General features: G+C 61.3%; 54 protein-coding genes (1 of these 54 only partly in view). 32 read left to right on the top strand and 22 right to left on the bottom strand.

Annotated features, from left to right (window positions below; all coding sequences use genetic code 11):
• Positions 1–114, top strand: the 3' portion of a protein-coding gene (locus YUO_RS0111050) for a phasin (protein WP_028347305.1). Its footprint begins 240 nt before the window's first position; the window shows 114 of its 354 coding nt (coding positions 241–354); its start codon lies off the left edge, out of view; its stop codon occupies positions 112–114.
• 7 nt (positions 115–121) lie between these two features.
• On the opposite strand, the gene YUO_RS0111045 is transcribed toward YUO_RS0111050, so the two are convergent.
• Entirely contained in the window at positions 122–343 is a 222-nt protein-coding gene (locus tag YUO_RS0111045) for a hypothetical protein (RefSeq protein WP_235782686.1), read from the bottom strand.
• A gap of 177 nt (positions 344–520) precedes the next feature.
• Positions 521–1,003 (bottom strand): hypothetical protein, encoded by a 483-nt coding sequence (locus YUO_RS46160; protein WP_156908592.1) that lies wholly within the window; start codon positions 1,001–1,003, stop codon positions 521–523.
• Positions 1,004–1,663: 660 nt separating this feature from the next.
• Between YUO_RS46160 and YUO_RS0111035 the strand changes: the two genes are divergently transcribed.
• On the top strand, positions 1,664–2,071 hold the full coding sequence (locus YUO_RS0111035) for a hypothetical protein (RefSeq protein WP_028347302.1): 408 nt from the start codon (positions 1,664–1,666) through the stop codon (positions 2,069–2,071).
• A 1,238-nt stretch (positions 2,072–3,309) separates the two neighbouring features.
• Here YUO_RS0111035 and YUO_RS48470 read toward each other — a convergent pair.
• On the bottom strand, positions 3,310–3,435 hold the full coding sequence (locus tag YUO_RS48470; protein WP_283806406.1) for a hypothetical protein: 126 nt from the start codon (positions 3,433–3,435) through the stop codon (positions 3,310–3,312).
• A gap of 655 nt (positions 3,436–4,090) precedes the next feature.
• Between YUO_RS48470 and YUO_RS46155 the strand changes: the two genes are divergently transcribed.
• From YUO_RS46155 to YUO_RS0110990, 5 genes are all read left to right on the top strand, one after another.
• Positions 4,091–4,252: a hypothetical protein gene (locus YUO_RS46155; protein WP_156908591.1), complete on the top strand. Its 162-nt coding sequence runs from the start codon at positions 4,091–4,093 to the stop codon at positions 4,250–4,252.
• The gene (locus YUO_RS46150) at positions 4,253–4,426 is read left to right on the top strand and encodes a hypothetical protein (RefSeq protein WP_156908590.1); all 174 of its coding nucleotides are present in this window, start codon (positions 4,253–4,255) and stop codon (positions 4,424–4,426) included. It begins immediately after the preceding gene.
• 47 nt (positions 4,427–4,473) lie between these two features.
• Positions 4,474–4,902, top strand: a complete 429-nt coding sequence (locus YUO_RS0111000) for a GNAT family N-acetyltransferase (protein ID WP_028347300.1) — start codon at positions 4,474–4,476, stop codon at positions 4,900–4,902.
• A gap of 189 nt (positions 4,903–5,091) precedes the next feature.
• Positions 5,092–6,318, top strand: a complete 1,227-nt coding sequence (locus tag YUO_RS0110995; RefSeq protein ID WP_028347299.1) for an acyl-CoA dehydrogenase family protein — start codon at positions 5,092–5,094, stop codon at positions 6,316–6,318.
• Between the two features lie 10 nt (positions 6,319–6,328).
• Positions 6,329–6,883, top strand: coding sequence for a flavin reductase family protein (locus tag YUO_RS0110990; RefSeq protein WP_028347298.1), 555 nt, complete (start codon positions 6,329–6,331; stop codon positions 6,881–6,883).
• Positions 6,884–6,931: 48 nt separating this feature from the next.
• On the opposite strand, the gene YUO_RS0110985 is transcribed toward YUO_RS0110990, so the two are convergent.
• Positions 6,932–7,813, bottom strand: coding sequence for a polysaccharide deacetylase family protein (locus YUO_RS0110985; RefSeq protein ID WP_028347297.1), 882 nt, complete (start codon positions 7,811–7,813; stop codon positions 6,932–6,934).
• A gap of 18 nt (positions 7,814–7,831) precedes the next feature.
• On the bottom strand, positions 7,832–8,938 hold the full coding sequence (locus YUO_RS0110980; protein WP_028347296.1) for an LLM class flavin-dependent oxidoreductase: 1,107 nt from the start codon (positions 8,936–8,938) through the stop codon (positions 7,832–7,834).
• A gap of 171 nt (positions 8,939–9,109) precedes the next feature.
• Between YUO_RS0110980 and YUO_RS0110975 the strand changes: the two genes are divergently transcribed.
• The 10 genes from YUO_RS0110975 to YUO_RS0110930 all read left to right on the top strand — a co-directional run bounded on the left by YUO_RS0110975 (position 9,110) and on the right by YUO_RS0110930 (position 19,962).
• Complete coding sequence (locus tag YUO_RS0110975) at positions 9,110–9,991, top strand: FAD binding domain-containing protein (RefSeq protein ID WP_028347295.1); 882 nt, start codon at positions 9,110–9,112, stop codon at positions 9,989–9,991.
• Positions 9,988–10,473, top strand: a complete 486-nt coding sequence (locus YUO_RS0110970) for a (2Fe-2S)-binding protein (RefSeq protein WP_028347294.1) — start codon at positions 9,988–9,990, stop codon at positions 10,471–10,473. The genes YUO_RS0110975 and YUO_RS0110970 overlap by 4 nt, the downstream gene beginning before the upstream one ends.
• Complete coding sequence (locus tag YUO_RS0110965) at positions 10,470–12,863, top strand: xanthine dehydrogenase family protein molybdopterin-binding subunit (protein WP_028347293.1); 2,394 nt, start codon at positions 10,470–10,472, stop codon at positions 12,861–12,863. Before YUO_RS0110970 ends, YUO_RS0110965 begins: the two co-directional genes overlap by 4 nt.
• A gap of 170 nt (positions 12,864–13,033) precedes the next feature.
• Positions 13,034–14,041: an ABC transporter substrate-binding protein gene (locus YUO_RS0110960; protein WP_028347292.1), complete on the top strand. Its 1,008-nt coding sequence runs from the start codon at positions 13,034–13,036 to the stop codon at positions 14,039–14,041.
• A 37-nt stretch (positions 14,042–14,078) separates the two neighbouring features.
• Positions 14,079–14,894: an ABC transporter permease gene (locus YUO_RS0110955; protein WP_028347291.1), complete on the top strand. Its 816-nt coding sequence runs from the start codon at positions 14,079–14,081 to the stop codon at positions 14,892–14,894.
• A gap of 4 nt (positions 14,895–14,898) precedes the next feature.
• Positions 14,899–15,684, top strand: coding sequence for an ABC transporter permease (locus YUO_RS0110950; protein WP_028347290.1), 786 nt, complete (start codon positions 14,899–14,901; stop codon positions 15,682–15,684).
• Complete coding sequence (locus tag YUO_RS0110945) at positions 15,681–16,742, top strand: ABC transporter ATP-binding protein (protein WP_028347289.1); 1,062 nt, start codon at positions 15,681–15,683, stop codon at positions 16,740–16,742. The genes YUO_RS0110950 and YUO_RS0110945 overlap by 4 nt, the downstream gene beginning before the upstream one ends.
• An 8-nt stretch (positions 16,743–16,750) precedes the next feature.
• Complete coding sequence (locus YUO_RS0110940; protein WP_028347288.1) at positions 16,751–17,590, top strand: phosphodiesterase; 840 nt, start codon at positions 16,751–16,753, stop codon at positions 17,588–17,590.
• Between the two features lie 109 nt (positions 17,591–17,699).
• Positions 17,700–18,671, top strand: coding sequence for a Bug family tripartite tricarboxylate transporter substrate binding protein (locus YUO_RS0110935; protein WP_063830291.1), 972 nt, complete (start codon positions 17,700–17,702; stop codon positions 18,669–18,671).
• Positions 18,672–19,227: 556 nt separating this feature from the next.
• On the top strand, positions 19,228–19,962 hold the full coding sequence (locus YUO_RS0110930) for a Crp/Fnr family transcriptional regulator (protein WP_028347286.1): 735 nt from the start codon (positions 19,228–19,230) through the stop codon (positions 19,960–19,962).
• A gap of 99 nt (positions 19,963–20,061) precedes the next feature.
• On the opposite strand, the gene YUO_RS0110925 is transcribed toward YUO_RS0110930, so the two are convergent.
• The 9 genes from YUO_RS0110925 to YUO_RS0110885 form a co-directional block, all read right to left on the bottom strand.
• Positions 20,062–20,748 carry a cyclase family protein gene (locus YUO_RS0110925; protein WP_028347285.1) on the bottom strand — a complete coding sequence of 229 codons (687 nt, stop codon included), beginning with the start codon at positions 20,746–20,748 and terminating at the stop codon, positions 20,062–20,064.
• A gap of 32 nt (positions 20,749–20,780) precedes the next feature.
• Positions 20,781–22,070 (bottom strand): TRAP transporter large permease, encoded by a 1,290-nt coding sequence (locus YUO_RS0110920; RefSeq protein ID WP_028347284.1) that lies wholly within the window; start codon positions 22,068–22,070, stop codon positions 20,781–20,783.
• A 5-nt stretch (positions 22,071–22,075) separates the two neighbouring features.
• Entirely contained in the window at positions 22,076–22,597 is a 522-nt protein-coding gene (locus YUO_RS0110915; protein WP_028347283.1) for a TRAP transporter small permease, read from the bottom strand.
• A gap of 99 nt (positions 22,598–22,696) precedes the next feature.
• The gene (locus YUO_RS0110910; RefSeq protein ID WP_035726576.1) at positions 22,697–23,698 is read right to left on the bottom strand and encodes a TRAP transporter substrate-binding protein; all 1,002 of its coding nucleotides are present in this window, start codon (positions 23,696–23,698) and stop codon (positions 22,697–22,699) included.
• 47 nt (positions 23,699–23,745) lie between these two features.
• The gene (locus YUO_RS0110905; protein WP_028347281.1) at positions 23,746–24,432 is read right to left on the bottom strand and encodes a GntR family transcriptional regulator; all 687 of its coding nucleotides are present in this window, start codon (positions 24,430–24,432) and stop codon (positions 23,746–23,748) included.
• 183 nt (positions 24,433–24,615) lie between these two features.
• Complete coding sequence (locus YUO_RS0110900) at positions 24,616–25,323, bottom strand: molybdate ABC transporter substrate-binding protein (RefSeq protein ID WP_028347280.1); 708 nt, start codon at positions 25,321–25,323, stop codon at positions 24,616–24,618.
• Positions 25,323–27,455, bottom strand: coding sequence for a xanthine dehydrogenase family protein molybdopterin-binding subunit (locus tag YUO_RS0110895; protein WP_028347279.1), 2,133 nt, complete (start codon positions 27,453–27,455; stop codon positions 25,323–25,325). The genes YUO_RS0110900 and YUO_RS0110895 overlap by 1 nt, the downstream gene beginning before the upstream one ends.
• On the bottom strand, positions 27,452–27,922 hold the full coding sequence (locus YUO_RS0110890) for a (2Fe-2S)-binding protein (RefSeq protein ID WP_028347278.1): 471 nt from the start codon (positions 27,920–27,922) through the stop codon (positions 27,452–27,454). The genes YUO_RS0110895 and YUO_RS0110890 overlap by 4 nt, the downstream gene beginning before the upstream one ends.
• Before the next feature lie 27 nt (positions 27,923–27,949).
• Positions 27,950–28,921, bottom strand: coding sequence for a tripartite tricarboxylate transporter substrate binding protein (locus YUO_RS0110885; RefSeq protein ID WP_028347277.1), 972 nt, complete (start codon positions 28,919–28,921; stop codon positions 27,950–27,952).
• A gap of 175 nt (positions 28,922–29,096) precedes the next feature.
• On the opposite strand from YUO_RS0110885, the gene YUO_RS0110880 reads away from it, so the two are divergent.
• From YUO_RS0110880 to YUO_RS40470, 6 genes are all read left to right on the top strand, one after another.
• A complete protein-coding gene (locus YUO_RS0110880; RefSeq protein ID WP_028347276.1) occupies positions 29,097–30,161 on the top strand; it encodes an ABC transporter substrate-binding protein in 1,065 nt (354 codons plus the stop codon).
• A 5-nt stretch (positions 30,162–30,166) separates the two neighbouring features.
• Positions 30,167–31,540 carry an MmgE/PrpD family protein gene (locus tag YUO_RS0110875; RefSeq protein WP_035726573.1) on the top strand — a complete coding sequence of 458 codons (1,374 nt, stop codon included), beginning with the start codon at positions 30,167–30,169 and terminating at the stop codon, positions 31,538–31,540.
• A gap of 6 nt (positions 31,541–31,546) precedes the next feature.
• Complete coding sequence (locus tag YUO_RS0110870; protein WP_028347274.1) at positions 31,547–32,299, top strand: 3-oxoacyl-ACP reductase family protein; 753 nt, start codon at positions 31,547–31,549, stop codon at positions 32,297–32,299.
• An 84-nt stretch (positions 32,300–32,383) separates the two neighbouring features.
• The gene (locus YUO_RS0110865) at positions 32,384–34,492 is read left to right on the top strand and encodes a molybdopterin oxidoreductase family protein (RefSeq protein WP_028347273.1); all 2,109 of its coding nucleotides are present in this window, start codon (positions 32,384–32,386) and stop codon (positions 34,490–34,492) included.
• A gap of 72 nt (positions 34,493–34,564) precedes the next feature.
• Entirely contained in the window at positions 34,565–35,347 is a 783-nt protein-coding gene (locus YUO_RS0110860; RefSeq protein WP_028347272.1) for an enoyl-CoA hydratase/isomerase family protein, read from the top strand.
• 231 nt (positions 35,348–35,578) lie between these two features.
• Entirely contained in the window at positions 35,579–36,103 is a 525-nt protein-coding gene (locus YUO_RS40470) for a D-glycero-alpha-D-manno-heptose-1,7-bisphosphate 7-phosphatase (protein WP_035726571.1), read from the top strand.
• Positions 36,104–36,298: 195 nt separating this feature from the next.
• Here YUO_RS40470 and YUO_RS0110850 read toward each other — a convergent pair whose 3' ends face one another.
• From YUO_RS0110850 to YUO_RS0110840, 3 genes are all read right to left on the bottom strand, one after another.
• Entirely contained in the window at positions 36,299–36,727 is a 429-nt protein-coding gene (locus YUO_RS0110850) for a GlcG/HbpS family heme-binding protein (RefSeq protein ID WP_028347271.1), read from the bottom strand.
• A gap of 28 nt (positions 36,728–36,755) precedes the next feature.
• Positions 36,756–39,698, bottom strand: coding sequence for an FAD-binding and (Fe-S)-binding domain-containing protein (locus tag YUO_RS0110845; RefSeq protein ID WP_028347270.1), 2,943 nt, complete (start codon positions 39,696–39,698; stop codon positions 36,756–36,758).
• Between the two features lie 95 nt (positions 39,699–39,793).
• Positions 39,794–40,543 carry a GntR family transcriptional regulator gene (locus YUO_RS0110840; RefSeq protein ID WP_028347269.1) on the bottom strand — a complete coding sequence of 250 codons (750 nt, stop codon included), beginning with the start codon at positions 40,541–40,543 and terminating at the stop codon, positions 39,794–39,796.
• Between the two features lie 134 nt (positions 40,544–40,677).
• Here YUO_RS0110840 and YUO_RS0110835 point away from each other — a divergent pair, with 134 nt between their 5' ends.
• From YUO_RS0110835 to YUO_RS0110825, 3 genes are all read left to right on the top strand, one after another.
• Positions 40,678–41,880 carry a pyridoxal-phosphate-dependent aminotransferase family protein gene (locus YUO_RS0110835; protein ID WP_028347268.1) on the top strand — a complete coding sequence of 401 codons (1,203 nt, stop codon included), beginning with the start codon at positions 40,678–40,680 and terminating at the stop codon, positions 41,878–41,880.
• Between the two features lie 141 nt (positions 41,881–42,021).
• On the top strand, positions 42,022–43,221 hold the full coding sequence (locus YUO_RS0110830) for a pyridoxal-phosphate-dependent aminotransferase family protein (RefSeq protein WP_028347267.1): 1,200 nt from the start codon (positions 42,022–42,024) through the stop codon (positions 43,219–43,221).
• A 36-nt stretch (positions 43,222–43,257) separates the two neighbouring features.
• The gene (locus YUO_RS0110825) at positions 43,258–44,055 is read left to right on the top strand and encodes an enoyl-CoA hydratase/isomerase family protein (protein ID WP_028347266.1); all 798 of its coding nucleotides are present in this window, start codon (positions 43,258–43,260) and stop codon (positions 44,053–44,055) included.
• 24 nt (positions 44,056–44,079) lie between these two features.
• On the opposite strand, the gene YUO_RS0110820 is transcribed toward YUO_RS0110825, so the two are convergent.
• A complete protein-coding gene (locus YUO_RS0110820) occupies positions 44,080–44,409 on the bottom strand; it encodes a hypothetical protein (RefSeq protein WP_028347265.1) in 330 nt (109 codons plus the stop codon).
• Positions 44,410–45,067: 658 nt separating this feature from the next.
• Here YUO_RS0110820 and YUO_RS0110815 point away from each other — a divergent pair.
• Positions 45,068–46,069 (top strand): Bug family tripartite tricarboxylate transporter substrate binding protein, encoded by a 1,002-nt coding sequence (locus tag YUO_RS0110815; RefSeq protein ID WP_035726569.1) that lies wholly within the window; start codon positions 45,068–45,070, stop codon positions 46,067–46,069.
• An 8-nt stretch (positions 46,070–46,077) separates the two neighbouring features.
• Here the strand turns inward: YUO_RS0110815 and YUO_RS0110810 are convergent, their stop codons facing one another.
• Positions 46,078–46,728 (bottom strand): class II aldolase/adducin family protein, encoded by a 651-nt coding sequence (locus YUO_RS0110810; RefSeq protein WP_028347263.1) that lies wholly within the window; start codon positions 46,726–46,728, stop codon positions 46,078–46,080.
• A gap of 91 nt (positions 46,729–46,819) precedes the next feature.
• Here YUO_RS0110810 and YUO_RS0110805 point away from each other — a divergent pair, with 91 nt between their 5' ends.
• The 4 genes from YUO_RS0110805 to YUO_RS0110790 are packed head-to-tail and all read left to right on the top strand — an operon-like array spanning position 46,820 to position 50,991.
• Positions 46,820–47,695 carry an S-methyl-5'-thioadenosine phosphorylase gene (locus YUO_RS0110805; RefSeq protein ID WP_028347262.1) on the top strand — a complete coding sequence of 292 codons (876 nt, stop codon included), beginning with the start codon at positions 46,820–46,822 and terminating at the stop codon, positions 47,693–47,695.
• Between the two features lie 41 nt (positions 47,696–47,736).
• On the top strand, positions 47,737–48,840 hold the full coding sequence (mtnA, locus tag YUO_RS0110800; RefSeq protein WP_028347261.1) for an S-methyl-5-thioribose-1-phosphate isomerase: 1,104 nt from the start codon (positions 47,737–47,739) through the stop codon (positions 48,838–48,840).
• Between the two features lie 60 nt (positions 48,841–48,900).
• Positions 48,901–49,443 carry a tripartite tricarboxylate transporter TctB family protein gene (locus tag YUO_RS0110795; RefSeq protein WP_028347260.1) on the top strand — a complete coding sequence of 181 codons (543 nt, stop codon included), beginning with the start codon at positions 48,901–48,903 and terminating at the stop codon, positions 49,441–49,443.
• Between the two features lie 36 nt (positions 49,444–49,479).
• The gene (locus YUO_RS0110790) at positions 49,480–50,991 is read left to right on the top strand and encodes a tripartite tricarboxylate transporter permease (protein ID WP_028347259.1); all 1,512 of its coding nucleotides are present in this window, start codon (positions 49,480–49,482) and stop codon (positions 50,989–50,991) included.
• Between the two features lie 748 nt (positions 50,992–51,739).
• Here the strand turns inward: YUO_RS0110790 and YUO_RS0110785 are convergent.
• The 3 genes from YUO_RS0110785 to YUO_RS0110775 form a co-directional block, all read right to left on the bottom strand.
• Positions 51,740–52,399, bottom strand: coding sequence for a hypothetical protein (locus YUO_RS0110785; RefSeq protein WP_028347258.1), 660 nt, complete (start codon positions 52,397–52,399; stop codon positions 51,740–51,742).
• Between the two features lie 12 nt (positions 52,400–52,411).
• The gene (locus tag YUO_RS0110780; protein WP_035726566.1) at positions 52,412–52,888 is read right to left on the bottom strand and encodes a type II 3-dehydroquinate dehydratase; all 477 of its coding nucleotides are present in this window, start codon (positions 52,886–52,888) and stop codon (positions 52,412–52,414) included.
• Between the two features lie 154 nt (positions 52,889–53,042).
• Positions 53,043–54,236 (bottom strand): CaiB/BaiF CoA transferase family protein, encoded by a 1,194-nt coding sequence (locus tag YUO_RS0110775; RefSeq protein WP_028347256.1) that lies wholly within the window; start codon positions 54,234–54,236, stop codon positions 53,043–53,045.
• Between the two features lie 347 nt (positions 54,237–54,583).
• Here YUO_RS0110775 and YUO_RS43765 point away from each other — a divergent pair.
• The coding region (locus YUO_RS43765) for a M10 family metallopeptidase C-terminal domain-containing protein (protein ID WP_198028023.1) at positions 54,584–56,388 on the top strand (1,805 nt) is incomplete at its 3' end.

Below are 56,388 nucleotides of genomic sequence, written 5' to 3'. Positions count from 1 at the left end.
CAGATCCAGTCTGAATTCTTGCGCAGCCAGTTCACCAACGCCGGTGAACATATGCGACAAATAACCGGCGGCGTCGTATCCGCCGCAAAGGATTCGACGAAGGGCAAGTTCTGAGGGCCTGCTAGCGGCGACGTCCGATCGCGACACCGAACAAAAAGGCGACGAACAGACTGGCCAGCGGCGCTTCGCGAGTGATCGCGCTGATGGTCGAGAGCGGCATTCCTGGTTTGCGCGCCGCCGTGATTGCGTCGCTGAGACGGGCGACCGCCGCCTGCAGCGCAGCGGACACTTCTGTCAGCGTGCGTGACACATCGGTCGCGGTATCAATGGCGCGTTCCGCCATGCCGGGCTGGGATGGTCCTGAGGTTTCATTCACGATTTGCAACTCACTCGATCGCTTCGGCATTCGCCCAGCGACGGCTCACGTTCCCACAATGCGTGGCCAATACATTCGTTCCAATAGATCGACCTTCCTGACCAGATCGATGGGAACTTTCGTCATCGCCCGGATTTGATCTGGTCAGAGAAAAGCAACGCGGATTTTCCGATGGCGAATGAATGGACCGAAGATCAATTGATCAGAAGCGGTGGCGCGCCATTGAAGGTTGCGATTGGGGTCGCCATTCTCGGCGTGCTCGGCATACTGATCGTTGACCATGGGCCGTGGAACAAGCCGAAAGTACAGCACCCAACGACCGCCAATTACAGTACCACCGGCGAAGCTGCACGGGCAGCCGGGGCGCTGGTCATGCCAACCGAACCGAAGCTTGAGGTGGAGCCAGAACCGCCCGTACCAAAGCCGGTTCACCCGGCTAATCGGGCGGCGCAATAAAGCGTGAGTCGCGGGTGCACCATTCACGGCCAACGATTTCGTTTCGATATTGCTGCGTTCGATTTGACGCTGCTCCGGTACTTGACGTGTCGGGCAAATCAGGTGCACGATGACATCATCGCCGATATCGTAGAGCCCGCGCCGGAAACGGTGGCGGGCTTTTCGCTTCATCGAGTTTCAGCCAAGGGCGGTTTCAAACTATCGAGGCCGTTTTGTCGAATTTTCCGCAATTCGTTGACCGCCCGAAAACGGTTTGACATGTCGGGCAAATCACCGGCATAACGCCATCATCGCGAAAATCGTCAAGCCCGCACGGAGAAATCCGTCGCGGGCTTTTTGTTTGGAATTTTTCGAATCGGACGGCGGCCGCACATCGACGCCGCAACTCCCAACGCCCCCGCCCGGGCGTCACGAGCGCGCCGCCGTCCGGACCTTCTCATCACCACACAATTGGTCGGCATGCGCGAACATGCCGGCCCGCGGCGCGGGTTCGTCACGCGCCGCACGCGGCCCCCAACGGGATAAGGTTCGCGCCCCAAATGATCTGCGCCTGCACACCGCGATCATGCCGCACATTTCGTCTTTTGGAGAGAAGCCGATGACCGCCTGCCTGATATCGCTCGTGCGGTCGGCCTCATGATCATCGCCGTATCGGAGGAGTTCTCGTGAGCACCGACGTCTTACGGGCATCGCCTCTGGCGCATCTGCACAAAAAATCCTGAAACTGTTCGACGCCGCCAGGGGGAGGATGCACGAAAAATCCTCACAGGATCGATACGGTCATCCTAGCAATGGATTAGTTGAACCCCTGCAGCAGGAGTGGCTTTCAAGATGGCTTATCAGAACGTGACGACCTCTCTAGCGCGTTTAATGATGTTCTCGCTCGTTACTTTCTCGTTGCTGCTTGTCCAAGCATCGGCCGTTCGCGCCGATCCCGTCCTCTGCCTGGAAAAAGCAAAGACCTATTTCGCTGAAATCGACCAGTTGCTGTCAAAAGAAAAAAACTGGATCATGCCATTCATCGAACTCAATGAGAGATATTCGCCTCTTGAGGATTGTGACACTGACCTGCTGCTGCAGGAAGCCATCCAATCACGGTTTGCCCGACCAATAACCTACAATCCACATGCGAAGGAGTATTTGGTTCGTTTCTGGAGCAATGACGTCGAGGTTGAGTTCGCGTATAGCGCTCTAAAGAAAAAATCCGACACTCACAGTGCTGGCTGGGTGAACAAATAGCAACGTGATCGTCTCTGCATTCTGGTACCGAATGATGCTTGCTGCATCCTGGACCGATTGGCTCATTGCAGCGGCTCCGTTGATTCCAATGATGATCGCATCGATTGATGCCGTCGAGCGGTTGAAAACTGGCGGCAATGCATGATCGTGGCAGGCGCCGCCAGGACGACTCCCGATTTAGGATCCGTAGCCGGTCGATAACCGTGACTTAACACCCACGTCACCTCCACTCGATCGATGGGACGACGAGCAACTGATCGTTGCTTCGACTGTAGAAGAATTGGCGCCATTCGGTACTCACCAAACGGGTAGCGAGATACTCAATGCGTGAAAGAATTTTTCTCACCTACACCAATGCGACCGCTTTGCCTTATCACGGGGCGGTCTTAGGGCACCATGTCGTGTTGAACTACATCGACGCCAATGGAAAGCACTATACCCTTGAGGGAGTGCCAGAACGGAGTTTCAATCGTAATGCCGAGAAATTCGTTGCATTCCTTCGCGAGGAGGTTCGGTCAGATGGCGTAAGGAAACACAGATTCACGGTTTCGACGGTTGAGGGCGCGAGAGAGGACCGGTGAGGGCTACGTCGCCCTAAACAAGCCGCATACGATGATTGCCGGTGGTGATGATCTCCGTTCGCAATGGGATCGCATGAGAGGATTTAGTGACGACGTCAACGCGACTGGCTACGAGTATCGTCCACTTTCTCAAAACAGCAATTCTTTTGCAGCCGGAGCCTTGAAGCAGGCTGGCTTTCTCGGGCCAGGTACTGTGCTTCCTGAAATCTTCGATCGGCTCATCGTAATCGATCCGGCAAGTAGCAGAGCACATGCCGTCCGTGTTCCAGGATTTGACCGAATCTTGACGAATCCACTTAACAGGGCGGTGCCGCCTCTTGATGCAGTACCGTTTGTGCCAACGAACTCGTCTCCGGCAGACGATCGTGCCTCGTTCGATAAGCGGTTCGAGAGCCCTGATTCTTCACCGCAAAACAGCGGCCAACCCGCTTGGCTGCCGCCTATTCAGGCTCACGGCGTCGCTGGCGCCAGGCCGGAGAGATATCTAGCTCGCCGCGTCGCCGGCCCGTCCCAAGTATCCGCACTCGATATAGGCGCGCCAGCGGTGCCTTTTACTCCGTCCGATGAGAGTTCATCGTCTGGACGTCCCGCTTCATTTGTTGGCCGCTTCGGAAACTGGACTTCCTCACCTCCGGTCAGTACGCCGAGAGCGACATATCAGCCCGCGCCGGCACCAGCCGAAACACCGCCCGGTATCGCCACCGGCAGGCCGAAACCCGATCTGCCCTTCCCCCTGCCAATCGGAAACTTTTCGAACAGCCCGTCGGCGCGCAAGGAAAGCATGGACGATCTTCTTTTCGGTTTGCTTCGCTTCAGAAAGTGAGGGCGTTTCCGATAGTCGGCACTCCGAAATCGAGACGAGGTGATGTGAGCTTGAAATCATCCAACAGGATAAGTCGTTGTCATTGTCCATCCTGAAATTCCGATAGCAAATCCTTTGAGCCGCTTCCGAAGCCTGCGAGATACATGGGATTACGGCGGCCATGGTTTTGGTAGGTTGCATTTCTTCGGCGATCCGCTGAATTTGACATGTCGGGCAAATCACCGGCATAACGCCATCATCGCGAAAATCGTCAAGCCCGCACGGAGAAATCCGTCGCGGGCTTTTTGTTTGGAATTTTTCGAATCGGACGGCGGCTGCAAATCGACGCCGCAACTCCCCAACGCCCCCGCCTGGGCGATCGCGAGCGCGCCGCCGTCCGAACCTTCCCATCACCACACAATTAGCCGGCATGCGCGAACATGTCGGCCCGCGGCGCGGATCGTCACGCGCCCGCACGCGGCACCGACGGGATAGGGTTCGAGCCCCAAATGATCTGCGCCTGCACACCGCGATCATGCCCCACATTTCTTCTTTTGGAGAGACGCCGATGGCCGCTTGCTTGATATCGCTCACGCTTGTCGGCCTGATTGTCATCGCCGCATCGGAGGAGTTCTCGTGAGTACCGACATCGTCCAGTTCATCCCGCGTCCCAACCGCAACGACGCGCAGACGGATTTTCCGACAATTGCTTTCGGCACCGCGCTTCGCGAGTCCTCCATCGGTCGTTTCGATGCAACCCCAGACAAGCATGGCGGACCGGCCAGCCGAGAAGCCTAAATGGGCAAAGCAAAGGCCCTCCTTGAGATTCGCGCCGATTTTCAGCACCTGCGGCGCTGGCGCAGAAGCGTCGAGCAGGCACAGAGTTATACCTTCAAGGCAGTCGTCACGATGATCGTAACGGGATTCGTCGGTGCCGTGTGGCTCGGCATCAAGGCGACGCTCGGGAAATGATCGGTTGACTTGCCGCACACATAGACGAACTCGGATGCAGGTGCGACATGTATCAAATTCGCGAGGTTGACGGGAGCGAGGACGATATTGCGGACACACTTACAGAACTTCATCAGTTGACGTTTCTTGAGACCGCACCCGTTCCGCAATTCGATCAGGGGCACTGGTGGCTTGCGCTTTGCGGAACCAGGCCTGTCGCTTTCGCCGGCGTCATTCCGTCGACGCACGTTTTCAAAGCTGGCTATTTTTGCCGCGTGGGCGTGCTAGGCAAGCATTGCGGACGTCGGCTTCAGTTGCGCCTGATGCGAGCCATGGAGGCGCGTGCACGTCTGAATGGGTGGTGTTCGATCGTATCTGACACCACGGATAATATTTCGTCAGCCAACAACTTCATTCGCGCGGGTTACCGCCTGTTCAGCCCAACGCATCCCTGGGCCTGGCCGAACACGCTTTATTGGCGCAAAGACATGAAATAGCTGCTTGGCATTTCCCTGCCTCAAAATGCCTCTACTCGCCCGGTGGCCATCGGCCGCCGGGCTTTTTTGCGTTTTTGAGCAGCCTCTTGCGGCGGATTGCCATGTTCCGCCCGCCTTGATCATTAGCCATCAGCCGATAGACTGGCAAAGCGCGGGCGGCGTATCGCAACGGAGCAGGCGAGGAAACACATGGCGGAGCACGGCCGCAAGCCGGATGCAGGTTCACCCGCGGGGCCGGGCTCGGACAGCTATGCCGCCATGGTTGCGCGTGCCAAGGCCCTGATTCCGGAATTGCGCGATCGCGCTTCAAAGACGGAGCAGCTCCGCCGCCTGCCGCCAGAGACCGAACGCGATTTGCATGATGCCGGCTTGTTCCGGGTCGTGCAGCCCAAGCGCGTCGGAGGTGCTGAACTTGACTATGTTGCTCTGGTCGATTGCGCGGACGCGCTGGGGCAGGCGGATGCTTCCGTAGCATGGAATTTCGCCAATCTTGCCAGCCACCACTGGATGCTGGGCATGTTCGACAAGCACGCGCAGGACGCGGTCTGGGGCAGGAATGCCGATGCGTTGATCGCATCGTCCTTCATCTTTCCAGCCGGGCGCGCGAGAAAGGCGGAGGGGGGATACGTCCTGAGCGGCCATTGGCCGTTCTCCTCAGGTGTGGAATCCTGCGACTGGAACATGCTTGCAGGCGTGGTGTCTTCAGACGATGAGGCTGAGGGTATCCAATATCGGATATTCCTGCTCAACAGGAGCGAATACAGGATCAACGACACCTGGAATGCGACGGGCCTGTGCGGTACCGGGTCGAACGATGTATGGGTCGAAGATTGCTTCGTTGCGGAGAACATGACGGTCGCAGTCAGCGATCTAACCGGCGGACCGACGCCCGGAAGCGCCGTCAATCCAAACGCGCTCTATGCGCTACCGGTATTCTCACTGTTTCCTTACGTATTGTCGGGCGTGGGTTTGGGCAATGCGCAAGCCTGTCTAGATGATTACGTCGAGCTCGCGCGCCATCGGGCCTCGACCTACAATCGGGCCAAACTCAGCGATCTGCAGACTACCCAAATCAAGATCGCGGAGGCGTCCGCCAAGATCGATGCGGCTCGCCTCGTGATGCGTACGAACTGCATCGATGCGATGGCCGAGGCGAGGCGGGGCCATATTCCAGACCTTGCGGTCAAGACGAGGTTGCGGCGGGATGGCGCCTTCGCAGTGAACCTCTGCACCGAAGCGGTCTCGCTGTTGTTCGCGGCAAGTGGCGCGCGCAGCCTATTCACGTCAGGCGCGTTGCAGCGGCAGTTCCGCGACGCTCACGCCGTGAATTCGCACCTCGCATTCAATTTTGATACGGCAGGAACCAACTATGGACGCGTGGCGCTTGGCCTGCCGTCCGAAAATCTGACGCTCTGAGGCCCGGCGGATGTCTGATGCACCCAAACATCCGGCCGATCCGGCCAATGAACTTGCCAGTGACAACTCGGCGATTGACCCACGGGATTTTCGCAATGCGCTCGGCACATTCGCCACCGGCGTCACCATTGTCACGGCAATGACCGCGGACGGGAGGCCGTATGGCGTTACCTGCAACTCCTTTGCTTCGGTATCGCTCAATCCGCCGCTGGTGTTGTGGAGTCTCGGGATGTTTTCGCAGGGGCTTACGATCTTCCAGAATGCCAGCCATTTTGCGGTCAATGTTCTCGGAGCTTCCCAGCAGGCGCTGGCGTCGCAGTTCGCAAAGTCTTCGGATGACAAGTTTGCCGGCGTGAATTGGACGCCGGGGCTTGGCAACGCGCCGGTGTTGACCGATTGCGTCGCCAATTTCCAATGCCGCGCGGCCAATCGGTATTACGGCGGCGACCACATCATCTTCCTCGGCGCCGTCGAGGCCTATGCCTATAATCGGCAGGAACCCTTGCTGTTTGCGCGCGGTAGTTTCGGCCGGTTCATTGCGGGAGATGACAGCAAGTCCTCATGAGCAACCGCCGAATCCCGCGGGGCCTTCGACAAGCGCCTGCGGCAGACATCAAATCTGGATCTTTGCCATCTCTGCGCGATACCAGTCGCCAATTTCGCTGGCTGTCATCAGGGCCACGCCGTCGTGACCCAGGACATAGTCGAGCAACGCCTCCAGATATTTGATGCGATGCGGCACGCCCGTGATGTACGGGTGAATTGAGATCGCCATGATCCGCGCGTTCGATGCGCCTTCGAGATATAGCCGATCGAACTGATCGGTGCAGCGTTTCAGGAATTGCTCGGAAGAAAGATGCTGCAGTGCGTGGATCACGATGTCGTTGGTTTCGACCGAATAGGGGATCGTCGTGATGGTGCCGTGGGGCGTGGCGATGTCCTGCGGCAAATCATCGATCACCCAATCCGCGACGTATTTGATGCCGTTGAGGCGCAGCAGATCGAGGGTTTCCTCGGTCTCGGTGAGGCCGGGGCTTTCCCATGATCGCGGCGGCTTGCCTACAAATTTCGAAATTGTCTCGACCGATCGTTTGATGGCATCCGCCTGATTCTCGACCTTGTGCATCGGCCCCTGCACGAAACCGTGGCCCATGAATTCAAAGCCGGCGTCGAGCGCAGCGGAGGCGACACGCGGATAGGCGTTGCAGACATTGGCATTGAGCGCCAACGTCACCGGTATTCTGCGATCCGTCAGTGCCTTGAGCTGTCGCCAGAAGCCGGCGCGCATCCCGTATTCATGCCAGGACCAGTTCGGCACGTCGGGCAATAGCGGCTGGCCCATCGGCGGGCTCAGCACGGTGCGAGGCATCGCGTTCTCGATCCGCCACTCCTCGACATTGAGGATGACCCATACCGCGAGTTTCTTGCCGCCGGGAAGCGCGAGCTTCGGCCTGTCCACCTGTGCTTGATAGGGAATGCGATCGCTCAGGGCCACGGCAAGCTCCTCCGCGGCTTATTCGGCGGCTTTGGAATCGCCGGATGCGCCGGCATTGAACCTCGGCATGACCTGTTCGGCCATCAGGACCATTGACTGTCGCCCCAGTTCGCGGTCTTTCCAATCCTTGCCGGCATACAGCAACGTGCCGAAGGGTCCGGTCTCTTCCTGAAAAGCCAGCAGTTGATCCGCCACGCTGTCCGGGGTGCCATGAATGATCAGCTTGTCGCAGATCGACTCCAGCGTCACCTCGTCGTCCGGCTGATCGCGGCGGGTCTTGAACAGTTCGATGCGACCGCTCCGCCTCAGCTTGGTAAGCAACGAGCGATAATAGTAGACATAAGGTCCGTTTGGATCGGTGGCATAAGCCTTTGCGGTAGCTGCGTCCTTGGCTACGAACACACTCTTGGCGACGCGCCAATTCGCTGGATCCGCAGCACGGCCGGCGCGCTCGCATCCCTCGACATATTTCGGCCAATGGCTTTTCACCCAGGCCGGCATCAGGAAATTTGCCGAAATTGGTTCCCAACCGCGCGCGGCGGCTTCCGTCACACCCTTTGAAAACGGCGCTACCGCAGTGACCACGATCGGCGGATGCGGCCGCTGCAGTGGGCGCGGAATGAAGCCCTGGCCGATGTCCTCGATCAGAGTCTTCTGCACCGATACATTCCAGAATTGACCTTGCAGATTGTAGGGCGGCTCGCTCGCCCAGATCTGAAGCACCTGATTGATCGCCTCCAGGAACATGGCATTCCTATCCGCCTCGAGATTGCCGAACACTTCCGCGTCCGACAGCAGGCCGCCGGGGCTGATGCCGAAGATCAGTCGCCCGTCGAGCATGTGATCGAGCATCGCTATCGAGGCTGCAATCGCTGCTGGATGGGCGTTCGGCATGTTGACGGTGCCGGTGCCAAGTTTGATCTTGCTGGTCGCCGCGGCGAGCCATGCAATGAATGCGATGCAGGACGTGATGTTCTCGGCTCTGTCCGTGGTGTGCTCGCCGACATAGCCCTCGGTGAACCCAAGCTCATCGGCTAGCAGGAAAGCCTCTCGATCTTCCTTGAGCGAAAGCCGCCAATCCTTGTCGACAGGATGGATCGGCATCGTAAAGAACCCAAGCTTCATGGTCCGCTCTTCCCTAACGGTAGGCTTTTTATTTGCACAGAACGTGCGTCGTTCGTCGCTCGAAAACAAGCTCAAAGTCGAAATAATCATCCAACAAACTTGACCTTTGGCGATCACAGCCGTCTAATTCCGCAAAAATGATGACTGTTGGCCGGGGAGGTCACGCCAAAAATGAAAGCCTCGGCTTTCGGTTATGCCCGCGCAACCAGCGTTGCCGATGCGCTGGAATTGCTGACCGCGTATGGCGAACGGGCCAAGGTGTTGTCGGGCGGCCAGAGCCTGGTGCCGGCGATGAATCTGCGCCTGGTCGCACCGGAGCTCATTGTCGACATTGGCGAGCTGACCGAGTTGCGCGGGGTCTCGCTCAAGGGAGGCGTCCTCACCATAGGTGCGCTGACACGTCACGCCGATCTCTTGAAATCCCCCGAAATAGCAGCCCATGCTCCCTTGCTGAAGGATGCGGTCGCCCATGTCGCTCATCCCGCGATCCGCAATCGCGGCACGATTGGGGGAAGCCTTGCGCACGCTGATCCGGCTTCGGAACTGCCGGCCTGCATGCTCACGCTTGGCGCTATAATCATTGCCCGCGGACCGGGCGGCGAGCGGCGGATTGCAGCAAACGAGTTCTTCGTCGGGATCTACGAAACCGCGCTTACGCCGCAGGAGCTTCTGGTTGCCGTCGAGCTGCCGGTGATTCCAAAAAGCTCGACGCATTTCTTTCAAGAGTTCGCCCGTCGGCATGGCGATTATGCCATTGTTGGTCTCGCAGCGCAGGCTTCCATCAAGGATGGACGCTTCGCCGATCTTCGACTTGGCTTCTTTGCCGTCGGCGATCGTTCGTTGCTGGCCAAGTCTGCAAGCAAGCTGGTCGATGTCGCTGTCACGTCCGCGGTGTTGTCTGAGGCCGCTTCCGCATTGGACGATGAACTCGATCCGCTGGAGGATCAACAGGCGACACCCGCCATGCGTCGGCATCTGGCGAAGGTTCTGTTGACGCGCTGTGTGTCGTTACTGCTTGCCCGGCCTGATCTTCGTGCGGGAGCGTCAGCGTGACGGCGACGGTTGCGATTGCGCTGAGGGTCAATGGCGAGCTCGTCGAAGCGAATGTACTGCCGCGCCTGAACCTGGCAGATTTTCTTCGCGAGCATCTCAAGCTGACCGGAACGCATGTCGGATGCGAACATGGCGTGTGTGGGGCATGCACGATCCGCATCAACGGCGACATCATCCGCTCCTGCCTGATGCTCGCCGTTCAGGCGCACAATGCAGCGATCGAGACGATCGAAGGGGTGTCCGACAGCGGCGAGATTGCCGATTTGCAGTCTGCATTCCGGGAGCGTAATGCACTGCAATGCGGTTTCTGCACGCCTGGAATGCTGATGGCGGCGCAGGATCTGCTGAAGCAATCGCCGTGTCCGGATCGAGAGCAGATACGCGAACATCTTTCCGGCAATTATTGTCGCTGTACGGGCTACCAGGCCATCGTCGACGCCATCGAAAGCACAGCGCGGACGCGTACGGGACGCTGGCCATGACATCGGAGCGGGCAAATCCTCAAACACTTTCGGCGCTGGACCGCCCGAACTCCTATATCGGCAAGACAGTGCCGCGGCCGAACCTTGATCGGCTGATGCAGGGACGCGGGCTCTATGTCAGCGACATCGAGCTGCCGCGCATGGCGCATGTCGTGTTCCTACGCTCGCCGCACGCGCACGCGAGGATCGTTGGTATCGAGACTTCAGCGGCGAAGCAGATGACCGGAGTCATCGCCGTCGTTTCAGGCCGGGAGCTATCGACCGTCATCACGCCGTGGGTCGGCGTGCTTTCGCATCTGAAGGGACTCAAATCCGCCCCGCAAAGTGCGATCGCTGTCGACCGAGTGTGCTGGCAGGGTGAAGCGGTCGCTGCCGTGGTGGCGGCCAGCCGCGCACAGGCCGAGGACGCCGCAGAGCATGTCTTAGTTGAATATGAAGAACTGCACGCCGTAACGGATATGCGTACCGCGCTCGATCCGGCAACGCCTGTGATCCACGCCTCCCTTGGGGACAATCTGGCGTTCGAGCGCATTCACGACGCAGGCGCCGTCGATCAGGCCTTTGCCGAGTCCGACGAGGTGGTCGAAGCGGAGTTCGTTTTCGGACGGCACACCGGCGTGACGCTGGAGCCGCGCGCGGTGGTGGCAGACTGGAACGCTGCGGAAGCCAGGCTGACCATCTATCAAGGCACGCAGGCGCCGCATATGGTGCAGAATATCGCGGCGCTCCATCTTGGCTTGAAGGAATCACAGGTCCGCGTCGTCTGCAAGGACGTCGGCGGCTCCTTCGGTATCAAGGTCCATATCTATGCCGACGAGATGGCGACCTACGCGCTATCCAAACTCCTGCGGCGTCCGGTCAAGTTCGTCGCTGACCGGGTCGAGAGCTTCAACACCGATATTCATGCCCGCGACCATCGCTGCAAGGGAAAGATCGGCGTCAAGCGCGATGGCACCATCATGGCATTCGAGATCGACGATCTTACGGGCATCGGGCCTTATTCCATGTACCCGCGCACCAGCGCGATCGAGGCCAATCAGGTCGTCAATCTCGTCGGCGGGCCCTATGTGACCGGAAATTACCGTGCCCGTGCCCGCGTCGTATTCCAGAACAAGAACGTGATGTGCCAGTACCGTGCCGTCGGCCATCCGATCGCCTGCTCGGTGACGGAGGGCCTGGTCGATCTGGCGGCGATGAAGATTGCCATGGATCCGGTTGAAATCCGTCGCCGCAATCTGATTGCCGACGACGCCTACCCCTGCGCCTCGCCATCAGGTCTGCGCTTCGAGCAGTTGTCGCACCATGCGACGCTCGCCAAGCTCGTCCAAATGATGGACTACGATGCCTTGCGCGCTGAGCAGGCCGCCTTGCGAGCGAGGAACATCCATCGTGGCATCGGCATCGCGAGCTTCATCGAAGTTACCAATCCGAGTGCGGCGTTTTATGGCGTAGGCGGTGCGAAGATATCCTCGCAGGACGGCGTCGCGGTGCGGGTTGATGCGCAGGGATCAGTGATCTGCCAAACAAGTATCACAGAACAGGGGCAGGGATCGGAATCGCTTACCGCACAGATCGTTGGAAGCGTGCTTGGCGTCTCAATGGATCGCGTCCGCGTCATCCTGGGCGATACCGACAATACGCCGTATGGTGGGGGCACCTGGGCTTCGCGCGGCGCTGGTATCGGTGGAGAGGCCGCGCTTCAAGCCGCCAAGGTACTGCGCAAGAACATCCTCGACGTAGCGGCTGCCGTTCTGCAATCGACGCCAAGCGAACTCGATATTGTCAACAACGCGGTAGTGAATGTCGTCGACGGCGCGCCGCGGATCGATCTGAGCGAGCTCGCACGAATTGTCTATTTCCGTCCCGACACGCTGCCGCCGGGTATTCAGCCCGAATTGATGGCGACCAGGCACTTTGTCCCGCGCGAATATCCTTTCGCCTTCACCAATGGCGTTCAGGCTTCATGGCTGGAGCTTGATCCCGATACGGGCTTTGTGAAGCTGCTGAAGCACTGGGTGGTCGAGGATTGCGGCACGATCATCAACCCGCAACTGGTTGATGAGCAGATCAGAGGCGGCGTGGTGCAGGGGCTTGGCGCAGCGCTATTCGAGAAATGTGTGTATGACGAACGTGGCCAACTCACCAACGCAAATATGGCCGACTATCTGGTTCCGATGTCCGGTGAAATGCCGGACATCGACGTCGGACATGTGGTCACGCCGACCCTCGAATCGGAACTGGGCGCGAAGGGCGCAGGGGAAGCCGGCACGGCAGGTGCGGCGGCCGCTGTGACCAATGCGGTCAATGACGCGCTCAGGCCGTTTGAGACAATCATCACAGAAATCCCGCTGACGCCTCAGGTTATTCTGACCGCCTTGGGACGCATCTAATGCGACCGCGATCAGTTTGATCAGGAGGGGCAGGCGGACGTTGATGGCGCGCCGGGCGGCGCTGCGGCCTTCCCCGCAAAACGCTGTGTCGCAAAACCTTCATACGCGGCCTATACGTCACACCGATTGGTGATGAGATCGTCAATTGCCGCCCTAACCCGGAGTGCCCCATGAAGACCGCCCGTTTTGTTCTTGCCTTGCTGGCGCTGTTGCTAATCGCGCCCTGGCAATCCGCCAAAGCGGCCGACGTCATTTGCTACAATTGCCCGCCGGAATGGGCGGACTGGGCTTCCATGCTCAAGGCCATCAAAGCCGACCTCAACTACGATATCCCGCACGACAACAAGAATTCCGGCCAAGCGCTTGCTCAGATACTCGCCGAGAAGAATAACCCGGTGGGCGATATCGGCTATTTCGGTGTCACCTTTGGCATGAAGGCCAAGGCGCAGGATGCGCTTGAGCCTTACAAGCCGGCGAAATGGGACCAGGTCCCCGCCGGCCTGAAGGATGCCGACGGTTACTGGACCACGATTCATTCCGGCACGCTTGGCCTGTTCGTGAACAAGGACGCGCTCGGCGGCAAGCCGGTGCCGGCCTGCTGGAAGGATCTCCTGAAGCCCGACTATAAGGGGATGGTCGGTTATCTCGATCCGTCGTCGGCCGCCGTCGGGTATGTCGGCGCCGTCGCGATCAATCTGGCGCTCGGTGGCTCCGAAGCGAACTTCGATCCCGCGATCAACTTCTTCAAGGATCTGCGGAAGAACGACCCGATCGTCCCCAAGCAGACGTCCTATGCCCGCGTCGTTTCTGGCGAGATGCCGATTCTGTTCGACTATGATTTTAACGCGTACCGCGCGAAATACTCCGAGAAGGGCAATTTTGAATTCGTGATCCCCTGCGAGGGATCAGTGGTGTTTCCCTATGTCGCCGGCCTCGTCAAGAACGCGCCCAATAAGGACAAGGCCAAGAAGGTGCTGGACTATCTTTTGTCGGACAAGGGACAGGCGATCTGGACCAACGCCTACCTTCGGCCGGCGCGGCCGATCGATCTGCCCGAGGCGGTGAAGAAGAAATTCCTGCCTGACAGCGAATATGCGCGTGCGAAGAACGTCGACTGGGGCCAGATGGAAAACATGCAAAAAGGCTTTGTAGATCGCTATCTCGCCGAGGTTCGCTGAGGCAATATGGCGCCTTTCGCCGAGGCGCTGCCATCTGATGTCACATAGGTCTTTTGTTTGGTTGTGCCTGCTGCCGCTCGCGGCGGTGACGGTGGCGTTCTTTCTGCTGCCGATGGCACGGCTGGTCGTGACCGGCGCGGAAGGCCCGCAGGGGCTCGCGGGATATCTCGCGATCCTGACCGAGCCGCGTTACCGTGCGACCCTCCTCAACACGGTCTTGCTAGCCACCGCGACCACCATTGTGACCCTGATCGTGGCGACGGTCGCCGGGATGTTCCTGCAGCGGCATCGTTTTCCCGGCCGCGCCATTCTGATTGCGATGCTGACCTTTCCTTTAGCGTTTCCTGGCGTGGTGGTCGGCTTCATGATCATTCTTCTCGCCGGTCGACAGGGCCTGATCGGCGATTTCTCAAACCGCGTGCTTGGCGAGAAGCTTGTCTTTGCCTATTCGATCTACGGATTGTTTCTTGGATATCTGTATTTCTCCATCCCGCGAGTCATCCTCACCATCATGGCCGCGGTGCAGAAGCTTGATACAGGCCTGGAAGAGGCCGCGCGCTCGCTCGGCGCGAGCCCTTGGGCAGTGCAGCGTGATGTCGTCCTGCCGGCCCTGGCGCCGGCCTTCGTCGCCTCCGGCGCAATCGCGTTTGCGACCGCGATGGGGGCGTTCGGAACGGCATTTACGCTGGCGACGAACATCGATGTACTGCCGATGCTGATCTATACCGAATTCACGCTGGCTGCGAATTTCTCGGTCTCGGCCGCGCTGTCGGTCGGGCTTGGCATCATTACCTGGCTTATTCTTGCGCTTGCCCGCTCCTTCAGCGGAAGTGCCGTTGCGGCGGCTGGATGAGACCATGCGTGATCGCCTGATCTTCATCGGCCAGTTCATCTTCACCCTGCTGGTAGCCGGATTCCTGGTGGTGCCCGCAATTCTGTCGATCTCCGCCGGCGTCACCGTGAACTACTTCCGCGGCATCCAATCCGGCGTGACCTTGCAATGGGTTGCGCAGGTCTGGGAGCTTTATGCTGGCACCATCCTGCTTTCATTCGTGGTTGCATTTGCAACTCTTGCAGCGACGCTCGTCACAGGCGTTCCAGCCGCGTATGCCTTGCATGTGCGGGGAGGGCGCCTGTCGCGGATCGTCGAGGAGATCATCACCCTGCCGTTGGCGATCCCTGGCCTGGCCATCGCACTGGCATTACTCTTGACCTATGGAGGTTTCGGCGACTTTCGCCGCTCCTGGCTGTTCATTCTCGTAGGCCATGTCATCTTCACGATGCCCTTCATGGTGCGATCGGTGATGGCTGTGTTCGCGACCGTCGACATCAAAACGCTGGATGAGGGCGCTGCATCGCTCGGCGCATCGCCATGGCGGCGCTTCCGGGACGTGATCGTCCCCAATGCTCTGCCCGGTATATTGGCGGGCAGCCTGATGGTGGTGACGCTGTCGCTCGGTGAGTTCAACCTGACCTGGATGCTGCACACGCCATTGACCAAGACACTGCCGATCGGGCTCGCCGACAGCTATGCCTCGATGCGGTTGGAAGTAGCCTCGGCCTATACGCTGATCTTCTTCGTGATGATCATTCCGCTGCTGGTCGCCATGCAATTGTTTGCCGAGAAGGAACAGAAGAGATGAGTGCGCAGGCCGGACACGGCGCCTCGGTACGCATCGAAGCCTGCGGCAAGACCTTCGCCGACGGAACGCGCGCGCTTGAACCCGCAACGCTCGAGATCGCCCGTGGTGAAACGCTGGTGCTGCTCGGCCCCTCCGGTTGCGGCAAGACCACCATGCTGCGCATTATCGCCGGCCTCGAATTGCCCGATGCTGGCGGCAGGGTACTGTTCGACGGCAAGGACATGACGGCGGTGCCGATCGAGCGGCGCAACGTCGGCATGGTGTTTCAGTCCTATGCGCTTTTCCCCAATATGAGCGTATCCGATAATATCGGTTATGGATTGAAGATCCGCGGGGTACCGGAAAAAGAGCGGGCGGCACGCGTTGCCGAACTGGTGGCGCTGACCAATATCTCTGGGCTGGAGAACCGCCGGATCGACCAGCTTTCGGGCGGCCAGCGGCAGCGGGTGGCGCTGGCGCGCGCGGTAGCAATCCGGCCGGGCATCCTATTGCTCGACGAACCGCTGACGGCGCTCGATGCCGCCCTGCGTGACCGGCTGCGCGGCGAGCTGAACCGCCTGCTGCGCGCGCTCGGCATCACCACGATTTACGTGACGCACGATCAGTCCGAGGCCATGGAGCTTGGCGACCGTGTCGTGGTCATGCAAAAGGGGAAGATTGCCCAGATCGGCACGCCGCGCGAGATCTACTTCACGCCGAACAGTCGCTTTGTGGCCGAATTTATCGGTGCGGCGAATATCGTCGAGGCCGCCATCGAGAATGGTCATCTGGTATTACCGGGCGGGCGGCAGCCGATTGATGGCGATGCAAATATATCGGCCGCAGTGGCGATGATTCGCCCCGAGACCATACGCGTGTTGGCAGCCGAAAGTGCGCCGCTTTCAGGCGTAATCGACAGCGTTAGCTTCATTGGTGACAGGCAACGACTGGTGGTCAGCGGCGTATCTAACAGGTCGCTCACCGTCGATGCGCCGAATACGGTCCGGGCCAAGTCCGGCGAACGGATCGGACTATCGATTTCGCCGGACGCCGTTCGTCTGTTGCCGCCCGAAAGGTGAGAAGGTCGATGTCGCCAATGCCGGTTCATATTGCCCAGATTTCTGATCTGCACATCAAGCCGCCGGGAGCACTTGCCTATGGCAAGGTGGATACTGCAAAGGCGCTCGAACGTTGCATTGCCGCCCTGAACGAATTCAGGCCTGCGCCCGATTTTGTAGTGATCTCCGGCGATCTGGCGGACACGCCGACGGCCGAGGAGTATCAATATCTCAATCGGCTGCTGGCGCCGCTCAAGCTTCCGTTCGCCGGCATTCCCGGCAATCACGACTCGCGCGAGCTGATGCGTGCCGCGTTTCCTTCCGCGTCCTATGCCTTCGTATCAGGGCCGCTCAATCAGAAGATCGAGGTTGCCGGGCTCGATCTGCTGTTGCTGGATTCAAGCGTACACCGAAAGCCGCATGGCGAACTCGATGGGCCCACGTTGCAATGGCTTGACGGGATGCTGGCTTCGTCGCCCGACCGGCCGGCGCTGCTGTTTCTGCACCATCCGCCGTTCAAGGCCGGAATTTGGCACATGGACCGTCAGAATCTCCTCAATGCAAGCGAATTCGCGCCCATCGTCTGTCGTCATCCCCGCGTGCAATTGATCGCAACTGGACATGTGCACCGCGCGGCACTGACCATGTTTGCGGGCGTGCCGGCCACGATCTGTCCCGCCCCCAACCATGCCGTCGATCTCGATCTGGCCGAACTGCGCGAACCTTCCTTCAAGGTGGAGCCGCCGGCCTTTCATCTCCATAGCTGGTTTCCCGGTGAGGGATTCGGCACTGTCGTTACCCATCAAGTCCCGATAGGCACGTTCGACGGCCCACATCCGTTTTTTGGGCCAGATGGGAAGCTGCTGTAGCCCTGCGGCATTCCCGGCCGGACCGATTGCATAAGCCGAACATCGGGCGCAATCTTTCCCAAAATGGCGGCCGCATTCCTAAAGATTTGTGCCGCTCATATTGGGGGAAATGATGCGGCCGCTTCATCTGGTGATTCCAGCGCTTGCCTTGCTCCTAGGCCATCATGCGATGGCGCAGGGGAGCTATCCGGATCGGCCCATCAAGATGATCGTGCCGCTGGCCGCGGCAAGTGCGGTCGACGTCGCTGCGCGGATCGTCACCCAGAAGATGGCCGACAATATGGGCCAGCAAATCGTGATCCTGAACCAGCCGGGCGCTTCAGGCCTGATCGGGGCAGAGGCCGTCGCCCGCGCCGAACCGGATGGCTACACGATCGGCGGGTTCAACGACAGCATCATGACGATGGTGCCGAACCTGCAGTCCAAGATGCGCTGGGACATCCTGAAGGACTTCGAGCCGGTGTCGCTGGTCGCGACGGTGGAGTGGGGGCTGGTCGCCAACAATCAGGCCAGCTTCAAGAACGCAGCAGATCTGATTGCGGCCGCGAAGGCGACGCCTGGCAAGATCGACTATGGTTCGGGCGGACCGGGCAGTCCGCAGCATCTGGCGATGGCGATGTTCGCGTCGGCCGCCGGCATATCGCTCACGCATGTGCCTTACAAGGGCGCCACCCAGGCCGCAACCGACATCGCCGCCGGCCAGATTCCCGTAGGTTTCCAGGGCCTCGGCACGGTCGCAACGCTCGTGCGCGGCGGCCGACTGAAGCTGATCGGGGTAACCACCGAGAGGAGATTGTCGCAATTTCCCGATGTGCCGACCGTCTCGGAATCCGGTCTGCCCGGCTTCTTCTTCAATTCATGGTTCGCAATTCTTGCTCCCGCTCGTACCCCGAAGCATATTGTTGCCCGCCTGAACGCCGAGGTGCTGAAGGCGGTTAGCGATCCTGACGTACGCCGCAAGCTTGAAGAGCTGGGTTTCGCCGTGCGCGGCAGTTCAGCGGAAGAGCTGCGCGCCATGACGCGCGATCAGCTCGCGAAATATGAGCGCGTGATCAAGGAAACGGGAATCGCCAAGGAATAGTTGCCGCGCGGATGGCGGACGCCGGCGGCGTTGGTACGACGACAATGGTCGGGATCTTCGTTGGCACTGGCCTGGAGACACGCGCACGTCGTGTGACGCTTGTTTCCTGTTTGCTGGCGGCGGTTATTTTCGGCGATCGGACTCGGCGTTGCGTTTTCGGGAAGATCGATCGCTGGTCTCTTCACAAATGTCGAAGAAGTTGTCTTTGCGGCATCCGGCTATTTTTACGCGACCAGCCTGGTTTACGGGTTCATGGCCGCCTTGTTTTCCGCCTATCAGGGATGGGGACGGGCGACAGCTCCGCTGCTTGTCAGCCTGTTCAGGGTTACCCATCGTATTGGCCGGGGGCTGGATGCTGCTGCAGCACGCGCCTCGGCTTGACTGGCTGTACTATATTGTCGCAGGTTCCACGGTTATCGGGGCGTTGACGCTGGGTATCGTTTTCGGCTTCCGGCCGCCAAATCGACGCGTTTTGATGCTTTCCGGTTGAAAAACTGACCGGCGTTGATTACGGAAGGGCTGCACCCCCTGCAGTTTTCCCTGGAGTTTGACTGTCGTGCCTCAACGAAGGACGGGTGAAGCTCACGGATTTTCGAACGGCAAACTGTCGGTGCTGCGCAAGCACCCGATTTTTGCCGATCTCGAGCCCGAGGCGTTCGAGCAACTCTGCCGCTACGCCAAGCACTCCACGCTGAAGCGGGGCGCCACGCTATTTTCCAAAGGGGATCCTGGCCACAGCCTGTACGCGGTCATTTCGGGTACGGTGAAGATGAGCATTTCCTCGCCGGATGGCCGCAACGCGATCCTGAATATTGTCGGACCTGGGGAAATTTTCGGCGAGATCGCGCTGCTCGACGGAAAAGCCCGCTCCGCCGATGCCATCGCAAACAGCAATTGCGAGCTGTTCGTCATCGACCGGCGCGAATTCATCCCCTTTGTAAAAGATCAGCCGACGCTGGCGATGAAGTTCATCGAACTTCTTTGCGATCGGCTGCGGTCGACCAGCGATCAGGTCGAGCAGATCATCTTGCAAAATCTCCCTGGTCGGCTGGCCAGCGCGTTGCTGCGACTTTCCGAAAAGCACAAATCTGAGGGGCAAGGCCGAACCATCACAATCACCCAGCAGGAGATCAGTGAAATGGTCGGGATGACCCGTGAGAGCATCAACAAGCAGTTGCGGGCCTGGGCAAACCGCGACTGGGTGCGCCTCGAACACGGCGCAATCGTCGTGCTGAACGCCGAAATGCTTCGTGAGACGGCAGAAGCAGGGTCCGGCCACGACAGCGAATGACCGCGAGCGCGTCGCGAAGGCAGCCAGCGAAGTCCGGACTGCCAAGTTTAGGCAATGTTTCGCGGCGCATCTATACGCGGCACGGCCCTTTGGCGACGTTCACATGTCGAACACGGCGACCGCGCGGATCGGCGACGCTGTCCCGCCGCGCCACTTCATCGGCAGGCCGATAAACGTGAACTGGCCGCGCCCCAACAGCGCTTCGAGATTGCACAGGCTCTCGATGTGGGTGATGTCGAGGTCGAGACAGGCCTTGTGGACGAGGGCATTCACCTTGCCCTCCGGCCCCGGCCGCATCGAATCGATGCCGAAATGCACGACGCCCTGCTGTGCCAACCATTCGGTGGCGGCGACGTTCACGCCGGAATTGTCAGTCGAATATTCCTTGCGGGGGAATGTCCGTTCGTGGTGACCGGTGCAGAGCAGGACGGTGCCGCCCCTCGGCACCGGCACGCCGGCCTTCGCCACCGCCGCCTCGAGATCGGCAGGCGTAATTTCGGCGCGCGGTGCAATGTGGCGCAGGTCGACGCAGATGCCGGGCACGATACATTTTTCCAGCGGATATTCGTCGATTGATATGCCGCTCTTGCCGAAATGCCGGGGCGCGTCGATGTGGGTGCCGGCGTGGTCCACCATGGAGATGAACATCGACGCCAGCCCGTGCACATTGCCCGATTCGGCGAAGGATTCTTCGTGGGTTTTCCAGACGCCATGCATGACGGGAGGATGGCCGGGATAGCTTGGCGTGCGGTGATAGAGTTCTCGGCTTAGGTCGACGATCTTCACGCGGAGTCTCCGTGACGCGAACTGCGTCTGTTCTAGAACCCGAACGCCCTCGGCAGCGCCAGCGACAGCCAAGGCACATAGGTCACGATCATCAGCACCGCAAACATCACGTAGTAGAACGGCCAGATGCCGCGCATCACCTCGTCGACCGAAACCTTGCCGATGGCGCAACCGACAAACAGCGTCGTCCCTACTGGCGGCGTCAGCAGGCCGATGCCGAGGTTGAGCAGCATGACGATTCCGAAATGTACGGGATCGATGCCGAAGCTTTTCACCACCGGCAGCAGAATCGGGGTGCAGATCAGCAGCAAGGGCGCGAGATCGAGCGCCGTCCCCAGGACCAGCAGCATGATGTTCAACCACATCAGCAACACGTATTTGTTGCTCGATATGGCGACGAAGAACTCGGTCATTTTGGCCGGCATCTGCATCAGCGCGGCGACATAGCCGAAGCATGAGGCTGTTGCCACCAGTGTCAGCACCATAGCGACGGTTTGCAGCGTCTTGTAGACCAATAGCGGCAGCTCCGACCATTTGTAGTCGCGATAGATGAACATGGTGACGAAGAACGCCCAGACGCAGGCAACCGCGCCTGCCTCGATCGGTGTGAAGACGCCGGTAAGAATGCCGCCCAGCACGATGGCCAACGTTACGATCCCCCACATGGCGTCGCCGAGCATCTTGGCGGCTTGGCGGATCGGTACGGGCTCACCCTTCGGGTGCTTGTCGCGATAAGCGTAGAACAGACAGAGCACCATCAGCGAGAAGCCGAGCAGTAGGCCAGGGAGCACGCCGGCCAGGAACAGGCTGGTGATCGACACCACGCCGCCGGTCGCCAGCGAATAAATCACCGAATTATGGCTCGGCGGGACGATAATGGCTTGCAGCGAGGCGCTGATGGTCACGTTGGTCGCGAAGACCCGCGGATAGCCTTTGTCGGCCATCTGGGGAATCATCACCGAGCCGATCGCGGAGGTATCGGCGACCGACGATCCCGAGATACCGCTCATGATCGTGGTCGCAAGGATATTGACCTGCGAGAGGCCGCCCCGAATTCGCGTGAATCCGACGAGCACAGCTGCAAAGTCGACCAGCCGCTTGGCCATGCCGCCTTCGGCCATGATGGCGCCCGCCAGCACGAAGAAGGGGATGGTGAGCATCGAGACCTTTCCGACGCCGCTGGCAAATTGCTGCATGACCGCGCCGACCGGTAGATCGATCCAGAGTGCACCGACGAGCGAAGACAGTGCCAGCGCGTAGGCGATCGGCATGCCGATCGCGAAGAACAAGCACATGCTGAGAAGCAGAACCGCGATGTCCATGGCAATTACTCGACCGATACGTGGGCGTCAGCGCCGTCGCGCGGCGGCGGGCCAATTGTCAGGCGTTCGATGACGAACAGGAGCATCATGGCGCCGCTGACCACGATCGGAAGATAGGTGATCCCGACCGAAAGCCATGGAAACTCGTCTACCGAATTGTCCCAGGTGGTTCGGACCAGCCGCAGTCCCCAAACGACCATGAAGATTGCAATCACGCCCATCAATATTTCGCTGAGGAACAGTGAGGCGCGGCGCAGCAGTGGCGGCAGCAGGTCGGTACCAACCGTCATGTTCATGTGGATGCGCTGGCGATAGCAGTTCGCCGATCCGATGAAGGTGATGCCGACGGTGAGCAGCACGGCCATCGGCTCGGGCCATGACGAGGCGCTGTTGAGGATATATCGGGTATAGACGGCCCATGGGATGACAGCCGAGACCAGCACGAGCGCCACGCATGCGATCACGGCGCCGGTCCAGTAAACCGCATCGTTCACACGTCGGAAAATTCCGGCCGCAGAATTGGACATTTTGACCTCGGAGAGTAGCGGCGCTTCAAATCGCCTCTGTAGCTCGGAGGAGTGGCCGGAACGGACGTCGTCCGGCCACCCGCCGCTCGCGAGCCGTACCTATTGGACTGCTTCGATACGCTTGACCATCGCGGCGTACTTCGCGCCGTACTTGTCCCAGACCGGCTTGACCGCATCCTGGAACGGTTTCTTGTCGATATCGGTGATGATCTCGGTGCCGGCCGCTTTCATTTTTTCGATGGCGGCATTCTCCGCTTCATACCAGAGCACACGCTGCTCTTGCTGCGCTTCCTTCGCAAATTTCTTGATCAGCGCCTGATCTTCGGGCGAAAGCTTCTGCCAGGAGATCCGCGAGAACACTAGAAGCTCCGGAATGATCAGGTGCTCGGTCATCGTAAAATACTTGGCCACCTGATAATGGTTCTGCGCTATGAACGATGGCGGATTGTTCTCCGCGCCGTCTACCACGCCTGTCTGCATCGAGCTGAAAACCTGATCGAAGCCCAGCGCGACACCATTGCCGCCCAGCGCGTTCATGGTGTCAACGAAGAGCGGATTGCCCATCATGCGGACCTTGAGGCCCTTGAGGTCGGCCATGTTCCGGATCGGTCGCTTGTTGTTATAGACGTTGCGCGAGCCGGCGTTCATCCAGCACAGCGCGATCAGGCCAGTCTTTTCGTTCGCGGAAATCTTCGCCAGCAATTCGTCGCCGATCTCGCCGTCGATCACTTTCTCCATGTGCTTGGAGTTACGGAAGACGAACGGCATGTTGAAGACGTTGACGTCGTCCACGACAGGACCGACGGCACCGACCGAAATACGGGCGAACTGCAGCGCGCCGAGTTGGGCCTGCTCGATCATTTCCTTTTCGCCACCGAGCTGCATCGACGGGAACATCTGGATTGTCAGCCGGCCATTGGTGGCGGCTTCCAGCTTCTTGCCCATCCGGACCACGGCTTCGACGGTCGGATAGCCCAGCGGATGAACGTCCGATGCTTTCAGCACCATTTTCGTTTGCGCAAATGCCGATGAAAGCGGCGTCGCGGCAGCCATGATAGCCCCGAGCCCTGCGCTCAACTTGATGAAGTCGCGTCGTTTCATGTTGTTCCTCCTGATCTTTGTTTATCGTTTTATGGACTTTTCGAACTCTAAGGTCGCTCGTCGAAGTACTCCGGATTGATATGTTGAGTAGCCGAGATGTTCTCGAGAAGGCTTTCGAGGTGGATTTCCATTGCCCGCCTTGCGCCCTCCGCGTCATTCGCCTCGATCGCGGTCAGGATGGCTTCGTGTTCGACGATAACCTTTGCGATCCTCCCGCGCTGGGGCAGGGTTAGCCGACGATAGCGATCGACGTGAACCTTGACCTGCTGGATGTATTTCCAGATTCCGGGATAGCCGGCGACATCCGCGACTGTAGCATGAAACGTTTCATCGGCCTGATGAAACGTCTCGCTGTCTCCGGCCGCGCTGGCCTCGCGCTGCCGCTCCAGGATCGACCGTAGCGCCAGTTTCTGGCTCGACGTCGCACGTTCCGCCGCGAGCCGGGCGGTGGTCTCCTCCAGCGCCTTGCGGATGATGATGGCCTCGGGGAGTGCTGCGACCGGAATGCGCGAAACGAAGATGCCGGACTGGGGATAGATCTCCAGCAGGCCTTCATCCGATAATTTGAGGATCGCTTCGCGAACGGGCGTGCGGCTCACCCCGTAGGAGAGTGCGATCTGCGCCTCTGAGACCGCTTCGCCGGGCCGGCGCTGCAACGACACCAGTTCGCCTCGAAGATCGGAATAGATCCTGGATGCTGCCGTCGCCGCGCGCGGCCTGCCGCTTCTGCGCATGCCCGCAGCAATTCGGCGAACCTTTGGATCGGTCTTTTTCGATGCGCGGGCGGGCATGGCTGCTTTCTCGATTGATATATTAGTATATGAATTAGCTTTGACAAACCAAAAATCGTGCCGCGCACCTATTTCGCGTTGGGTGTGATCCGCAGAGGCTGATCTGGAGGTCAGAGCAGTGGCGGCCTAATTGGGCCCGCCGATGAAGCCCGCACGTTTCCGCTGTTCATATTGTCCGGCACCGGTCAACAAGTCGATCAGGTGCTGGGCCTGTTGCGGGTGGGCGGCGGCAGTAGTGATGCTTGCCGTGTACATCGTTGCAAGTTCGCAACCTACTGGCAGCGAGCCGGATAAGGTTACGCCTTTGGTGCTGATGATCTCGGTCGATTGCGTGCATCCGATCGGGCGCCGTGCCTTGCACGCCGCCAGTTCGCGCATCGCCGTCGCGCCATTCGGGAAAACCCTGAGTCGGGCGGCGAGCTGATCAGCGATGCCGAGTTGCCGAAGGACATTTGCAACGTGAATTCCGGCCGTCGAGGCTTTGGTGTCTGGCACGAAGATCTCGTCGGAGGCGAGCAAAAGCTCGCGCAAGCTGGTAGCATCCTTAGCGACAGCCTGGGTATCGCCGGCGCGAACGGCGAGGGCGGTTTCGACCAGGCCGATATCGGCTATCGAAGCGGCAACAACCAGCCTCTCCTGCGCCAGTTTGGCGAGGAGTGCCGCGGTCAAGATAACGATGTCAGCCGGTGTGCCCTTGCGCAATTTGTTGGCCATGACGCCGACCGCGCCGAACTCGCCCGCGATATCGAATCCGGTGTTAGCCTTGAAGGTTGGCGCCAGGCTTCCGACCAGGCCCTGCGCCGCGCCGCCGCTCAGGAGGTTCAGGCTGCTCATCAGCTTAAGTCAATCGCGGCGATGATCCTGTCGCGCGTGATGGGCAAATCGCGCACCCGCACGCCGAGTGCGTCGAACACGGCGTTGGCAATGGCCGCTGTAACCGGGCCGAGCGCGGCCTCGCCGGCGCCGACCGGATCAATGTCCGGCCGCTGAATGACCTCCACCTCGACATCGGGTACTTCGCTGAAGCGCAGGATCGGATATTCCGTCCAGCTCGTGCTGGTGATGCGTTCTCGGTCAAAGCGCACGCGCTCTTTCAACACCCAGCTCGTGGCTTGAATGGCGCCGCCTTCGATCTGGTTGATGACGCCATCCGGATTGATCGCTTCGCCGACATCGACCGCCAACGTCAGCTTCCTGACATTGATCTCCTCGGCGCCCTCGATCTCGGCGATCGCAGCGCAATAGGCGCCGGTGTTCTTGTAGCGGCCAAAGCCTATGCCGTGCCCAATGCCGGGCTGCTTCTCGGGCTTCCATCCGGCGCGCGCCGCCACAGCGCGGATGACGTCCTTGGCCCTCTCATCCCGCAAGTGGCGCAGCCGGAATGCGACCGGGTCCTCGCCGTGCTCGGCTGCGATTTCATCGAGGATGGATTCAATCGCAAACACATTGCCCTGCCCACCAAGTGTCCGGAGCGCGGAGGTGCGGATCGGCATGGTTGTCAGGCGGTGGCTTTCGATGTGCCAGGATGGAAAATCATAGAGCGGGACCGAGTTGCGATCGCCACCCCCGCCGTTGGCCTGCGGCGGATTGGTCGAGACCATGCGTGGAAACGGGTTCTGCAGTTCGAATGCTGCGAGCAACGCAGGCTGTGCCGCGCGCCCCGGCCGCGCCACATGCCCGTTGCTCCAGATGGAATGTCGCCAGTCGATAATTTCGCCCTGCGCATCCAGATCGGCCTCGATCTCGATCGCCATCGCTGCGCCAAACGGCGCATCCGACATCTCGCCGTGGCGCGACCATTGGACCCGGACCGGCCGGCCGCCGGCGGATTTGGCGAGCAGTACGGCATCGAGCGCGACGTCGTCGGCGGCGTTGTGGCCGTAGCAGCCCGCGCCTTCCAGATGCTCAACGGTGATGTTCTCGACCGGGAGATTGAGAACCAGCGCCAGATCGGCGCGCAGGAGATAGACGCCCTGGCTGTGCGTCCAGACATGGACGCGATCGCCGTCCCACTGCGCCATGGCACAGGAGGGTGCGATCGACGCATGAGCAATGTAAGGGCGGGTATATTGCCGCCGGATGGTCCGCGCCACCGTGCCGGGTGCTGCGACAGTTTTTTGGCCGATAACAGTGGATTCGGACGGTTGCGCCTTGAGGAAGCTCGCGAGATCGTTCTCGTCTGGCAGCAGCTCGCCATCGGACCAGGTCGCGCCCTTGCGTAACGCATTGAGGGCTGCCTCCGCGCCATGCTCGGTTTCGCTGACGACGCCTGCAAAGCTGCCGTCGCGCACGATGGCAACGAGACCGGCCACCGCACGGGCACCATCTTCGCTCAAATCCCGGAGTTTCGCTCGCGCATGCTCCGGACGCAGCACGCGTCCGTGCAGCATTCCGGCCAGCGCGTGGTCGTGGATGAAGCGCGGCCGGCCAAGAACCTTATCCGGAATGTCGATCCGTTGGACCGAATGGCCTGCGAGCGCCCGGCTCGTTGCGATCTTGGGCGTGACGCCGGGGGTGGCGTCGCGATCGAGCGAGACCTCGTCGGCAAGTTCCCAATAGCTGGTCCTGACATTGCCGGGGCCCGAAATGATGCCGTCCTCGATATGGAGAGCCTCGCTACCGACGCCCAACCGTTCGGCTGCCTGCTGAAGGAGGATATGGCGAACCTCGGCGCAGGCATGACGCAGCGCACGGCCCGATTGCTGGATGGAAAGGCTCCCCGATGTGACGCCCTCGTTGGGGCTGACGACGGTCGACGCACGGATCATCTGCACGCGAGATAGATCGATGTCGAGTTCGTCGGCGGCGATCTGCGCCAGCGCCGTCACGATGCCTTGTCCGATCTCCACCTTGCCCGGCGAAACCGTCACCTGTCCGCTGCTCGAGAATTTCAGCCACGACGATAGTTTCGGGTTCGCTGCCAAGCTTACCGGCAAGGTGGGTGGGGAGGGAGCGCGTTGGTTCATCCTGCCGCCATTTCTTCGGCCGCGCGCAGCACCGCCCGCACCATGCGATTATGCGAGCCGCAGCGGCAGAGATTGCGGTCGAGCGCTTCCTTTACCTCCCGACTCGTCGGCGACGGATTTCGCTTTAGCAGCGCCGCCGCGCTCATCAGGATGCCGGAAACGCAATAGCCGCATTGCAGCGCCTGCTCAGCGATGAAGGCGCGCTGTAGCGGATGCGGCCGCTCGCTCGTGCCCAGCCCTTCGATCGTCGTGACATCCCTGTCCGCCACCGACCAGAGCGGCGTATCGCAGGCCGATATCGCGCGATCGCCGACGATGACATTGCAGGCGCCGCATTCGCCGGCGCCGCAGCCGAAATGCGGTCCGGTCATACCGAGATGCCCGCGCAGAATGTCCAGCAATGACCGGTCAGGATCGGCGTCAACTTCCAGCTCGACGCCATTGAGGCGAAATCGAACGCTTGGCATCGAGGGCAAGCCTTCTCTGGTGGCATCTTATTGCGGCGGCTTGTCGAACTTCTTGACTACCTCCGCCCATTTCACGATATCGCCGCGGAGGAATTTGTCGAATTCGGCTGCAGTCATTGACATAGGGACGACGCCCTGCCGTATCCATAGTTTTGTGATGTCAGGTCGCTTCACAATGTCGTTCACGGCTGCATTGAGTTTGTCGATGATCGGCTTTGGCGTGCCTGCGGGCGCCATCAAGCCGAGCCAGATCGTGGCCTCGTAGTCAGGAATGCCGGCCTCGATCACCGTCGGCGCGTTGGGCAGAACAGTCGAGCGTGCCTTGCCGGTCGTAGCCAGCGCGCGGACCTGGTTTTCCGCAACGTTAGGGGCCATCGCCGGGACCGCGTCGATCATCATCTGAACCTGGCCGCCGATCACGCCGCTGCGCGCCTCGCCGCTGTTACGGTAAGGCACGTGCACGAGGTCAATGCCGGCCATGGCTTTGAACAGTTCGCCTGCCATATGGTACGGCGTGCCCTGGCCGGAGGAAGCGTAGTTCAGTTTGCCGGGCTGCGATTTGGCGAGCGCGATGAATTCCTGCAGCGTCTTTGCCTGCACGGAAGGGTGAACCACGATGACGAGGTCGGAATAGTTGACCGGCGCGATCGGTGCGAGGTCGCGCATCAGTTCGTATTTGCGTTGCGGCACCAGCGATTCATTCGCCGTTTGGGTGTTCGACATCATCAGCAGAGTGTAGCCGTCCGGCGGCGACTTGACTGCTTCCTGCGTTCCGATCACGCCGCCGGCGCCGGTGCGGTTCTCGACCACGAAGGGCTGGCCAAAGCTTTCCTGCAGGATGCTGCCGATCTGCCTGGCGGTGACGTCGGCAGGCCCTCCGGCGCCAAAGGGAACGATGACCTTCACCGGCCGCGAGGGATAGTCCTGCGCCTGTGCACCAGTTAGCCATGTTGTGAGCAGAGTTGCCGCCAGAGCCAATGCAATCCTTGGACCCGTCATTTGCCATCCCCTGACGCTTATTTTGTTTCTTGCCCCCAAGCTTAGCTGCAATCAGAACGGGCTGTCGACGAAAGACTGGCTGCGCGCCCTTGGAATAAAAGATAATCTCGGGTGTATCGGACTGAGCAGGAGCGAGCCCGATGAGAAGGCTCGAAAAGACAATTGGGAGCGCCCAATGAAGAACTCGATCTCGCGACGCAATGTACTCCAGGGGGCTGGCGCCGTTCTCGCAGGCGCAGCATTTTCCACGCGTGTCATGGCGGCTGCGCCGCCGCCGGAAGCGGTCACGCCCGCGCTGATCGAAGCGGCGAAGAAGGAAGGCAAGGTCATCTATTACACCTCGACCGACTTGCCGGTCGCGGAGAAGCTGGCCAAGGCGTTCGAGGCGAAATATCCGGGCATTGCGGTGCGCGTCGAGCGCACCGGGGCGGAGCGCTTGTTCCAGCGTATCGGCCAGGAATATTCCAGCAACATCCATGCCGTCGACATCGTGAATTCATCCGACGCCGCGCATTTCATCGTCTGGAAGCGTGACGGCGTTCTGGCGCCTTACGTGCCGGAAGACGTCGCAAAGTTCTATCCGGCCGAGCACAAGGATCCGGACGGCCAGTTTGCGAGCTTCCGCGTCTGGCTCAGCATCATTGCCTACAACACAAATCTGGTGAAAGCGGAGGACGCGCCGAAGAGTTTTGCCGATCTGCTCGATCCCAAATGGAAGGGCAAGATCGTCAAGGCGCACCCGGGCTATAGCGGCACCATCATGACAGCGACTTACCAGATGCAGCGCGATCTCGGCTGGAGCTTTTTCGAAAAGCTTGCCAGGCAGAACATCATGCAGGTGCAGTCGTCGGCCGATCCGCCGAAGAAGCTCGATCTCGGCGAGCGCGCCGTGATGGCCGACGGCAACGAATACAACATCTTCCAGATGAGGGAGGCAGGTCGTCCGGTCGAGCCGATTTATGCCACGGAGGGCTCGCCGCTGATCATCGGACCGAACGGCGTCTTCAAGGATGCACCCAATCCCAACGCGGCAAGACTGTTCCAGTCGTTCAGTCTCAGCCGGGAGGCCCAGCAATTAATCATCGATGTCGGCGGCCTGCGCTCGGTGCATTCTCAAACCGTCGAGAAGGCAGGGCGCAAGCCGCTCAAGGACATCAAGACCATGAAGGACGACGCCGCGGCAGTAGAGAAGGAAAGCGAGGCCATCAAGGCGCGCTATACCAAAATCTTTCGCATTTGACCGATATGGCCTCCGGACTGCCAAGGATTTCGGTCGCCGAAACGCTTGCCGAAAGGATCGCCGCGCTCAGACCCGGCGCGTTACCGGCTGAAACCGTCCGCCAATGCGAGGAGCTGCTGATCGACGTGGTCGGCCTGTGCGTCACCGCGCGCAACGAGGATTACGTCGGGAGTGCGCTGGCCGGTTGCGACGATGATGGTCCCTGCACGGCGATCGGGCACAAGCGCACGCTGAGCGCGGCCGGTGCCGCCTTCGTCAACGGCACTGCCGCGCATGGCGAGGACTTCGACGACACTTTTGAGGGTGGTCCAGTGCATGCCGGCGCGGTGATTGTCCCGGCAGTGCTTGCTGCTTGCGAGCGGCACAACCCGGATGGCCGCATGGCGCTGATCGGGATTGCGGTGGGCAGCGAAGTGCTGTGCCGGTTGAGTCTCGTGGTGCCCAAAGCGGTTCACGAGGCTGGCTTCCATCCGACTGCGGTCTTCGGCGCAATGGGCGCTGCCGCCGGTGTCGGTGCAGCGCTTGGCCTTAACGCGAGGCAGATCGTCGATGCGCTCGGCATTGCCGGCAGCATGGCCGGCGGCATCATCGAATATCTTGCCGAAGGCGCCTGGTCCAAACGGCTGCATGCCGGGTGGGCAGCGCAATCAGGCATCCGTGCCGCGTTGTTGGCGCGCGGAGGGTTCGTCGGCCCGCGCACGGTATTCGAGGGTGTGCACGGCTTGTTTCATGGCTTCGCACACACCACCGATGGCGACTATGGCGCGCTGACCGGCGATTTCGGTACGCGCTGGGTAACGGACACGCTGGCGTTCAAGCCTTATCCATGCGGGACAATGGCGCAGCCCTATATCGATTGCGCGCGCCGATTGGCCGCTCGTGGCGTAAGACCGGAGGATGTCGCCGAGATCGTCTGCGAGGTGGCAGAGGGAACGGTGCATCGGCTGTGGGAGCCATTGGTGGACAAGCAGCGTCCGCGCAACGGCTATGCCGCAAAATTCGCCGTGCCTTATCTGCTGGCCACCGGCTTCGTGCATGGCCACGTCGGGCTTGCCGCGTTCACCGAAAGCGCGATCCGCGATCAGCAAGTGCTGGCGCTCGCCGCCAAGGTGAAATTCGTGATCGACCCGGACAATCCCTATCCGAACAATTACACCGGCCACATCCGCGCTATGCTCCGCGACGGCAGCGTGGTGGAAGAGCGGCAGCCGTACCTGCGCGGCGGTGCGCGGGAGCCGTTGACGCGGCAGGACGTGACCGACAAATTCCTGCTCAACGCAGAGCATGGCGGCTGGAGCGCCGCGCAAAGCGGCGCGGCGTTGAAGCTGATGGCGGGGCTGTATAATGGCCGCATCGATCTTTCCTCATTGCAGGGGTAGCGGCTCATGACCAAAGAACTCGCCGGCAAGGTCGCGATTGTCACCGGCGCAGGCCGCAATACCGGCCGCGCGATCGCGCTGACGCTGGCGGAAGGCGGCGCGTTCGTAGTGGTGAACACGCGCAGCAACCGCGCCGAGGCGGAGGCGGTCGCCCAGGAGATCGAAGCCGGCGGCAGCAAGGCATTGGTCCATATCGGCGACGTCGCTGATGCTAACGCAGTGCGGGCGATGGCCAATGCTGCGGTGAAGCAATTCGGACGTATCGATATCCTCGTCAACAACGCCGCGCTGCGGCGCGAAAAGCCGTTCGCTGAGATGGACTATGCCGCTTGGCGCGAAATCCTCGACGTGACCCTCGATGGCGCGTTCCACTGCGTGAAGGCCTGCCTACCGGCGCTGCGAAAGTCCGGCGCGGGGACTATCATCAATATCGGCGGCCTTAGCGCGCACACCGGCGCCAAGAACCGCGCGCATGTGGTGACGGCGAAGGCCGGCATCATCGGTTTCACCCGCGCGCTGGCGCACGACCTCGCTGACGACGGCATCACCGCGAACTGCGTGGTTCCAGGCCTGATCGGCACGCCCCGGCCGAAGGATAAGCCCGAGCCGGCGCATCATTTGACGCATCGGACCATCACCGGCAATCGGGGACTGCCGGAAGACGTCGCCGCAACCGTGCGTTTCCTGTGCGGGCCTGGTGCGCGCTACATCAACGGGCAGGCGATCCACACCAATGGCGGCGCCTATTTGGGCGCCTGATGCATGGCTAAAGGCCGTTTTTGCAGACGTTGTGCCGGGCAAAGCCTCTCGGCGACCGCCGCGTTTGATGTTACTTAGAATCGCATGAACCAGCATGCCAAGGTCGACATCCGCCATTCCACCTGTCCGCACGATTGTCCGTCGGCCTGCGCGCTCGACATCGAGGTGATCGACGGGCGTTCGATCGGGCGGGTCCGCGGTTCCAAGCAGCAGACCTATACGGCCGGCGTCGTCTGCGCCAAGGTCGCGCGCTACGCCGAGCGCATTCATCATCCCGACCGGCTGCTGTACCCGATGCGCCGCACCGGACCGAAGGGCTCCGGCCAGTTCTCGCGGATTTCCTGGGATGAGGCGCTGGACGAAATCGCGGCGCGGTTCGATCAGGCCGAGCGTGAATTCGGCGCCGAGTCGGTCTGGCCCTACTACTATGCCGGCACGATGGGGCTCGTCATGCGCGACGGCATCAATCGCCTGGCGCATGTAAAGAAATATTCGCGCTTTTACTCGACGATCTGCGCCAACATCGCGCGCGTCGGCTTCGCCATCGGCACCGGCAAGATCGCCGGCGTCGATCCGCGCGAGATGGGCGTCTCCGATCTCGTCGTGATCTGGGGCACCAATCCGGTGAACACCCAGGTCAACGTGATGACGCATGCCTCGCGCGCCCGCAAGGAGCGCGGTGCGAAAATCGCGGCGATCGACGTCTACAACAACGACACCATGAAGCAGGCCGACATCAAGATATTGCTCCGGCCGGGGACCGACGGCGCGTTCGCCTGCGGCGTCATGCACGTGCTGTTCCGCGAGGGTTACGCGGACCGTGCCTATATGGATCGGTATACCGACTGCCCCGACGAGCTCGAGACGCATCTGGCGACCCGCACGCCGGAATGGGCTTCGAAGATCTCTGGCGTATCGGTCGAGGAGATCGAGGCGTTCGCGCGCCTGGTTGGCCAGACCAAGCGTACGTTCTTCCGCCTCGGCTACGGCTTTACGCGCAGCCGCAACGGTGCAACGCAGATGCATGCGGCGCTGTGCATCCCGGCGGTGACCGGTGCCTGGCAGTATGAAGGCGGTGGCGCATTCTTCAACAATGCAGGGATCTGGAATTTCGACGAGTCGATCATCGAGGGCCACGACGCGATCGATCAGACGACACGCTGGCTCGATCAATCCAAGATTGGGCGCATCCTGACCGGCGATGCCGACGCCTTGAAGGGCGGCGGTCCCGTCAAGGCAATGCTGATTCAGAACACCAATCCAGTGACAGTCGCCCCCGAGCAGGCGCTGGTGCGCCGGGGCTTTGCGCGCGAGGACCTGTTCGTCGCAGTGCATGAGCAGTTCATGACCGAGACGGCGCTCATGGCCGACATCGTGCTTCCCGCCACCATGTTCATGGAGCATGACGATCTCTATTACGGCGGCGGCCACCAGCATATTTCGGTGGGCGCGAAGCTGATCGATCCGCCCGGCGAGTGCCGTTCCAACCATGAGGTGCTGCAAGGCCTCGGCCGCCGCCTCAATGCCGTGCATCCCGGATTTGAGATGACGCCGCGCGAACTGATCGATGCGACGCTGAAGAAGAGCGGTCACGGCGACATCGAGACGCTGGAAGCGGATCTGTGGCGCGATATCCAGCCGGATTTTCGAACCTCGCATTATCTCGACGGTTTTGCGCACCAGGACAAGAAGTTCCACTTCAAGGCCGATTGGGCGAATCCTCCGTCCGGTAAGCCTGGCCTCGGTCCGTGGGAGCAGATGCCGTCGCTACCGGACCACTGGACGGTCATCGAGGAGGCGGATGAGGCGCATCCGTTCCGGCTCGCCACCAGTCCGTCGCGCAGCTTCCTCAATACTAGCTTCAACGAAACCCCGTCGTCGATCGCGCGCGAGGGCAGTCCGACCGTCATGATCCATCCCGAGGACGCGGCGTCACTCGGCATTGCCGACGGCGATGCCGTCATGCTCGGCAACGCCCGCGGCGAAACGACGTTGACCGCGCGGCTATTCGACGGCCTGCGCCGTGGCGTGCTGGTCGCGGAATCCATTCATCCCAACAAGGCCCATATCGGTGGCCGCGGCATCAACATGCTGACCGGCGCCGAAGCCGTCGCGCCCGTCGGCGGCGCGGCGTTTCATGACAACAAGGTCTGGGTGAAAAAGGCGACGTCAGCCAGTGGGCACAAGAGTTAGATCGCTCTTGCAGTCCACCGTCATCCTGCCGCAAATGCGTTGCCAGCATTTGACGAAAAGGCGAGCGGGACAATGACCGACCATAAAAGCGTAATCTGCGAAAAGCGCGGGCAGGCGTTCTGGATCACCATCAACCGCCCGGACAAGCGCAATGCCATCAATGCCGATGTGGTCGCTGGCATCGCCCGCGGCTATCGCGACGCGCATGACGACAAGGACGTCCGCGTCATCGTGCTGACGGGGGCAGGCGACAAGGCATTTTGCGCCGGCGCCGATCTGCAGAACAGCGGTGCTGCCTTCGCGATGGACTATTCGCGACCGAATGTCGACTATGCCGATCTGCTGCGGTTATCGCAAAACGCCACCAAGCCCGCAATCGCCCGTGTCGGGGGCGTCTGCATGGCCGGCGGCATGGGCCTGTTGTGCATGACCGACATGGCGGTCGCTGCCGATCACGTCATCTTCGGTTTGCCCGAGGTGAAGGTGGGCGTGTTCCCGATGCAGGTACTGAGCCTGCTGCAGTCGATCGCGCCGAAGCGGCTGGTCAGCGAGTGGTCGCTGACTGGTGAGCCATTTGACGCGCACGCAGCACAGGCTGCCGGGCTCCTGAACTACGTGGTGCCAGCGGCCGAGCTCGACGCCAAGGTCGACTGGCTGGTCAGCCGCATCGTTGACAAGTCGCCGACGGCGATCCGCCGTGGCAAATATGCGATGCGCGCCATCGCCTCGATGTCGTTCGACGAAAGCATCGCCTATACCGAAAGCCAGATCGCGCTACTGGCGATGACGGAAGACGCCAAGGAAGGGCTGAGGGCTTTCAGCGAGAAGCGAAAGCCTGCTTGGCCCGGCAAATAGCCCGGTTGTAAGTCCGCGAAGGCAAGCTGACGCCTTCGACCGCTCCAGGAATGGAGGCTGAGACCGTCAAGGGACATGGGATATAATACCTCGCTATTCCAACGACATCGTGCTTTGAAATCTCATTCACGAGCGGGGCTTCCTCGGGTAATTGCCAGCCAAAGTCCTCGGACACCAACAAATGCACCAGCGATCTTCACCAAATCCTTTCCCGCTTTCTTAGGCGATGAAATGAAAAGACCAGCGATTTTCTTTGATCGAGATGGAGTGCTCAATGAGGACCACGGCTATGTTTTCGAGATTAGTCAACTGAAATGGATTGAGGGAGCGCGCGAAGCGGTCAAGGTTGCTAATGGTGCTGGATATTTTGTGTTCGTGATTACTAACCAGTCAGGAGTAGCTAGAGGTCTTTACGAGGAAACTCACGTAGAAGCGTTGCACAAGTGGATGGAAAATGACCTGGCCAAGATCGGTGCGCACATAGATGCATTCGAATACTGCCCTTACCATCCCGAGGCAGCGATAGAGCGATATCGTCGAGTAAGTCCGCGACGCAAGCCTGCACCAGGGATGATCCAGGATCTCATGGAGCGCTTTCCGGTGGACGTCAGTCGCAGCATTCTGATCGGCGACAAGCCCACCGATCTAGAAGCAGCGCAGGCTGCTGGCATAAAAGGGTATTTGTTTCCGGGGCACAACTTAGCGCAGTTTTTGAAATCGATATTGGCGCTAAACAGGGATCTGCATTCCTCGTAACATCAGATGTGTCGGTCGACTTTCGCCGGCGCGGAGGACACTCCGCGCTCGCTCGCTAGACCGGTGCGGATCGTCTTTCGCGATCGAAATCCGCAACGGTGCGGCGGAAGAAGATGCCGGTTCGATTGCGGTGATCTAGCGTTCTCGCAACGCGCGAGGCGTCAGCTAAATGAGATCAATTGACGACGCCGACCGTTATCCCGCATTTGCCTTCAATCCGGCAGCCTCGATGCCGGCGACGGCGCAGATCTCGTCATTGTCGGAGGTGTCGCCGCTGACGCCAACGGCGCCGAGCAACGTCGTGCCGTCCATGATCAGCACGCCGCCCGGCACCGGCACCAGGCGACCTTGTGCCAGCGCATTCACGGCTCCGACGAAGTAAGCCTGCTCCTGGGCGCGCTGGAATAACGCTCGCGATCCCATGCCCATCGCGAGTGCGCCATAGGCCTTGCCGTGCGCGATCTCGGCGCGCATCAGGCTGGTGCCGTCCTGCGCCGCCGTGACCTTCACGCAGCCTCGGGCGTCCAGAATGGTGATGACCAGCGGCTTCAGTTTCTTCTCGACGCCTTTGGCAAGCGCGGCATCGAGAATCTTGCGGGCGACGTCGAGAGTGAGTTCAGCCATAAATGAATTCCTTTGCGATCAGGCAGGATTAACGGTTGGATTGCGCGCTGTCGAGGCTCATCGCAAGCACGCGGGCGACGTGAAGCGGTGCACGGTTCGTGCCATCCTTGATCTGATGGCGGCATGAGGTGCCATCGGCAACGATCAGCGTGGCGGTATCGGCGCGGCGCACCGCCGGTAGCAGCGACAGCTCAGCCATCTCCATCGAGGCCTGATAGGTATCGGCGCCGTAGCCGAAGGCGCCAGCCATGCCGCAGCAACTGGACTCGATAGTTTCGACGCCGAGGTCGGGAATGAGACGCAGCACCTTCTCGACCGGCTTGAACGCGCCGAATGATTTTTGGTGGCAGTGCCCATGTACCAACGCTTTCCTCGGCATGGCGCCAAGAGGCAGCTTGAGGCGGCCGGCCTCCGCCTCGCGAACCAGGAATTCCTCGAACAGCAATGCGTGCGCGCTGATGTTCTTGGCGGCATCGTCCGAGCGTAGCGACAGCAGCTCGTCGCGCAGCGTCAGCAGGCAGCTCGGCTCCAGTCCGACGATTGGCACGCCGCGTGCAGCGAATGGCGCATAGGTGGTGACCAGCCGGTTCAATTCGCTGCGCGCCTGATCGACCAAACCCGCCGAAAGGAAGGTTCGCCCGCAGCACAGCGGCCGGCCGCTATCCGTCGGGTTCGGCAGGTGAACGCGGTATCCGGCTTCGACTAGAACGCGTAGCGCGGCGTCGAGATTCTCCCGCTCGTAAGCACGATTAAATGTGTCGGCGAACAGCACGACCTCGCGGCCATCTGCCGGACCGAAGACCTCGGCTTCCGGCTTGAATACGTCGCGGCGGAATGCGGGCAGGGCGCGCTTCGCGCTGATGCCGGCAAACTTCTCGAACAGGGCACGCAACAGCGGACTGCTGTTGCGCCAGTTGGCCAGCGGGGCAAAGCGGGAGGCGAGATCCGCATAGCGCGGCAGATAGCCGACTAGCCGGTCGCGCAGGGAAATGCCGTGTTTGGCCGCACGTGCGGCCAGCACCTCGATCTTCATCTTGGCCATGTCGACGCCGGTCGGGCATTCATGACGGCAGGCCTTGCAAGACACGCAAAGTTTCAGCGTCTCCATCATTTCATCTGAAGCCAGCGCGTCAGGACCCAACTGTCCCGAGATCGCCAGCCGCAGCGTATTGGCGCGGCCGCGCGTGACGTCCCTCTCGTTGCGCGTCGCGCGATAGGACGGGCACATCACGCCGCCTTCGAGCTTCCGGCAGGCGCCGTTGTTATTGCACATCTCGACTGCGCCCTGAAAGCCGCCGCCGGCGCCGGGATAAACCGACCAGTCGAGCGCGGTCTTCAGTTCGGCAACGCGATAGTCTGGCCGATAACGGAACAGCGAACGGTCGTCCATCTTCGGCGGATCGACGATCTTGCCGGGATTGAGCAAATTGTCCGGGTCGAAGCGCTGCTTGACCTCCCTGAAATCGGCAACAATGCGCGAGCCGAACATCGCTTCGTGAAATTCGGAGCGAACCAGTCCGTCGCCATGCTCGCCGGAGTGCGAGCCCTTGTACTCGCGCACCATCTCGAACGTCTCTTCGGCAATGGCGCGCATCGCCTTGACGTCCTTCTCAAGCTTCAGATTGAGGACGGGCCGTACATGCAGGCAGCCTTCAGAGGCGTGCGCATACATGGTGCCGCGCGTGCCGTGCTTGGCGAAGATCGCGTTGAGCCGCTCGGTGTAGTCGGCGAGGTGCGGCAGTGGCACGGCGCAATCCTCGACGAAGGAGACCGGCTTGCCCTCCTGCTTCATCGACATCATCACGTTGAGGCCGGCGGCGCGAAAATCGGCGATGCCGGTCTGCAAGCCTGGCTCGGTGATCTCGACCACGCCGCCCCATTTGCGCTGCGGCCTGTCCCAGCCAAAGCCGAGATCGGCCATCAGTTCGCCGAGTTGCTTCAGCCGATGCAAATTCTCGGCCTGATCTTCCTCGGCGAATTCGACGACCAGCACCGCATCGGGATCGCCGCGCACGGCCGTGGCGATGATCGGCTGGAACATCGCGATCTCGCGGCCGAGCGCAATCATGGTGCGATCAACCAGCTCCACCGCGATCGGCCGCAGCTTCACCAGATGCTGGGCGGCATCCATCGCCTCGTAGAAGCTGCCGAAATGGCAGACGCCCAGCACCTTGTTGCGAATCACAGGCCACAGCTTGAGCTCGACCTGCGTTGTGAAGGCAAGCGTGCCCTCGGAGCCGACCAACAGGTGCGCCATGTTGTTGGGCGCGTTGCGTGGCACCAGCGCATCGAGATTGTAGCCGCCGACGCGGCGCTGCACCTTTGGAAACCGCTCGGATATTTCGGTGGCCTCGCGCTCGCCGAGGTCGAGCATGTCGCGGAACAGCGCAAGCCCGCTCTGGGGCGAATTCACCCGCGCGAGATCCCGCGGCACCTCGCCGAAATGCAAAAGCGTGCCGTCGGCCAGCGCCGCATCCATCGACAGCGTGTTGTCGCGCATGGTGCCGTAACGCAGCGAACGGCCGCCGCAGGAATTGTTGCCGGCCATGCCGCCGATGGTGGCGCGCGAGGCGGTCGAGACGTCGACCGGAAACCACAGCCCGTGCTTTTTGAGCTGGCGGTTGAGATCGTCGAGCACGATGCCGGGCTCGACCACACAAATGCGGTTTTCGACATCAAGGGAGAGCAGGCGGTTCAGGTGCTTCGAAAAGTCGACGACGATCCCGTCGTTGACCGTCTGGCCGCACTGCGACGTCCCGCCGCCGCGCGGGGTGACGATCCGGCCCTCATCCCTCGCGATGGCGACCGCCCGCAACGCCTCGTCCATGGTCCGGGGCACCACAACACCGAGTGGCAGGATTTGATAGAACGAGGCGTCAGTCGCGTAGCGGCCGCGGTTGAACGCGTCGAACAGGACATCGCCCGTCATGTTCGACCGCAGGCGTCGCTCGAGCGTTGAGGCGTTCTTCATCCCAAATCCAAAGTGATCCAAGGGGACTACCCCCTCGACACGGTTATGCACTTTTTCATCGAATGAACTAGCTTATGAATTCATAATCGGCAAGGCTAGCCCCCGGCGGCCGTGGCTGCGGTGGCCTCCCGTGCTTCAGCCAAGTGCTCGATAGCGGCGGTCCGCTTGTTGCGCAAATGCTCGAACAGGATGTCGCTCAGCTCGCTCCCGGCCCGGCGACGCAACGCATCCAGGATCGCTTCGTGCTCCCGCATGGCCTCCGCCCAGCGCTGCCGCTTGCGGGCGAAGTTGGCGGAGTAGCGGACACGGCGAATCCGGCCGGCGAAGTTGGCGTAGGCCGCGCGCAGGGTCTCGTTGCGCGCAGCGGCGACGATGCTCTCGTGGATGCGCTGGTTGATCTGAAAATAGCCGTGCATGTCGCGGTGCAGGTAATGGCCGTACATTTTGTAGTGCAGCCGCTCTATTTCCGCGATTTCCTCGTCGGTGATGGCCTCGCAGGCAAGGCGCCCGGCCAGGCTTTCCAGGCCGGCCATCACGTCGAAAAGCTCCTCCAGGTCGCGCTGGCTGAGTTGGCGTATCCGCGCGCCGCGGTTGGGCAGGAGCTCGATGAGGCCCTCTGCGGCCAGAACTTTCAGCGCCTCGCGCAGCGGCGTTCTTGAAATGCCGAGCATTTCACAAAGCTGCCGCTCCGGAACCCGCGCCCCTTCCGGAATGTTGCCCTCAACGACATAGTCGCGAAGGCGCAGCAAAATTTCCCCGTGCAGTGATGCTTCCTGCCGGTCGGTGCCGTTGCCGGACGCGGATTGGGCGATCGGCGCCCCACCTTCGGGAATCATGGATTTCATTTGCATAACGGTAGTTTGCCAAAACTGCGGCGTCGACGCTCAAAATCGAATGCCAAATTAGCATTGAAAAGATAAAAAATGAATGCAAAATGAGGCCGGCATCATCAAGAGATGGGGCCTAGCGGGAGGTTTTCATGCAGCAAGGACGGCATTTTCTTCAGATTCCAGGGCCGAGTCCGGTTCCGGATCGCGTTCTTCGCGCGATGGACATGCCTGTGATCGATCACCGCAGCGCCCAGTTCGCCGAACTCGGGCGGGCCGTGCTCGGCGGCAGCCAGAAGATTTTCCAGACGTCGGGACCGGTGGTGATCTTCCCGTCGTCGGGGACTGGGGCCTGGGAAGCCGCCATCGTCAACACCTTGTCCCCCGGCGACAAGGTTCTGATGGTGGAGACCGGCCATTTCGCGACCCTGTGGCGCCAGATGGCGGGACGCTGGGGAATTGACGTCGACTTCTTGCCCGGCGATTGGCGCCGTGGCGCAGACCCGGCGGTCATCGAAGAAAGGCTGGCGCGCGACACATCGCATGCGCTCAAGGCCGTGATGGTCGTCCACAACGAAACGTCGACCGGTGCGACCAGCCGGATCGGCGAAATCCGTGCCGCGATGGACCGGGTCGGTCATCCGGCCCTGCTGATGGTCGACACCATCTCCTCGCTGGGATCGGTCGAATACCGGCACGACGAATGGAAGGTCGACGTCAGCGTTAGCTGCTCGCAGAAAGGGTTCATGTTGCCGCCCGGTTTGGGCTTCAACGCAATCTCGGACAAGGCCCGCGCTGCATCCAAGACCAACAAAATGCCGCGGTCGTATTGGGATTGGGAGGAAATGTTGAAGCCGAATGCGAATGGCTTCTTTCCCTATACTCCCGCGACCAACCTGCTCTACGGCCTGCGCGAGGCCCTTGCGATGTTGCTTGAGGAGGGGCTCGACAAGGTCTTCGCGCGCCATCAGCGGCTCGCCGCTGCTACGCGTGCCGCCGTCAATCACTGGGGACTGGAGGTGCTTTGCCAGGAGCCAAAGGACTTTTCCCCGGTGCTTACCGCCGTGCTGATGCCGCCGGGGCATGACGCGGACCAGTTCCGCAAGGTGGTGCTCGACAACTTCAACATGTCGCTCGGCTCCGGACTGTCGAAGGTGGCCGGCAAGGTATTCCGCATCGGTCATCTCGGCGAATGCAACGAACTGACCTTGCTTGCCGCGCTGACGGGCGTGGAGATGGGATTGTCGGTCGCCGGCATTCCGTACCGGGCCGGCGGTGTCGATGCCGCGATGAAGTATCTGGAGCAGCGCCCGCAAGGCAATTCCCCGGCGCATCTCAAGGTCGTCGGCAGCTAACCGGCAGCTCGCGCCTGCCGGCGACACCGCTCCAGCCCTGCTCCTTGCGCATTGACGTGCTGCGTCCGGCGGGCGACAAGCCCGCCGAATGGTGATATTCGAGCGGGTCGAAACGCCTAGGCTAGACCGGGAAGGACGCCAATGACCGTGCATACTGGAAGGCATTTTCTGCAGATTCCGGGACCGACCAACGTGCCGGACCGGGTGCTGCGCGCCATGGATATGCCGACCATGGACCACCGGGGTCCCGAGTTCGCCGAGGTTGGTCATGCCGTGCTGGCCGCTATGCAGCGGGTGTTCCGCACCAAGCAGCCGGTAATCATCTATCCGTCGTCCGGCACGGGCGCATGGGAGGCGGCACTCGTCAATACGTTGCAGCCGGGCGATAAGGTATTGATGGCCGAGACCGGGCAGTTTGCCATGCTGTGGCACGGTATTGCCGACAAATTCAAACTCGAAGTAGATTTCATTCCCGGTGACTGGCGCCATGGCGCAGATCTTGAGCAGATCGAGGCGCGGCTGTCGGCCGACAAGGCGCACAAGATCAAGGCCGTGTGCGTGGTCCACAACGAGACCTCGACCGGCTGCGTTACCCATCCGCAGGACGTCCGCAAGATTCTCGACCGCGTCAAACATCCCGCGCTCTTGATGGTCGACACCATCTCGGGTCTGGGATCGCTGGAATATGAGCACGACGCCTGGGGCATCGACGTCTCGGTCGCCGGATCGCAGAAGGGCCTGATGCTGCCGCCGGGTCTCGGCTTCAACGCCATCTCCGAAAAGGCGCTCGCGGTGGCGAAGGCCAACCCCGCGATGCGCTCTTATTGGGACTGGCAGGAAGTCATCGCGATCAACAAGGCGGGCACCTGGCCCTACACGCCGGCAACGAACCTGCTGTTCGGGCTGCGCGAAGCGGTCAAGATGCTCGAGGAGGAGGGCCTCGAGAACGTCTTCGCCCGCCACAAGCGCCACAGTGCCGCGACGCGCGCGGCCATCAAGGTGTGGGGCCTGGAAACGCAATGTCAGGAGCAAGGCGCACATTCGCCCGCGCTGACCGGCGTCGTCATGCCGGAAGGCCATGACGCTGACAACTTCCGCAAGGTCGTGCTGGAAAACTTCGACATGTCGCTCGGCACCGGCCTGAACAAGATCAAAGGCAAGGTGTTCCGGATCGGCCATATCGGACACTTCAACGACCTGATGCTGATGGGCACGCTGTCGGGTGTCGAGATGGGTCTCGATCTCGCCAAGGTGCCGCATCGCAGCGGTGGCGTGCTGGCGGCGATGGAAGTGCTCAAGGGACACGATGTCGTGGAGATGCCGAAGGCCGCCGTCGCCTGAGCCAGTTTGACCGAAACAAAAATAGAGAGAGCTGCGATGAACGCTCCGGTAGCTTCGACCGAAGACCTGATCTATTCCGTCGAGGACGGCATCGCCCGGCTGACGTTCAACCGTCCGCAGGCGCGCAACGCGCTGACCTTTGCCATGTACGAGCAGATGGCGGCGATCTGCGAGACCATCAACAATGATCGCTCGATCAAGGCGATGATCTTGACCGGCGCCGGCGACAAGGCGTTCGCATCGGGCACCGACATTTCGCAGTTCCGCGCCTTCAAGGCCGCGCAGGACGCGCTCGACTATGAGGCGCGGATCGACCGCGTGCTCGGTGCGCTGGAAGCCTGCCGGGTGCCGACGATCGCGGCTATTGCCGGCGCCTGCACTGGCGGCGGGGCCGGGATTGCGGCGTGCTGCGACATCCGCATCGGTACCGAGACGACGCGGATGGGTTTTCCGATCGCGCGTACACTCGGCAACTGCCTGTCGATGTCCAATATCTCCAGGCTCGTTTCGCTGGTCGGCCCCGCGCGGACCAAGGACCTGATCTTCAAGGCGCGGCTGGTCGAGGCGCCGGAAGCGCTGGCGCTCGGGCTGCTCAATGAGATCGTGCCCGATGTCGCAACGTTGCAGCGCCGCGCCGACGAGACTGCGAAACTCGTTGCGAGCCATGCGCCGATCACGCTCGAAGTCACCAAGGAAGCGGTGCGTCGCATCCGGCGGACATTGACGCGTGACGAGGGCGAGGACCTGATCCTGCGCGCCTATATGAGCGAAGACTTCCGCGAGGGAATGGACGCATTCCTCAACAAGCGCTCGCCGAACTGGAAGGGCAAATAGGTTAGCCACGCGTAGAATCGCCCACTATGGTTTGGCGGCCCTTTTTGCCAATTCCATGCCCAAATCGAGCGCCGCGATACCTATCCTGTCCGAAGGCGTGGTGAGGCAACGTTGGTCCATCCATGCGATGATCGCGTCGAAGTCGCCGCCACCCACCATGTCCCGCTCCCCGCTGATGTTCAGGCCGCTGATAAATCCAACCAGCCAGGATTCAAAGCTTCCTTTGACGACCGCATTTTTCTTGCGGTTGGTCCAAGCCGTGCAGGTTTGAGAGCCCGCACCGATTATTGAGGAGCCGGCGTCCGCGGTGGTGGCAAGACAAGCCAGGAGAAAACCAATCGCGAACGCTTTCATGCTTTTTCGCCGACCATTGTTCGTCGGATCGTAGCGCAACCGGGCGGCTACTTCTTGAGGCAAAGACCAACAGTCGGACCGGTGCCGCATTTGGCGCCATCGGGGGTGCCGCCGGACGGACAGAACACCGACACCAGGTTTTCATTTGTATCGCAGCCGACCTCGCCACTGGCCTGAACCGACCTGATGGAAGCGCCAGTCGGTCCGGGATCGCCTTTCGGACCGGGCACACCCTGCGGTCCCTGTGGCCCTTGGGGACCCTGTTGCCCTTGAGGGCCGGGCACGCCTTGCAAGCCCTGAACGCCCTGTGGCCCGGCCGGTCCTTGTGGGCCGGTATCCCCTTTCGGTCCTGGATCCCGTCCGCACCCCGCGAGGGTCAGCGCCGTACCCATGAGGGCGGTCATCAAAATCCTTCTCATTCAGCCTCTCCTCCCTGATGTTTCTTGTAGCGTGCATTAAACGGGCTCACTCGCCGCCGCACAACGGAAAAGCGGCGAGATTGGATTCGGCTGTTGGTCGCTGAGGCCCTCGTGCAGGAAGGATTTGCACCTGATGCCAAGGTCATGGACGGCACATTGCGGTGCAACTTGAACTCTGATCGGTTCGCCCGCAAGATGTGGCAACCGGACAGATCTGATTTTCCAGGTCTTGCAAATACATGGGGAAGAAACTCGTGGGACAGATCCTCAAAGCCGCGGCCGCCTTGACGGCCCTGATCGCAACCACCCCTGCGTTTGCCGCTTGGGAGCCGACCAAGCCAGTGGAAATCGTGGTCGCGGCCGGCGCCGGCGGCGCCTCCGACCAGATGGCGCGTATGATGCAGGCGGCGATCCAAAAGAACAATTTGATGAAGCAGCCGATGGTTGTGTCGCTCAAGGGCGGAGCGTCCGGCGCCGAGGCGCTGATGTACATGAAATCCAGCGATGGCGATCCCAACAAGGTGCTGGTCGCCTATTCCCTGATCTACATGCTGCCGCTGTCGGCCAAGATCCCGTTCAACTGGCGTGACCTGACGCCGGTGTCGGTGGTCGCGCTCGACCAGTTCGTGCTGTGGGACAATGCCGACGGCCCCAAGACGGTGAAGGATTTTATCGCAGCCGCCAAGGCAGCGAACTCGCCATTCAAGATGGGCGGCACCGGCTCCAAGCGCGAGGACCATGTGTTGACGGTCTTCATGGAGCAGAAGACCGGCGCGAAATTCTCCTATCTGCCCTACAAGTCCGGCGGCGAGGCGGCGACGCAGCTTGTCGGCAAGCACACCGAAGCCAATGTCAATAACCCGTCTGAAAACCTCGAAGTCTGGCGCGCCGGTCAGGTCCGCGCGCTGTGCGTGTTCGACAAGGAGCGCATTTCCTACAAGACCAAGGTGACGGAGACGCAATCCTGGAATGACGTCCCAACCTGCAAGGAGGAAGGGCTCGACGTGCAGTACCTGATGCTGCGCGCGATGTTCCTGCCCGGCAAGGTGACGCCGGAGCAGCAGGCGTTCTATGTCGACCTGTTCCAGAAGGTGACGCAGACGCCGGAATACAAGGACTACATGGAGAAGCAGGCGCTCAAGCCGATCTTCCTCACCGGCAAGGACATGCTGAAATTCCTCGAAGAGGACGACAAGCTGAATGCCTCGCTGATGAAGGAAGCGGGCTTCGTCGCCAAATAGCGCTTCCGTTACTCCTCCGCGTGGCCGTATCCGGCCATGCGGAGGCGGACTTTTTCGATTTCCTCCTTTGACAGCAATGGCGGCGTGCCGATTTGCAGGCAGCCGTGATATTGCCGCGCCAGCGTTTCGACCTCGACCGCAAGCCACATCGCCTTTGCCAGCGACGGCCCGATCGCGATCATGCCGTGATGTTCGAGCAGGCAAGCCAGCCGTCCCTCCAGCGCGCGGACAGCGTGTTCGGAGAGCTCCTGGGTGCCGAAGGTCGCATACGGCGCGCAGCGGATGGTGTCGCCACCGGCGACGGCCACCATGTAGTGGACCGGCGGAATCTCCATGCCCATGATCGCCAGCATGGTCGAGTAGGGCGGATGGGCATGGACGATCGCCTGCACCTCCGGGCGAGCCTTGAGGATGTCGCGGTGAAACCGCCACTCGCTCGATGGCCGCAGGGCAGGATCGTGGTTGCCGTCGAGGTGCATGTAGACGATCTGCTCGGGCTTCATCGCCTCGTAGGGCGTGCTGGTCGGGGTGATCAGCATGCCATCGCCATGGCGCAGGCTGATATTGCCCGACGTCCCCTGGTTGATACCGAGCGCATTCATGCGCAGGCAGGCATCGATGATGGATTGACGTTTTTCCCGGTCGTTCCTGGTCGGCATTTTGAAGCCCCTTGCAACCGTGCGACAATGCTTGATTATTGCGGCGCAGTATAGTCGAACATCTTCCGTGTAATCGTAAGTGGGAGAAGTCATGACGCGCGCCGTGCTTGGCATCATCGGCGGATCCGGCATCTACGACCTGCCGGGGCTGGAGGATGTCCGCGAGGAAACCATCAACAGCCCGTGGGGCGAGCCGTCCGCGCCGCTGATGCGCGGCATCATCGCCGGGCTGCCGGTCGCGTTCCTGCCGCGCCATGGCAAGGGGCATGTGCTCTCGCCCTCCGACATCAACTACCGCGCCAATATCGACGTGCTGAAACGGGCAGGGGTTACCGACCTGGTTTCGCTGTCGGCCTGCGGCTCCTTCAAGGAGGAACTGCCGCCCGGCACGTTTGTGCTGGTCGATCAGTTCGTCGACCGCACCTATCGCCGTGAGAGCTCGTTCTTCGGCAAGGGTTGCGTCGCCCATGTCTCGATGGCCCATCCGGTGTCGCCGCGGCTGCACGTGCATCTGGCGGCAGCGGCCGAGGCTGAGGGGATCGCGGCGGTGCGGGGCGGCACCTATGTCTGTATGGAAGGGCCGCAGTTCTCCAGCCTCGCGGAGAGCCAGACTTACAAGGCGCAGGGTCATTCGGTGATCGGCATGACCAACATGCCCGAGGCAAAACTCGCCCGCGAGGCCGAGATCTGCTACGCCAGCGTGGCGATGGTCACCGATTACGATTGCTGGCATCCTCATCATGAGGCGGTCACCGTGCAGGACATCATTCGCGTGCTGAATTCGAATGCCGGCAAGGCCAAGGCGCTGGTCGCGCGTCTCGCCCGGGATTTCCCGCGCGAGCATGAGCCGTGCCCGATCGGATCGGACAAGGCGCTCGACACCGCCCTGATCACGGCGCCGGAAGCGCGCGATGCAGAATTGCTTGCCAAGCTCGATGCCGTCGCGGGGAGGGTGCTACGATCGTGAGGATGTATTCCAGCGGGCGCACGACGCGAAGGGCGTAGGACATGAAGGTCGATGGCCGGCATTTTCGCAGCATCTGGCTTGAGGACGACGGTTGGACGGTCGGTGCGATCGACCAGCGGCGATTGCCGCATGAATTCGTGGTGGCGCGTATCGCGAGCGCCGCGGATGCGACCGAGGCTATCCGCTCCATGCTGGTGCGCGGCGCGCCACTGATCGGCGCGACTGCGGCTTACGGCATGGCGCTCGCCATGCGCGCTGACGCTTCCAATGCGGCGCTCGATCGCGCCCATGCCATGCTGCTGGCGGCACGGCCGACGGCGATCAACCTGAAATGGGCGCTCGACGAGATGGCGCGCTTGCTTCGGCCGCTGCCGGCGTCGGAACGCGTCGCGGCGGCCTACCAGCGCGCCGTCGAAATCGCCGATGAGGACGTCGCGATCAACCAGGGGATCGGCCGGCATGGTCTGGCGCTGATCGAACAGATCGCGGCAACGAAGCAGCCGGGCGAGCCGATCAATATCCTGACCCATTGCAATGCCGGCTGGCTCGCCACGGTGGACTGGGGCACGGCCACGGCGCCGATCTACCTTGCCCATGATAGCGGCCTGAAGGTCCATGTCTGGGTCGACGAGACCCGGCCGCGCAATCAGGGCGCTTCGCTGACTGCCTGGGAACTTGGGCACCACGGCGTGCCGCACACGGTGATCGCCGACAACACCGGCGGCCATCTGATGCAGCACCACATGGTCGATCTCGCGATCGTCGGCACCGACCGGGTGACGGCAAGTGGCGATGTCTGCAACAAGATCGGCACCTATCTGAAGGCGCTCGCGGCCCACGACAACGGCGTGCCGTTCTATGTTGCACTGCCGTCGCCCACCATCGATTTCAGCATCGACGACGGCATCCGGCAGATTCCGATCGAGCAGCGCAGCTTGGAGGAGGTGGCGACCATGACCGGCCGCACCACCGACGGGCGCGTCGAGACCGTGCGCGTGGTTCCCGACGGCTCGCCGGTTGCCAATTACGCCTTCGACGTCACGCCGGCGCGGTTGGTGACGGGCTTGATCACCGAACGCGGCCTGCTGCGGCCCGATCGTGCTGCACTTGCGAGCGCATTCCCGGAGCGCAGCGCCGGACATTGACGCCGGCGACGTCGGCACGTATCCCCGTTTAGGACTGTCGTACCGGGGGGCACCGTCTCCATGTCCAATACCGACATCGAAATCGTCGTCGAGGATCCGACCGCGCCGGAGGCGGACTCGCCTCAGATGGCGAGCGTTCGGGTGGTCGACGTGGTCGTCTGCCTTCTGCTTCTCGCGCTTGCGCTGACGCTCGGGTACGACAACTGGCGGACGGGCGCGGGCTGGGAATCCACCGGTCCGCAGCCCGGTTACTTTCCGTTCTATCTTTCGATCATCCTCGGTGGCGCCAGCCTCTACGGCCTGGTTGCGGCGTTCCTGTCGCGCCGCGAGGCCTCCGAATCCTTCGTGACGCAAGCGCAGCTTCGCCGCGTGATGGCCGTGTTCGTGCCGACGGTTCTGTTCTGCCTCGCTACGCAATTCCTCGGGCTCTATGTCGCAAGCTTCCTCTTGATTTCCTGCTTCATGCGTCTGGTCGGCAAGATCGCATGGTGGAAATCGCTGCTCACCGCCTTCGTGTTCACCGCTGCAATGTTCGTGACCTTCGACATCGCCTTCGACGTCATCATGCCAAAGGGCCCGCTCGAAGCGGCGCTCGGCCGCTAACCGGTCGGTGGGACACACGCCATGGAAGCCCCGTAAATGGAAGCTTTGGGTCTCTTGATGCACGGCTTCGCCGTGCTGTTGACCTGGAAGACGCTGCTTTTGATGATGACCGGGCTGGTGCTCGGCATTTTCGTCGGCGTGCTGCCCGGCCTCGGCGGTCCGAACGGGGTCGCGATCCTGCTGCCGCTGACGTTTACGATGGACCCGACCTCGGCGATCGTGATGCTGTCCTGCATCTACTGGGGTGCACTGTTCGGCGGCGCCATCACCTCGATCCTGTTCAATATCCCGGGCGAAGCCTGGTCGGTCGCGACCACCTTCGACGGTTACCCGATGGCGCAGCAGGGCAGGGCGGCGGAAGCGCTGACCGCGGCCTTCACTTCGTCGTTCATCGGCTCGCTGGTCGCGGTGATGCTGATCACGTTCCTGGCGCCGATGATCTCGTCGTTCGCGCTGAGATTCGGGCCGCCCGAATTCTTCGCGGTGTATCTGCTCACCTTCTGCTCCTTTGTCGGGCTCGGCCGGGAGGCCAAGCACAAGACCGTCATTTCGATGTCGCTCGGTCTCTTGCTCGCGGGCATCGGCATGGACACCGTGTCCGGTCAGTTGCGCATGACCTTCGATTCGGCGGAGCTGTTGCGCGGCGTCAACTTCCTGGTCGCGGTCATCGGCCTGTTTGGTATCAGCGAGATCCTGCTCACGATGGAGGAGCGCCTGGCGCTGCGCGGTCACGCCGCCGGCATCTCCATGCGCGTGGTGCTGTCGGTGTGGAAGGACCTGCCGAAATACTGGGTGACGCTGTTCCGCTCGTCCTTCATCGGCTGCTGGCTCGGTATTACGCCGGGCGGCGCTATTGCCGCGTCCTTCATGGGCTACAACCTCGCCAAGCGCTTCTCCAAGGACCGGGACAGCTTTGGCAAGGGCCGCATCGAGGGCGTGTTCGCGCCGGAGACCGCGGCCCACGCCTCCGGCACGGCGGCGCTGCTGCCGATGCTCGCGCTCGGCATCCCCGGTTCGGGCACCGCGGCGATCCTGCTCGGCGGCTTGATGGTGTGGGGGCTCAATCCCGGACCGCTGCTGTTCGTCGAACACAAGGACTTCGTCTGGGGACTGATTGCGTCGATGTATCTCGGCAACGTCGTCGGCCTCGTGCTGGTGCTGACGACGGTACCGATCTTCGCATCCGTCCTGCGCGTGCCGTTCGCCGCCGTCGCACCGATGATCGTGGTGTCCTGCGCGATCGGCGCCTATGCGATCCAGAACGCGATCTTCGATATCTGGCTGATGCTGGGCTTTGGCGTCGTCGGCTACGTCTTCAAGAAGATTGGCATCCCGCTCGCGCCGTTCACGCTGGCGCTGGTGCTCGGCAACCGTGCCGAGGATGCGTTCCGCCTGTCGATGATCGGCGCCGGCGGAGATTTGAAGGTGTTCTGGTCGAACGGCCTGGTCGGCTCGATCACGACACTGGCGATCGTGTTGCTGTTCTGGCCCGTCATCGACAAGGCGTTCAGCAGCGTCACGCGCATGGTGCGGCCGGCGAAGGCGTAGCAAGACGGTCGACATAAATAGATCGTCATTCCCCACGGTCGTCATCCCCCGCGAAGGCAGGGGATCCAGTACGCTGCGGCTTATCGGTTCAATCACCGCTGTCTCTGGAATACTGGGTCACCCGCCTTCGCGGGGGACGACAACGGAGTATGCGTTCGCGATCTCGCGACATTAACTGCCCGAGCTTTGCCCAAGAATCTCCGCCCTCTCGTTTAGAGGGCGCAGGGAAGACCGGGTGCGCGCCGCACCCGCGGTCTCGTGTGCAAGTGCGCAAAGCAAAAGCGCACACGAGCATACAGGTACAGCGGGAGCATCCCGGCCTTCCCTGCGCAATGGCTTTACGGCTTACTTCGTGCTCTTCCCGGAGAACGGCTCTTTTGCCTCCGTCGCCCCTGAGAAGCTTCGCTTCTTAAGGACTTAGCGCCAGCACCGCGACGCCCGAACCACACGACTTCGCCGTACGCTTCAGCGCGCCTACGTCTTGCGCGCCTCTCGCGTCCATCGCATCTCACCGCACGTTCGTGACGATCGCGAGCGCCCCTCAATGGGTGAGACAGGCAGAGTTATGCCGCTGATTTGCCCCTCGCGTTAAGCGGAATATTTTTGATTCTCGGGCTTGACATGATTTCGGAAAATCAGAAGTGATTTGCCTGTCGGGTTATCTTGTCGCAAGCCGCTGCATGAAATTGCGCTTGCCCCGTCGCGGCAAATCAGCCCGCAGTTCGTCAGCTCGTTTCGTCACTTTTCTTCAACCCGGCAGGAGCCACTTCGGCAGGCTGAACGCCAGCCGGTAGAGCGGCAAACTATCGATTGCACCGTGATCCTTTGCCGGAAGCGTCTTGCGGAGATGATGAAGGGCGTCGCGGACGGCGGCCTCGTCCAGTCCCTCGATCAGCAACAGGGCGGCAAAGGAGCCGTCGTTGCTTCGCATGCCTTTCTCACGGGTCTTGATCGAGGTTTGCGCGATGTCGGTGAGCAGGAGCCGCGCGGCGATGATGCGGTCAAGATGGGCGAGCTCGGCGACAAGCGCGGCGGCATCCCAGGATGGCGCGGTGTCGAGGCGGAGCGGCGCGACGATGCCGCCCTGGCCAGTGCCGGCAGACGCCGCGACACGGCCGCCGCCGCGCGCGAAATTGCCGAGCCGGGGCATGATGCGTTGCGACCATGGCGTCGGCGCGTTCAGCCGCGCCAGATAGTCCGGCCCGCCGACGACGCGCTCGTCCTCGAGTTCGTAGAGGATGAAATAGCGGTTCACCGACGCGCCCAGCGCGCGGAAGATGCGGCAGGCCACGAAGCCGTTGATGCCGACGCGCTCGGCGGCGTGTTCGCGCGTGATCCAGTGTGCCCAGTCGGTTTCGTCCTGCGGCGTCAGATCGCTCCAGATCGCGAGATAGCCGGATCCCTGCATGTCGGGCTTTCCTTACTTTGGTCCGATGCGCATGGCGGCCGGAAGGGCCGCGGGTAGTTGGCCGGCCCCCTGCAGGGCGGCCTGCATCGCGACGATGTAGCCATAGGGGCCGAGGCCCGCGATCACGCCTTTCACGGCTGCTGAAAGCTTGGAGTGGCGATGCAGCTCGTCGCGGGCATGAATGTTGGAGATGTGAACCTCGTAGATCGGCCCCTCGAAGATCTTCATGGCGTCGAACATCGCAATCGAAGTGAAGGAGTAGGCGGCGGGATTGATGATGAGGGCGTCGGCCGCGGTTCGCGCGGACTGGATCAGGTCGACCAGCTCGCCCTCGTGGTTCGACTGGTGAAACGCCAGTTGCGTGCCGGTGAAGGCGGCGAACTCCTCGCACGAGGCCTTGATGGCGTCGAGCGTGGTCGAGCCGTAGATGTGCGGCTCGCGGATGCCGAGCATGTTCAGGTTCGGGCCATTCAGGATCATGATGCGCATGGAATGCCTTTCACGGGATTGGTGACAAGGCAGTGTAGCGAGTCGCGGCGGCATGTCAGCCGCTGGACCGTAATCCCGCTACGGATTTCTGAAGCAGGGCACAAGCCTCACCACGTCATTGCGATGAGCCAAAGGTCGCAATGACAGTGGAGGCCTACACCACTTTGCGCTGTCTGAGATCCGCTATCTCATCTTTCGCAAAGCCGAACTCCGCCAGCACTTGTTCCGTCTGCTCGCCGAATTCCGGCGGGCGCGCAGCCATCCTGCTCGGCGTGCGCGACAGCGTCACCGGCTGGCCGACGAGCTGGATGTGGCGGTTCTCGTCGTTCGGCACGTGCTGCGCGATGCCGAGGTGCTTGACCTGGGCGTCCTCGAACATCTGGTCAATGGAATAGATCGGGCCGCAGGGCACGCCGGCTTCGTTCAATTCCTTGACCCAGGTTTCCGTCGACTTCTTTTCGGTGAGCCTGCCGATCGCTTCGTTCAGCGCATCGCGGTTCTTGGAGCGCGCAGGCGCCGTGGCGTAATCGGGGTTGGTGATCAGTTCGGGGGCGCCAATCGCCTGCGCGCAGCGTTCCCAGATCCGCCCGCCTGTCGTGGCGATGTTGATGTAGCCGTCGGAGGTCTTGAAGACGCCGGTCGGGATCGAGGTCGGATGGTTGTTGCCGGCCTGCTTGGCGACTTCCTTCTCCATCAGCCAGCGCGAGGCCTGGAAATCCAGCATGAAGATCTGCGCCTGCAACAGCGAGGTTTGCACCCACTGACCCTCGCCGGAAACGTCGCGCTCCAGCAGCGCGGTGAGGATCCCGAGGGCACAGAACAGCCCGGCAGTGAGGTCGGCGACGGGGATGCCGACCCGCATCGGGCCCTGACCCGGCGCGCCGGTGACCGACATCAGCCCGCCCATGCCTTGCGCGATCTGATCGAAGCCCGGCCGCTTGTGGTAGGGGCCATCCTGGCCGAAGCCGGAGATGCTGCCATAGACGAGGCGTGGGTTGACCTGGCGCAGGCTCTCATAGTCGATGCCGAGTTTTGCCTTCACGTCGGGCCGGAAATTTTCGACCACCACGTCGGCCTTGGCGGCGAGGCGCTTGAACACTTCGAGGCCCTTCGGGTCCTTCAGGTTCAGCGTCATGGCCCGCTTGTTGCGGTGCAGATTCTGAAAATCCGAGCCATGGCGCGGGCCGCCCGGCTGCTCGCCGCCGCCATCCTCCAAGAGCGCGTCGATCTTGATGACGTTGGCGCCCCAGTCCGCCAACTGCCGCACGCAGGTCGGCCCGGACCGGACGCGGGTCAGATCGAGCACGGTGAAGCGGGAAAGGGCCTGCGAAGCGCGTGGGAAAGGCATTGAGAAACCTTGTTTTTTGGATTTTCGCGGCGGGAGGGAGCAGCCCGATCCGACTTAAACAAATCTGGCGCTGATTTCCAACTGCTTGTTCGGGCGCCCGGCGAGGCCAATCGCTGGGAGCAGCAAGGTTCCTTATTGGACGCCGGGACGGCTAGCGAACAGCCGGAAAACCGACCCCGCAAGACTACGGATGGGGGCCTGAAATTCTGCTTTTCGCCGTAATGCACCGTAAAGCAGGCGGACGACAAAGCCCCGCCAGTAAACAAGCGTTAATGAAGGCGATTCTAGCCTTCCGTGTGCTTTTGCGCTTCTCGCGCATCCGAACGAGCTGCTGACAGGCCTGATCGATGAAGAAGAATGATCTGCTTTCCGATGAGATCTGGGCCTTCCGGCCGTTTGCGTCCGGGGCGGGCGACGGTGCGCTTCAGCCTGACGGGACGCAGGAGATCGAGTTTGGCGACGAAGGCGAGCCTTATCCGCTGGCGCTAGAGGCTGCCAGCGTGTCCAGCGGCGAGGTGTACGCGGCGAAGCCGGTTGCGTCGATCGCGACGCTCGCCAACTACCTCGTCAATGGCTTTTGGCAGTACAACAACAACATCGCCCATCGCTTTGCTTCCAACACCATCACCTTCAATATCAACGGCCTGAATTCGGCGGAGCAGTTTCTGGCGCTGTCGGCGCTGCAGGCATGGTCCGATGTTGCCAACATCAGCTTCGTCCAGACCTCCGGCTCCGCGAACATCACGTTCACCCACAACGGCACGATGCAGGCCTATAGCAGCGGTAGCTGGCCTGGGGGCTGGATCACATCTGCGATCATCAACATCAGCACCGATTGGGTCACCACCGACGGCGGCGCCAACGACGGCAAGACTGGCATCGATAGCTACGCCTACCAGACCTACATCCACGAAATCGGCCATGCGCTCGGGCTTGGCCACCAGGGGCCGTACAATGGCAGCGCGTCGTATTCGACCAATGCGATCTACGCCAACGACACCTGGCAATATTCGATCATGTCGTATTTCGGCGAGCACAATTATTCCGGGAGCTCGTACCGCTACGTGGTCACGCCGCAGATGGCTGACATCTACGCCATGGCTTCGATCTACGGCGCGGCGGCCTCGACCAGGACCGGCGACACCGTCTACGGCTTCAGCAGCAATGCGGGCGCGGTTTTCAATTTCGGCAACTACACTTCGGCGCCGGCGCTGACGATCTACGACAGCGGCGGCAACGACACGCTCGATTGCTCCGGCTATTCGTCGGCCCAGACCATCGACCTGCACGCCGGCGCCTTCTCCTCGATAGGCGGCCTCGTCAACAACATCGGGATCGCGCTCAGCGCAGTTATCGAGAAGGCGATCGGCGGCAGCGGAAACGACAGGCTGACGGCAAGCGACATTGGCAGCACGCTATCGGGCGGCGGCGGCAGCGATACGCTGATTGGTGGTGGGGGCAATGACAGGCTGATCGGCGGTGTCGGCGTCGACAATCTGACCGGCGGGAGCGGTGCCGATACGTTCGTGTTTGCGTTTGGCGACAGCTCGGCTGCCAGCGGGCAGCATGACCGGATCGCCGATTTCATGACCGGCGTGGACCGCATCGACCTCGGCATCGATGCGATTAGTTCGACGGCGGCTTATGACATGTTCCATTTCATCGGCACTTTGGCCTTTACCAATACGGCAGGAGAGCTCGACTATTTCCACAACAGCACTCTCAACGTGACTGTTCTCCAAGGTGATACGAACGGTGATAGTGTTGCTGATTTTGCGATTGATCTCATCGGCAATGTCGCGCCGAGTATCGTTGACCTGATTGGCACATATGCGCTTCCGGTAGTTGTCGAGGCGATCGGCTCAACCAGCCTGGTGCAGGTAGNAGACAACTACTTCCTCAATCCGGTCTCGGGCGGTACTGGCCCACAGCTAAAGTTCTCGGGTGCGCCGGTCACGGCCGGCATGTGGACTGGGTGGGCTCCAATCGGGGCCGAGCAGACGGGTAGCGGCTACGACGTCGCGTGGAAGAATGCGAGCACCGGCCAATACAACATTTGGAGCACTGACCCGAGCGGCAACTACATTACCAACCTTGTTAGCTTTGCATCTGGCACCAGCACCGCTTTGAGATCGTACGAGACCACGTTCCA

Origin of the sequence: Bradyrhizobium murdochi (assembly GCF_000472965.1) — a bacterium.
Lineage (GTDB): Bacteria > Pseudomonadota > Alphaproteobacteria > Rhizobiales > Xanthobacteraceae > Bradyrhizobium > Bradyrhizobium murdochi.
The sequence above is the reverse complement of the archived record's forward strand: the minus strand, read 5'-3'. Positions and strand labels throughout refer to the sequence as shown.

What these genes read in the sequence shown, in the direction of transcription:
- YUO_RS0110790 (WP_028347259.1), top strand. Translation starts at nt 49,480, where the DNA reads ATGGAAGCTTTGGGTCTCTTGATGCACGGCTTCGCCGTGCTGTTGACC.
- YUO_RS40470 (WP_035726571.1), top strand. Translation starts at nt 35,579, where the DNA reads ATGAAAAGACCAGCGATTTTCTTTGATCGAGATGGAGTGCTCAATGAG.
- YUO_RS0110895 (WP_028347279.1), bottom strand. Translation starts at nt 27,455, where the DNA reads ATGAACCAACGCGCTCCCTCCCCACCCACCTTGCCGGTAAGCTTGGCA.
- YUO_RS0110825 (WP_028347266.1), top strand. Translation starts at nt 43,258, where the DNA reads ATGAACGCTCCGGTAGCTTCGACCGAAGACCTGATCTATTCCGTCGAG.
- YUO_RS0110880 (WP_028347276.1), top strand. Translation starts at nt 29,097, where the DNA reads ATGAAGAACTCGATCTCGCGACGCAATGTACTCCAGGGGGCTGGCGCC.
- YUO_RS0110865 (WP_028347273.1), top strand. Translation starts at nt 32,384, where the DNA reads ATGAACCAGCATGCCAAGGTCGACATCCGCCATTCCACCTGTCCGCAC.
- YUO_RS0110945 (WP_028347289.1), top strand. Translation starts at nt 15,681, where the DNA reads ATGAGTGCGCAGGCCGGACACGGCGCCTCGGTACGCATCGAAGCCTGC.
- YUO_RS0110920 (WP_028347284.1), bottom strand. Translation starts at nt 22,070, where the DNA reads ATGGACATCGCGGTTCTGCTTCTCAGCATGTGCTTGTTCTTCGCGATC.
- YUO_RS0110835 (WP_028347268.1), top strand. Translation starts at nt 40,678, where the DNA reads ATGCAGCAAGGACGGCATTTTCTTCAGATTCCAGGGCCGAGTCCGGTT.
- YUO_RS0110805 (WP_028347262.1), top strand. Translation starts at nt 46,820, where the DNA reads ATGACGCGCGCCGTGCTTGGCATCATCGGCGGATCCGGCATCTACGAC.
- YUO_RS0110940 (WP_028347288.1), top strand. Translation starts at nt 16,751, where the DNA reads ATGTCGCCAATGCCGGTTCATATTGCCCAGATTTCTGATCTGCACATC.
- YUO_RS0111035 (WP_028347302.1), top strand. Translation starts at nt 1,664, where the DNA reads ATGGCTTATCAGAACGTGACGACCTCTCTAGCGCGTTTAATGATGTTC.
- YUO_RS0110845 (WP_028347270.1), bottom strand. Translation starts at nt 39,698, where the DNA reads ATGAAGAACGCCTCAACGCTCGAGCGACGCCTGCGGTCGAACATGACG.
- YUO_RS0110910 (WP_035726576.1), bottom strand. Translation starts at nt 23,698, where the DNA reads ATGAAACGACGCGACTTCATCAAGTTGAGCGCAGGGCTCGGGGCTATC.
- YUO_RS0110900 (WP_028347280.1), bottom strand. Translation starts at nt 25,323, where the DNA reads ATGAGCAGCCTGAACCTCCTGAGCGGCGGCGCGGCGCAGGGCCTGGTC.
- YUO_RS0110870 (WP_028347274.1), top strand. Translation starts at nt 31,547, where the DNA reads ATGACCAAAGAACTCGCCGGCAAGGTCGCGATTGTCACCGGCGCAGGC.
- YUO_RS0110980 (WP_028347296.1), bottom strand. Translation starts at nt 8,938, where the DNA reads ATGAAGCTTGGGTTCTTTACGATGCCGATCCATCCTGTCGACAAGGAT.
- YUO_RS0110840 (WP_028347269.1), bottom strand. Translation starts at nt 40,543, where the DNA reads ATGAAATCCATGATTCCCGAAGGTGGGGCGCCGATCGCCCAATCCGCG.
- YUO_RS0110820 (WP_028347265.1), bottom strand. Translation starts at nt 44,409, where the DNA reads ATGAAAGCGTTCGCGATTGGTTTTCTCCTGGCTTGTCTTGCCACCACC.
- YUO_RS0110990 (WP_028347298.1), top strand. Translation starts at nt 6,329, where the DNA reads ATGTCTGATGCACCCAAACATCCGGCCGATCCGGCCAATGAACTTGCC.
- YUO_RS48470 (WP_283806406.1), bottom strand. Translation starts at nt 3,435, where the DNA reads ATGCTTTCCTTGCGCGCCGACGGGCTGTTCGAAAAGTTTCCGATTGGC.
- YUO_RS0110960 (WP_028347292.1), top strand. Translation starts at nt 13,034, where the DNA reads ATGAAGACCGCCCGTTTTGTTCTTGCCTTGCTGGCGCTGTTGCTAATC.
- YUO_RS0110935 (WP_063830291.1), top strand. Translation starts at nt 17,700, where the DNA reads ATGATGCGGCCGCTTCATCTGGTGATTCCAGCGCTTGCCTTGCTCCTA.
- YUO_RS0110850 (WP_028347271.1), bottom strand. Translation starts at nt 36,727, where the DNA reads ATGGCTGAACTCACTCTCGACGTCGCCCGCAAGATTCTCGATGCCGCG.
- mtnA (WP_028347261.1), top strand. Translation starts at nt 47,737, where the DNA reads ATGAAGGTCGATGGCCGGCATTTTCGCAGCATCTGGCTTGAGGACGAC.
- YUO_RS0110950 (WP_028347290.1), top strand. Translation starts at nt 14,899, where the DNA reads ATGCGTGATCGCCTGATCTTCATCGGCCAGTTCATCTTCACCCTGCTG.
- YUO_RS0110955 (WP_028347291.1), top strand. Translation starts at nt 14,079, where the DNA reads ATGTCACATAGGTCTTTTGTTTGGTTGTGCCTGCTGCCGCTCGCGGCG.
- YUO_RS0110795 (WP_028347260.1), top strand. Translation starts at nt 48,901, where the DNA reads ATGTCCAATACCGACATCGAAATCGTCGTCGAGGATCCGACCGCGCCG.
- YUO_RS46160 (WP_156908592.1), bottom strand. Translation starts at nt 1,003, where the DNA reads ATGAAGCGAAAAGCCCGCCACCGTTTCCGGCGCGGGCTCTACGATATC.
- YUO_RS46150 (WP_156908590.1), top strand. Translation starts at nt 4,253, where the DNA reads ATGGGCAAAGCAAAGGCCCTCCTTGAGATTCGCGCCGATTTTCAGCAC.
- YUO_RS0111045 (WP_235782686.1), bottom strand. Translation starts at nt 343, where the DNA reads ATGGCGGAACGCGCCATTGATACCGCGACCGATGTGTCACGCACGCTG.
- YUO_RS0110890 (WP_028347278.1), bottom strand. Translation starts at nt 27,922, where the DNA reads ATGCCAAGCGTTCGATTTCGCCTCAATGGCGTCGAGCTGGAAGTTGAC.
- YUO_RS0110830 (WP_028347267.1), top strand. Translation starts at nt 42,022, where the DNA reads ATGACCGTGCATACTGGAAGGCATTTTCTGCAGATTCCGGGACCGACC.
- YUO_RS0110815 (WP_035726569.1), top strand. Translation starts at nt 45,068, where the DNA reads ATGGGGAAGAAACTCGTGGGACAGATCCTCAAAGCCGCGGCCGCCTTG.
- YUO_RS0111000 (WP_028347300.1), top strand. Translation starts at nt 4,474, where the DNA reads ATGTATCAAATTCGCGAGGTTGACGGGAGCGAGGACGATATTGCGGAC.
- YUO_RS0110965 (WP_028347293.1), top strand. Translation starts at nt 10,470, where the DNA reads ATGACATCGGAGCGGGCAAATCCTCAAACACTTTCGGCGCTGGACCGC.
- YUO_RS0110775 (WP_028347256.1), bottom strand. Translation starts at nt 54,236, where the DNA reads ATGCCTTTCCCACGCGCTTCGCAGGCCCTTTCCCGCTTCACCGTGCTC.
- YUO_RS0110995 (WP_028347299.1), top strand. Translation starts at nt 5,092, where the DNA reads ATGGCGGAGCACGGCCGCAAGCCGGATGCAGGTTCACCCGCGGGGCCG.
- YUO_RS0110905 (WP_028347281.1), bottom strand. Translation starts at nt 24,432, where the DNA reads ATGCGCAGAAGCGGCAGGCCGCGCGCGGCGACGGCAGCATCCAGGATC.
- YUO_RS0110885 (WP_028347277.1), bottom strand. Translation starts at nt 28,921, where the DNA reads ATGACGGGTCCAAGGATTGCATTGGCTCTGGCGGCAACTCTGCTCACA.
- YUO_RS0110785 (WP_028347258.1), bottom strand. Translation starts at nt 52,399, where the DNA reads ATGCAGGGATCCGGCTATCTCGCGATCTGGAGCGATCTGACGCCGCAG.
- YUO_RS0110915 (WP_028347283.1), bottom strand. Translation starts at nt 22,597, where the DNA reads ATGTCCAATTCTGCGGCCGGAATTTTCCGACGTGTGAACGATGCGGTT.
- YUO_RS0110810 (WP_028347263.1), bottom strand. Translation starts at nt 46,728, where the DNA reads ATGCCGACCAGGAACGACCGGGAAAAACGTCAATCCATCATCGATGCC.
- YUO_RS0110860 (WP_028347272.1), top strand. Translation starts at nt 34,565, where the DNA reads ATGACCGACCATAAAAGCGTAATCTGCGAAAAGCGCGGGCAGGCGTTC.
- YUO_RS0110975 (WP_028347295.1), top strand. Translation starts at nt 9,110, where the DNA reads ATGAAAGCCTCGGCTTTCGGTTATGCCCGCGCAACCAGCGTTGCCGAT.
- YUO_RS0110780 (WP_035726566.1), bottom strand. Translation starts at nt 52,888, where the DNA reads ATGCGCATCATGATCCTGAATGGCCCGAACCTGAACATGCTCGGCATC.
- YUO_RS0110875 (WP_035726573.1), top strand. Translation starts at nt 30,167, where the DNA reads ATGGCCTCCGGACTGCCAAGGATTTCGGTCGCCGAAACGCTTGCCGAA.